Genomic DNA, 43,457 nt, shown 5'->3' with positions numbered 1-43,457 from the left:
GCAGGGTAAACATAAGAAAGTGGCGTTGACCGCAGCGATGAGAAAGTTTTTGACCATCATAAATGCCATGATTCGCGATGGTCAGGAGTGGGCGTATTAATTATTTTTAGCTACGGGTTGAACCACAGTCGCTTGTTAGGCTCATCTTTGCCTGGAAGCTTCATTGCCAGACGACTTTAGCGAAATATTGTTGATTTTTACGTCTGTAATGTTCTGCTGATTAATTTCGTACTTAAACTGATTTAAATATATTTGAATTTGATTGTGTTCAGGACTGGATTCGTCTTTTAGTCGGTCAAGCTCTAATTGGGATCGTTCGATATCAATATGCTTCTGCTTTATATCGAGATACTCACCATAGGCATTCAGCCCACCAGTTAATACAGCGCCCGTTAAAAACACCGCGGCAGTCCAGGGCGGGATATAAACATCAATGTCGTCACCTGAAGCTGATAACCTAGGGAATACCTTCCTTTCATGATCAAATTTAAAATTTATTGAGTTTCCTGTGTGCGCAGAGACAATACACAAATGGGGTCCAAAGAAGTCATCTGCACCAGGGTGATAAATGGGATATCGCCTTCTACTTAATAGAACCCAATCCACCCAATACCAAGAATTAAGCTGATCCCTCAGAATAGTTTTATAGACACCATCTATCGCTTCTAGAATCTTTGCTTGCTGACCAAGAGGCAAATATTCATAGGCCAAATACATCGATAGAGGGGCTTCGCCTTCATATTCATTTTTTTGAGCCATAAAAAGGTTCCTTGATCGATAGCTCGTTTAGCCTAACAGCTAATTCAAAAGCCTAAGTAAAATTCCCCGCGGCAATGTAACTCCCCTAGAACTGAATTGAGGAAATTGCCGTAGGCGTCTGTTTTAAAAAGAAAAGAAGTGACTTTCGACATCTCCTTGTCAGGGGGAAAGCAAGCCTGATTCTGTGTAATTCTGACTTTATTCGATATTTTCACACAGGACAAGCTTTATCCAACTTACTGATTTTGCAGAGATTTATCAGAAGCGATTTTGATATGGCACTTAAATCCACCTTGTGCACTATGAAAAGCGGTTTTGACAGAGTGAATACCAGCTTCTAGGTGTACATAAATACAGCTTATCTGGGAGAAGTTAATGGAAGAGCCCTCTGATATACCTGTTTATGTGCCCGCGAAACCCACGCGCTTTGTCGATCAACTTCGGGCGTTTATTCGCTTTCGCCAGCTGTCATACCAAACCGAAAAAACCTATATACATTGGATACTAAACTTTATCCGTTTTCACGGTTGCGCTCACCCGCTGGCTATGAATGAGTCACATGTGGAGGCTTGGCTAACTCACTTGGCCAATAGTCGTCACAATTCAATAGCTACTCAGAAGGTTGCACTCAACGCTGTGGTATTTTTGTATCGGCAATTCTTACGCCGTCCCCTGGAAAACCTCGACTTCCAGCACGCAAAAACCAGGCAGCGCATTCCCACAGTGTTATCCACTGCTGAGGCTCGGCGACTGATTGACATGGCAACCCAGCCCTACCGTTTGATGTTTGCATTAATGTATGGCTCGGGCCTTCGCCAGGCCGAGTGTTTGTCTCTGCGTCTTCTGGATATCGATATGGAAAATCTAATCCTCACGGTGCGCCATGGTAAGGGTGGCAAAGATCGCACTACCGTGCTTCCGGGTGGTTTGATTCATAGCATTCGCCAACAAATGAACTGGGTCGCAACCCTTCACGAGCGGGATTTGAGCTCGGGTCTTGGCGAGGTCTTTTTGCCCGATGCTCTCGCGCGAAAGTACCCTAGCGCCGCCTCACAGACGAAGTGGCAATATCTATTTCCGGCCTCACGACCTGGCCCCTGCCCCCGAACGGGGGTTACCCGGCGGCATCATTTGCACGCAACTGCCGTTACAAAGCACCTTCGACAGTGCCTTCAAGCCAGCGGTATTGCAAAACACGTCACCTGTCATACCTTTCGCCACTCTTTTGCCACTCGCTTGTTGGAGCGAGGCTACGATTTACGGACCATTCAGAGTTTGCTGGGTCACACAGACCTGAAGACCACTGAAATCTACACCCACGTTGTCAAAAGCGGAAAGCTGGGCGTGGTCAGCCCATTTGATGCCGTACAAGAGAACTCCGCTCGCTACGCCTAAGCGTTGCGAACGGAGTGCGGGGCAAGTAGGAATTTAAGCCGCCAGCTGGCGCAGCACATAGTGCAAAATACCGCCGTGGCGGTAGTACTCCCACTCCACAGCGGTGTCGATGCGTACTTGCACTTCAAACTCGGTATCCTTGCCCTCTTTGCTGGCGCTAATGCGCAGCGCTTTTGGTTCGCCCTCTACCGGCTCAAAGTCGAATTGCTCGGTGCCGTCGAGCCCGAGAGATTCATAGGATTCGCCGTCTTTAAACTGCAGCGGCAAGACGCCAAAGCCCACCAGGTTTGAGCGGTGAATGCGTTCAAAGCTCTCGGCAATGACCGCTTTAATGCCCAGCAGGTTCGTGCCTTTGGCGGCCCAATCGCGGCTGGAGCCAGTACCGTACTCTTTGCCCGCCAACACAATCAATGGTGTGTTATCCGCTTGGTATTTTTGCGAGGCATCATAGATGCTCATTTGCTCATCGGTGGGCAGGTAGGTGGTCCAACCGCCTTCGGTGCCGGGCGCCATTTGGTTTTTCAGGCGCACGTTGGCAAAGGTGCCGCGCACCATGACGTCATCGTTACCACGGCGCGAGCCGTAGCTGTTGAAGTCGGCGGGCTCTACGCCTTTTTCCCGTAGGTACTGCCCCGCCGGGCTGTCGGGTTTGATGGCACCGGCCGGGGAGATGTGGTCTGTGGTGATGGAGTCGCCGACCTTCACCAGGCAGCGTGCGCCGGTAATGGGTTTGCTTTCGGGCAGATCCATGGTCATGCCGTCGAAGTACGGCGGCTTTTTCACGTAGGTGGATTCGGGCCAGGAGTAAATTTCATCGGCCGGCACCGGTAACTGCTGCCAGGCCTCAGTGCCCTTGAACACATCGGAGTATTTCTCGGCGTAGATGCCCTCGGTCATGGCGCCGGCGATGGTATCGGCCACTTCTTTGGGCGAGGGCCAGATGTCCTTAAGATACACGGGCTCGCCTTTGTTGCTCTGCCCGAGCGGCTCTTTGAGCAAGTCCACATTCATATTGCCGGCCAGTGCATAGGCCACCACCAGCGGCGGCGATGCCAGGTAGTTGGCCCGCACATCCTGGTGAATGCGCCCCTCAAAGTTGCGATTGCCCGAGAGCACTCCGGCCACCAGCAAATCGCCGGCGCGCACAGCGTTTTGCACCGGCGGCGGCAGAGGGCCGGAGTTGCCAATACAAGTGGTACAACCAAAGCCGACAATATCAAAACCCAGCTCGGCCAGCGGCTCCAGCAAGCCGGCGTTTTCCATATAGGCAGGCACCACTTGCGAGCCAGGCGCAAAGGAGGTTTTCACCCAGGGCTTGGTGTTCAGGCCCAGCTCGTGGGCTTTTTTGGCCACCAGGCCCGCCGCGACCAGCACGGCCGGGTTGGAGGTGTTGGTGCAGGAGGTGATAGCGGCGATGACCACAGCGCCGTGTTCCAGTAAAAAGTTCTCGCCGTTCATTTCCACCGGCACCGCGCCGCGCTCATGGGGGTTGGTGTTGTCGATGGCGGTCTGGCCGCCCTCGCCGGCAAAGCGCGAGTCGTCGGTACTGGCCACCACATTGCCCTGGTCTTTAAGCTCTTGCGCCAGCAGGGCGTCGAACTCGGCTTTGGCGTCGGTCAGGGCGATACGATCCTGCGGGCGTTTTGGCCCCGCAAGGCTCGGCACGACGTCGCCGAGATCCAGATGCAGGGTATCGCTGTAATCGGCCACCGGGTCGTCGTCGCTGCGCCACAGCCCCTGGGCTTTGGCGTAGGCTTCCACCAGGTCAACCTGCGCCTGATCGCGCCCGGTCAGGGTCATGTAGTTTAGGGTCTCATCGTCGATGGGGAAGATGCCGCAGGTCGCGCCGTACTCGGGCGCCATATTGGCAATGGTGGCGCGGTCGGCCAGAGGCAGCTTGGACAGGCCAGCGCCGTAAAACTCAACAAACTTACCCACAACGCCGCGCTGGCGGAGCATTTGGGTGACTGTCAGCACCAGATCGGTCGCGGTGGCCGAGGGCGGCAGCTCGCCTTTGAGCTCAAAGCCCACCACCTCGGGGATCAGCATGGTAATGGGCTGGCCGAGCATGGCCGCCTCGGCCTCAATGCCGCCCACACCCCAGCCGAGCACACCCAGGCCGTTGATCATGGTGGTGTGGGAATCCGTTCCCACCAGGGTGTCCGGCAGAGCGACACGCTCGCCGTTTTTCTCTTCCACCAGCACGGCCTTGGCCAGGTATTCGAGATTCACCTGATGGACAATGCCCGTGCCAGGCGGCACCACGCGAAAGTTGGAAAACGCCTGCTGGCCCCAGCGCAAGAACTGGTAGCGCTCGTTATTGCGCTCAAACTCCTTTTCGGTGTTCTTGGCCAGAGAGTCGGGGTTGCCGTAGTAATCCACCATCACCGAGTGGTCGATCACCAAATCCACTGCCCCCAGGGGGTTGATCTTGGCCGGGTCGCCCTTGAGCTGGCGCATGGCCGCGCGCATGGCCGCCAGATCCACCACCGCAGGCACGCCGGTAAAGTCCTGCAGCACAACCCGCGCGGGGGTAAAGTTGACCTGCTCGGAGGCTTTGTCTGAGCCCTGCCAGCGGCACAGGGTATGGATGTCGTCGCTGCTGACGTTTTTGCCGTCTTCTTTGCGCAACAGATTCTCCAGCAGAATCTTTAAACAGTAGGGCAAGCGGTCCAGGTTGTACTGCTCTGCCAGTGCGTCCAGCCGGTAGTAGGTGTAGTCCTCACCGTTCACCGTTAACGTCGATTTGGCCTGAAAACTGTCGCTCACAAATACCTCCCCTTTTTGGCTAGTCGGTTGGGCGATGATGCCTTTGCATTTTATAAGCAAGGTCTACGCCTTCACGGATGTACCCCCTAGAGTAGGCCAAAAGCTGGGAAAAGGGGCCATGAAGTCGATAGGTTTTGTAAATTTTGGAATGAGCGAAAAAATGCGGCGCGCCCGACGCAAGCGCGGGCGGCGCCGCCGCAATGATGCAAAGCATCAGCTCATGCAGTCGCGATTGCTCAATCGCGGGTTAGGAGAGCGCAAAGCGCTTACTACTTTCTGACTCTCATCAGAACGGGTTGATTTGCCGAGCTCTGCCGGCAAGTTAAGAACTCTTGAGGGTTTGCTCTCCCAAAGGCGAAAACCATAAGCGAAAATATTTTTATATATGATTTACTTTATAGCGTAAACATTTGGCCAAGGCAAATGGTTTTTCGTTAAAACGGCATACCGGTACGCTAGAGTCCTTTGCAAAGTGACTGAGTAATAAACGGCTGAGTAGAGTGCCAGAACCTGCCTAGCGCATAGGCTATACCGGCGCGAGTGTAGAGTGAGTAAGGAGCGGCGCCGCCACTTTGGTTTTACCGCCATACAGCTCGACAACTTTTATACGCTTGCACAAAAAAGCCCCGCCACCTGTCGGCGGCGGGGCCAAGCTATGCAAAAAACTCCATTAAAACGCTATCGCAAGATCTTCCCGCCCGGCGCATGGCCCGGGCGGGGCAACAGCCTTAAAAGCTGGCGCGGAGCGTTAACGCGTAGCGGGTATCATTCACAAAGTATGAGGCGTAGTGATCACCGGCGCCATTTTGTTTCATGATGGTACGGGTCTGCTCATTGGTGAGGTTGTTGGCTTCAAGACCAATGGTAAAGTTGTCATTGATGTCGTAGAAGATTGAACCGTCCAACTGACCTGTGGCATCACTCCATACCGGCAGTTTCCAGGCGACGCTCTGGTTGGTGCCAACACCCCCATCGGTGCCGTTAAAACCATTGGGCCCGATCGACATCAAGTACTCGTCGCGCCAGCTCCAGGCCAGACGCGCAGAAATACGGCCTTTTTCAAACATACCCACCAGGTTAAAGGCATTTTCCGAAAGACCTTCATACGGCAGGGTACCTTCAATCATGGTGCCGTCTGTGTCTACCGGCGCGATCAGAGAGCCATCATCGGCGCTGATAGACGCGGGGACATCCGTAGAGCTGTCGATGTAAGTGTAGTTGGCTTGCAAGCCTAAACCATCAAACGGCTCTGGCAAAAAGTCAAAGAACTGGCTGTAACCAATTTCGTAACCCTGAATTTCCGCCGTGCCCGCATTGATCGGACGAGTCACGGAGTACGTTTGCAAGGTGCCGTTGAGATCCGGGTACTGCTCGGCAATGGTTTGGTTGCGAATAATGCCATCAATGTCTTTATAGAACAGGTTGATGTGCGCCATGCCGCCCGCGTCGTTGAAGTACCATTCCAGCGACAGGTCCATCTGATCCGCCTCAAGCGGCTCCAGATAAGGGTTGTTCCACGAACCGGAAGACAGAGTAACGCCGCCCGTATCGGCATCGACATCCGCATTCAGGATCTGGTAGGCCTGCATTTCGCTGAACTCAGGACGCGCCATGGCTTTAGAAACCGCGAAGCGCGCTACCAGGTCTTCACGAATGCTCAACCGCAGGTTCAAGCTTGGCAGCACATTGGTGTAGGAATTTTCAGCGCGCACTGGCTCCATAGAACCATCGCCAAAGGGCGCCACATTCGGATACACCAAAAAGCCTGACGAGACAGAGTCTGTCTCAACCACGCGGACACCGATGTTACCGTCCAGCGGCATAGCCCACTCATCAAACCCAAAACGCAGTAAACCGTAAGCGCTGTAGGTCTGCTCTTCTTGGATGTTGGCCCACTGCTCATCATTAGGGTCACGCAATACATAGTCGCCGTAAGTGGCCGAGTATGGGTGACCCAGAGAATCCGCATAGGCTGCAGCATCCGCGTAGAGATCGACATAGCTGCCGGGATAACCCGCCGCAATGTCGGCATTGGGCGCCCAGACCACACCGGTGAGATCGGCATCACCCCGGAAGAAATTATCAAAGGTGTTCAGGGTCATTTGCGAGCCATCGGCCATGTAAGGCATTCCCAGCTCATTCACATTCAGGCCGCCACCCCAATCGGTGGTCATCCAGGTTTGGTAAATCCCTTGCCAGTGATAGCCGGTGTTGATGTTGTCGGCTTCGCGGTCGGTATAGCGCAAACCAACTTTCACCGATTTAACAACAGAATCGTAAAATTTGTATTCCAAATCTCCGCGCCAGGCAAACTGGTTGGCTTCGCTGTCTTCAACATGCGGCATAGCGAAGGCCCAGTAGTAATTGGTCGGGTCGGCCAAAAACTCTTCATCGGTGGTGATGGTGGGCGGCTCAGAGCCAATATCAATGGTCAGAGACTCTAGGTTGATACCGGTGGCAACGGTACTGTCCAAAGTGTCGGTGGTTGAATCGGTGTATTGAAACTCGGTGCTGATTTCCCAGTTATCCGTCGGCACCCACTTCCAGCCCGCCGCGTAATCGGTGGTCACGGATTCACGCTCGGACACACGAATGTCCGCACCAAAAGGAATGCCCGGTACTTGCGGTTCCCAGGATGGCGGAGCGGTGTTGCTCAAGGTACCACTGACGAAGACACCATTTTCATCAAATACGGTGTCATCCGACAGTTGAATAGACCAGGGGCTGTTGGAGACGAAAATGGCGTCTTCGTCCCAGCGCATGTCGTATTCACTGCGGAAAACGGTCAGGAAAAATTCCTGAGTGTCATCGGGACGCCATTGCAAAGCCGCATAGCTGCCCAGGCGCTCACGATTAAAATCCATGCTGCGCCAATCGGCGCCGCGCGGAATCCACGCCGTGCTGCCGTCTTCTGTCACATCGTTGCGAGCGAAAAATGGCCGCAGGAAAATACCGTCGGTACGCGTTGAAATTTCAGAGTAGGCGACATCCAACAGCAGGCCAAACTCACCCGCACTGGTATCCCAGCGATCACTGTAGAGCAGCGAGCCGGAGGGGTCTGTCTCTTTGATAAAGTCGCCATAGTTCACACTGACAGAGCCTGAGATCAAACGATCATCGCTGTCAAACGGCATACGGGTACGCAAGTCCACAGTGCCGCCCAGACCGCCTTCAATCATATCCGCCGAGGGGTTCTTATACACGTCCACGCCGGCCATCAGTTCAGAGGGGACATCTTCAAAGCTCAGGCTTCGACCACCACTGGCAGAGAAGCTGTCGCGGCCGTTTAGTTCGCTGCGCACGTGTTTCATACCGCGCACAGCCACGCCGCTACCCTCGGCCGAGAAATGCTCAGGGTCGCCGATAGAGATAAAGCGCTCGATGGTCACACCCGGCACCCGCTGCAAGGTCTCGGTGACTGAGCGATCCGGCAATTTGCCAATGTCATCGGCAACAATAGAGTCAACAATGGCTTCGGCATCACGCTTGATGTTTTGTGCCGACTGAATGCTGGCTCGCTGGCCAGTGACGACAATCTCTTCCAACGAGGTTTCACCGGCATCGTCCTGCGCCAGGGCGGGCATGCCGACGACACCCATGGCGCACAGCACCAGGGATGAGACATAGGTGGATGAAATCAAACGACGGGCAGATGACAGAGTTTCTGGGCTCTTGGTCACAATGTACTCCTCTCTCTTATTATCTTAATGATGCGGCATCACCACCCGGCACTTACTGCGGGCAAACGGGCTGGGCGGATGGGCCTTTTACTCACGGCGGCGCGAAGTGCACCATTCACATAGAAAAACTATTTCTTATATAAATCTAATCGCCAGTTATACCTCAATTATTTTATTGGCGCAAATGTTTTCTTATGTAAAAAATAGATAACGAGATCGAGCGATATAAGGAAGCGGGAGCCAGAGGCTCCCTCAGTGGGTGTGCAGCGGGCGAGGCTCAGGGGGTGGCGAGCGTAACCCGGTAGCGTTCGCCGGCCTCGACGGGGAAGCTCAACCCTTGCGCTTCGGTCGGCTTAGCAGTGATCAGCTTACCGGTAGTGCCATGCACCACCCGGTAATGACGCCCAATCAGTGTCAGCTCGCCGCTGCGCTGCGGCTTGAGCAGGGCCTCGGTCAGTTTGCCATTGTGCCAGGCGAGGTCGACGGTCACATCGCCGCGCGCGCGCAAGCCCCGCACTGAGCCCGACTGCCAGGCGCCGGGCAACGCCGGCAGCAGATTCAGGCGCAGGTCGTGGCTTTGCAGGAGCATTTCTGCTACCCCCGCCGTGGCGCCAAAATTGCCGTCAATTTGAAAGGGCGGATGGTTATCCCAGAGGTTGGGCAAGGTGCTGCGCCTGAACTGCTCGCCCAAGACTTTGTGCGCGCGATCGCCGTCCGCCAAGCGCGCCCAGAAATTGATCTTCCAGGCCTGAGACCAGCCGGTGCCGCCATCGCCGCGGGCGTTGAGGCTGACACTCGCGGCCTCGGCCAGCTCAGGGGTCGCCGCCGGGGTGATCACCCGGCCAGGGTGCAGGGCGTAAAGATGCGAGACGTGACGGTGCTGGCTGGCTTTGTCGTCGCGGTCTTCTTTCCATTCCTGCAGCTGACCCCACTGGCCAATCCGCAGGCCATCGTCCAGCTTGGCCAAAGCAGCGGCCAGCTCTTTGGTAAACGCGGTATCCAGTTTGAGAGTACGCGCGGCCTCCAGAGTGTTGGTGAACAGCTCGGTAACAATCTGCTGGCTCATGGCCGCCGCCACGGTAAAGTCGCCGTGCTCTGGGCTGTAGCTGGGGCTGACCACCAGCTTGCCATCGCGTGGATCGGTCACCAGCGCGTCCAGCCAGAAGCGGGCCGCTTCTTTCATAATGGGGTAGGCGCGTTCGCGCAGAAAGCGCTCGTCCTGAGTGAACAGGTAGTGCTCGTAGTAATGCTGCATCAGCCAGGCGGCCGACTCCGGCTGCCAAAAAGCGGTGGGCCAGGCGATAACACCGGTAAAACCGTAGATGTTGGTGTTGAGAAACAGCGTCCAACCGCGCGCACCCACCAGCTTCTGCGCCGACAGGCGGCCGGGCTCGACCAACGACTCGACAAACTCGTAAAACGGCAAGGTGGTTTCCGCCAGATTGGTCACCAGCGCCGGCCAGTAATTCATCTGCAGGTTGATGTTAACGTGATAATCGGCGTTCCAGGGCGGGGTATTTGAGTGGTTCCACACGCCCTGGAGGTTCGCTGGCAGCGAGCCCGCCCGCGAGGAGGCGATCAACAGGTAGCGACCGTACTGGAAATAGAGCGCCTCCAGCGTTCTATCGAGCGTTGTATTGCCACTGCCATAGCGGGCAAGCAACTCGGCGGTGGGGAGGTCATAGGTACGCTGGCCGATGTCCAGTTCAACGCGGCCCATCAGCGTTTGATAGTCCGCCAGATGACGTTCGCGCAGTCGCTCCACTTGGCGCGCCTTCGCCGCCTGTACCCGGGCTTTTGCCAGCGCGGCTGGCTCGCCCCCGCGATAGTCTGGGTAGCGCTGGGCGTAGTTGGTTGCTGCGCTAAAAATCAGCGTTACGCTATCGGCCTTATCGACCTGCAAGTAACCCCTTTTACCCTCAAGGGCTGAGCGGACCTCGCCACCTCTGGCCTCAAGCGCCAGCCAACCCTCGTACACCAGGCCGTTTTGCGCCAAAGCACCACTGACCCGCAGGCTGTTGCCTGCTACAGAGTCCTCGCGGCTGCGGTTGTCCGGGATAGCAAAGCTCGCCTTCAGCGAAAAGGCACCGGGCTGACTGGCACTGAACTGACCGACTAGCACCTGATCCGGGTAGCTATAGAAATATTCGCGGGTGTAGTCGACTTCACCTTGCCGATAGCGGATGGTCAGAATACCCGTTTTCAGGTCCAGCACTCGCTGGTAAGCGCTTACTTCGCCTTTTGCGGCTAGGGCCAGATCGATATAGCCAAAATTCTGATAATTACCGTAACCGGGATGCTCACGGCCCATGAGTTCGGCCGCCGCCTCGGGCGTCATGCTGCCCTGCTCCTCGAGTGTTTTTTGCACTTTGGCCAGGGCCGCGTGCTGATTGCCCTCTTCGGGCCAGCCAAAGGTGTAGCCGCCCTTGGACCCAGGACCGCCCTCCCAGAGGGTTTTCTCGTTCAGTTGAATACGCTCGCGCTCGACACCGCCAAAGATCACCGCGCCCTGAGCGCCATTACCGATGGGCAGGGCCTCGCGCTCCCAATCGGACACCGGCTGATCAAACCAGAGGCTCAGTGGCTCCGCCGCCCGAGTGACGCCGAAAGGCCAAAGGATCATTGTCAGGAGAAGAGTTCTGATGGTCGCGGGCAGGTAAATCATAGGGTGCGGCTCATTGGTTCGGCGCGGGGCGCATTTTTATAAGAGCAAGCACTTTACTATATGAAAAAGATTTGGTTAAGGCTTTATCCGGAACTGGCGGCAAAGAGCTGGAACCCTTAGCCGCAATTGCCGAAGTTAGCCGTCAAAACTCTCGTGGATGGAGCTGAAGGTGGTTTTCAGCCTGGCCAACTCAAACGGTGGCTTGAAAAAGCCGTGGTAATCACCGCGCGGGTTAATGATAACGATGTTGCCGGAGTGGTCCACGGTGTAGTCGTCACCCTGAGTGACTTTGGTAAAAGCCACGTTGACCTGGTTGGCAAAGCGGCGGATCGCGAGGAAGTCGCCGGTCACCCCGGTAAAGTCGGGGTTAAAGTAGCTGACGTAATCGTTCAACAGCTCGGGCGTATCGCGCGCCGGGTCAAGGCTTACCAGCATCACCTCGGTTTCCTTGGCGATGGTATCGGGCAGCGCCTGATGCAGTCGCGCAAGGTCCGCCATGGTGGTGGGGCAAATGTCGGGGCAGTGGGTAAAACCGAAAAACAGCAAAGACCAATGCCCTTTAAAGTCTTCTCGGGTGAAGGGCTGTCCGTTTTGATCGAGCAATTCAAAGTCGTCAAAGCGCCGCGGCTTGTCGAAGACAATGGCGCCGTTGAGACGCAGCTCCTCCTGCGTCATGACTCTGGGCGTGAGCAGCTTATTGACCACCAGTGCAATCGCCAGCGTCATAAACACCACGCAAAAAAACACCGTGCGACGAATACCCTTGCGGGTCTGTTGCGCTTCGCTTGAGTGGCTCATGTCGTTAAACACCTAAGGGGTGAGTGGGCAGCAGGTAGTGATCGGCCAGCATCACCACAAACAGTGCCATTAAGTAGACAATGGAGTACTTGAAGGTGTCCATGCCAATGCCTTCGCGCTTGCTGACCATCAGCATAAACGACCAGTAGAGAAAGCCCGCGCCCAGCACCAGTGCGCCAATCAGATAAATCCAGCTCATCATACCCGTGATAAACGGCAGCAAGGTCACCAGAATCATAATGATGGTGTAGAGAAAGATATGCAGCTTGGTGTACTGCTCGCCATGGGTGACCGGCAGCATGGGAATATCGGCTTTGGCGTACTCGTCCTTGCGATGGACCGCCAGGGCCCAGAAATGCGGCGGTGTCCAGGCAAAGATAATCAATACCAGCAAAAGTGCGTGACCATCGAGGCTACCGGTAACGGCCGTCCAGCCGAGCAGCGGCGGCGCGGCGCCGGCAATGCCGCCAATGACGATATTCTGCGGGGTGGCTCGCTTGAGAAACAGCGTATACACCAGCGCGTAACCCAGCAGTGACACCAGCGTCAGCACTGCCGTCAGGGTGTTGATAAACACCACCAGCAAGGTCATACCCAACACACCAATTACCAGGGCAAACAGCAGCGCCTGCATGGGCTCCACCCGCCCTTTAGCCACCGGGCGGTTGAGTGTGCGCGCCATCTTCTGATCCACACTGCGGTCGACGATGTGATTTACCGCCGCGGCCGAGCCGGCGCACAGGGCAATACCCAGATTGCCAATCAGCAAAACATCTACAGGCACCATACCCGGTACCGCCAATAACATGCCGATTACTGAGGTGAGAATCATCAACATGACCACACGCGGCTTGGTAAGCTCATAGTAATCGCGCCAGCTGGGCGCTTGGGTTGCGGCGTGAGTTTGATTCATGAGACTACCCGTTATGGTTGCTATCGGTGGGTTCAGGGGAGCTACTTTGCGCCGTATAGACTCGGTGCGTCAAGGTAACCAGTGTCAGCAGCAGCAAAGCGCCGACGGCGTTGTGGGCCACGGCAACCGCCAGGGGCAAGTGGGCCAGGACATTGGTCACCCCCAGGGTGACCTGCAGCGCCAGCACGCCCGCGATGGTGGTGGCCATGGTGCGCGCAGCAGCGATTGTGAACAACCGGCGCAGCAGTAGAAGCAAGGTAAAGATCACCACCAGGGCGCCGAGACGGTGAGCCATGTGTATGGCCGTGCGAGCATCGCCTTCGAGCAGGCCGCCCAGATAATTCGGGCCGATGGTCTGCGCCAGGTTAAAACCCCGCGCTACATCCATGTCCGGCCACCACTCGCCGTGGCAGGTGGGAAAATCCGTACACGCGAGGGCGGCGTAGTTGGAGCTCGTCCAACCGCCCAGCGCGATTTGTAAAATCACCAGTATAAGTGCCAGAAGCACCAGCGGTTTCAGCGCGTGCAGGCGCACCACGTCCGCTACCCGCCACCGCCATGGCCCCAAGCGCTGGGCCAGCAACCACAGCAAGCTCAAGGTCGCAAAGCCGCCCAACAAATGAGCCGTGACAATTTGTGGCCAGAGTTTGAGGGTCACCGTCCACATGCCAAAGGCGGCCTGAATGATGACAAGGATCAGTAAGCCCAGAGTGTGCCACTTGGGCAGAACCTCGGCGGTTTTCGCAGCGCGGCGCCAGGTGACAATGGTCATGCCCAGTATCAGCAGACCGAGGGTCCCGGCAAAGTGACGGTGCACCATCTCCGGCCAGGTTTTGTCATGCTCTACCGGCGTTTCCGGAAACAACGCCTCAGCTGCCGCCACGTGCTCGTCGGTAGTCGGCCAGGTCAGGTGGCCGTAACAGCCCGGCCAGTCCGGACAACCGAGCCCGGCATCCACCAGCCGGGTAAAAGCGCCCAGAACCACCACCACCGATGCCAGTGCCGTGGCGAGTAAAGCCAGACGAAATCCCCAGGTAAATCGCGTTGCTTGCTTCAAGGCCTATTCCTCGTAGGAGGTTTTCAACATTTTTTTCACATCCTTGAGTAATTCACCGCCGGTATGCTGCGGGCTGTAGGCCATCATCAAGAAGCCGTCCTGATCCATCAGAAAGTAACGCCCGGCCGCTACCGCATCGCCTGAAAGATTTGTGTCCTCCAGTAGCGTGTCCAGCGAGCTGGCTTGCACGCGCATAACACGCAGCAAAGGGTGCTCTTGTTCGATGTGCGCGGACAGCTCCGGCGACAGTGTTTCATCTTGCAGCAAATAAATACGCTCTACCCTATCGGCCTTATCGTTCAGGCGAATGTGCACCTGACGGGTCAGGTAGAGGTTTTTCATGCACTGCTCATCGCAGGTGCTGAAGCCGGGAATGACGTAACGCCAACGCTTTTTCTCAGCACTGATGTCCCACGCACTGTCATCGGCAAGTCGCGGCTGGATGTCGGGTAAATGCCTCGCCGGTTCCAACAGTGCGCCTTTGTTTACCGTACCGGTGGGCATCCCCCAACCGGTGTGATAAATCACATAGGCGGCCAGCATCGGCAGGGCCACCACCAGCATCAATAAAATGGCCTGAATCTGGCCGCGGCGTTTCTTTCGCACTTGTTCGTCAGTCATGTCTTTCTCGTCTACGTCTCTTATTCGGCTCGACCCTTCATTGCCCTTCTCTGCCGCAGCACCTCGCCGAGGTTGCTGTTGGCAAAGAGCGTAAGCACCGCCAGGGCAAAGGCCATGGCAAACCACTGCGCGGCGTAACCCGAATGTTTGGCCGAGCTCATATTCAGGCGCGCCCAGCCCGTGCGCAAAGCTGAGCTGCTGGAGGCATCGAGGCGCAGATAAAACGCCGCTAAGGGCTCGCCTATCTGCTCCGCCATCACCGCCGGCTCTATTTGGGTGATGATTCTCGGCCAGCTGTGTTGCTCGCTGCTCGCGCTGAGCAGAGGGTGATCAGACACCTCGACCACTTCCGCAAATATCGTGGTGTGCCCCTGTACTCTGGGCACATCCGGCAGCTGACTGCGCTGCGGCCCCGCAGCAAGCCAGCCGCGATTAATCAACACCCGCTTGCCGCTCTCGGGGATAAACGCTTGCACTACTTCGTAACCCGGGCGGCCATCGCGCTGGCGGTTATCCAGCAACCAAACATGCTGGTTGTCGTACTCACCCTCCACCATCACCGGGGTGTAGGGTTCGGGCGTTTGTAGCGTCGCCAGCGCTACAGGTGCACGGGACTGGCGCTGTTCCATTTGCGCTTCCAGCAAACGTTTCTGTTCGGCGCGCCCCAGTTGCCAGGTCCCCAGTGCCAGCAGCAATGGCAAAAATACCAGTGCCAGTGCCAGTATGGTTTTGTTGGGGGTCCACATCAGTGAGAGGGGCTTGTGGGGTTTCACAGTGTCGCTACCTCTGCTGCGATCCCGGTATTCGGCAAACCTATGGGCTCTGGGTTACTATCGGGTTTTAAGGCACCCGAGGGTGCGGTTTTTTACGGCGGAGTGTCTATGTGGCTTAAAATTATCATTCTCGTATTGTTTATTGGCGTTGTCCTTAGCCTGACGGCCGGGCTCAACTACCTGCTGCGCGATGCGGGGTTGCCGCAATCCAAGCGCACACTCTACGCGCTGGGTATTCGCATCACTCTCGCTGTGCTGATGATGCTGTGTGTCGGCTATGGCTTTTACAGCGGCATTTTGACCGACAGCGCTCCCTGGGACCAGCACTTACGCTGATCCCAGGGGTTGTATCAACCAAAGACGTAAACGGCGAAGAACAAACCCACCCAGACAACATCGACGAAGTGCCAGTACCAGCTGGCCGCTTCAAAGCCAAAATTGTCATCGGGCTTGAAGTGGCCTTTGAGTACTGAACGCAACCACATAATCAGCAACATGACGGTGCCCATAGTGACGTGTGCACCGTGGAAACCGGTCAGCATAAAGAAGGTCGAGCCGTAGATGCCTGACTCCAGTGTCAGCCCCAACTCTTGATAGGCGTGGATGTACTCCTCGGCCTGCAGGATCAGGAAGATAAAGCCCAGCAGCACCGTCACACCCAGCATGATATTGAACTGCTTGCGGTTGTTGTTCTTAATCGCTGTGTGAGCAAAGTGTACGGTGACACTGGAAGACAACAGAATCACGGTATTCCAGAAGGGGAGCCAACCAAGCAAGGCGCCAAAGCCGGGCCAGCTCATGCTCTGCTCTGGACCCTTGCGCAAAGCCTCTTCACCGTTGACCGCCATATCGGGCGTGGTCATCAGCGGCCACTGGGCCTCAAACCCGGGCCACAGCAATTCACTGCTCGCGCCACCGTCACCCTCACCGGCCAGCCAGGGCAACGCCAGTGTGCGGATGTAAAAGAGCGCGCCGAAAAAGGCCGCAAAAAACATGACCTCAGAGAAAATAAACCAGCCCATACCAATGACGTATGAGTGTTTTAGCTGAGGGCTGTTGAGCCCCGCCATATTCTCGCTGATGACAATGCTGAACCAGTTCCAAAGCACAGCGGCAAACGTCAGCCCGCCGGCAAAAAACAGCCAGGGGCCCGCCGAACTGCCATTAATCCAGTTGGCCGCACCAAATACCGTTAAGAACAAACCAAAGCTGGCCCAAATGGGTAGCCTGCTCTGTTCCGGTACGTAGTAGGTTCCTCCACTCATAATTCTACTCCCCGCGCAAAATGTTATTGTTCTGCGGTTAATGTTACTGGCCGGTATCGACCATGCTTAACAACTCTTCCCTGCTGAATCGGTCGGTCACATCAAAGATGGTATAGCTCAGAGTAATACTCTTGATGTGTTCGGGCAGGTCCTGATCGATGATAAAAAACATCGGCAACACCGCCTCTTCTCCGGCCAGCAGAGCCTGCTGGTTAAAACAAAAACACTCGGTTTTGTGAAAGTAACTGGCCGCCTTGTACGGAATCAACGATGGAATGGCCTGGCCGATCATGTCATTACCTGTTGGGTTTTTTGCCAGGTAATTGATCCGTGTCTGCTCACCCGGGTGCACAATCAGTGTTTTCACCTCGGGGCCAAACTGCCAGGGCATTCCCTCATTGTTGGTGGCGACAAACTGCACTTTAATCTCGCGGCTGGTATCGACGACCGCATCTACCGCTTCGTACTTGTCACCAGTTTTGCCGTTGAGCCCGGTAATCTCGCAAAAGGCAACGTAAAGTGGCGGCATCACGAACAGGGCAAAAAGCAAAAACCCAAATGAAGTGATCGCCAGCTTTACGCTGAGCCTTTTTACCGGGTCCTCAGGCAGTACTTTCACGTTCTATATCACTCAGTGAGACGACTTAAACTCCGGCGGTTCGCTGAAGGTGTGGTAAGGCGCCGGTGATGGCACGGTCCACTCCAGCCCTTCCGGGTTTTCCCACACTTCGGCGGTGGCTTTTTTACCGCCGACAATGGTGGCAATCACGTTGTACAAGAACATTACCTGGGCGGCACCAAACAGGAAGGCGCCCACCGAAGAGATCATGTTCCAGTCGGCAAACATCATGTTGTAGTCCGGAATCCGACGCGGCATACCGGCCAGCCCCGAGAAATGCATGGGGAAGAAAGTCACGTTCAGGCCAATAAACGCCAGCCAGAAATGCACTTTACCCATGGTCTCGTTGTACATGTTGCCGCACCACTTGGGCAGCCAGTAGTAGACGCCCGCAGTGATCGAGAAGATCGCACCGGGCACCAGCACATAGTGGAAGTGCGCCACCACAAAGTAGGTGTCGTGATACTGGAAGTCCGCCGGGGCAATGGCCAGCATCAACCCCGAGAAGCCACCGATGGTGAACAGAATCACGAAAGCGATGGAGAACAGCATCGGGGTCTCAAAGGTCATTGCACCTTTGAACATGGTGGCCACCCAGTTAAACACCTTCACACCGGTAGGCACTGCAATCAACATGGTGGCCCACATAAAGAAGAGCTCACCGGCAATCGGCAGGCCCACGGTAAACATATGGTGCGCCCAGACCACAAAGCTTAAAAAAGCAATGGCGGCGGTGGCGTAGACCATGGAGCTGTAACCGAACAGCGGCTTGCGCGCGAAGGTGGGAATAATTGCACTGACAATACCAAAGGCCGGCAGGATCATGATGTACACCTCGGGGTGACCGAAGAACCAGAAAATATGCTGGAACAGAACCGGGTCACCGCCACCGGCGGCATCAAAGAAGCTGGTACCGAAGTGAATGTCCATGAGCATCATGGTCACCACGCCCGCCAGTACCGGCATCACCGCAATCAGCAGGAAGGCGGTGATCAGCCAGGTCCAGACAAACAGCGGCATCTTCATGTAGGTCATGCCCGGAGCGCGCATGTTAACGATGGTGGCGATAATGTTGATCGCACCCATAATCGAACTTGCGCCCATGATGTGCACGGCAAAAATAAAGAAGGTTACCGACGGTGGTGCGTAGGTGGTCGACAGCGGAGCGTAGAACGTCCAGCCAAAGTTCGGCGCGCCACCTTCCATAAACAGCGTGGAAGAGAGCATGGCGAAAGCGAACGGCAGAATCCAGAAGCTCCAGTTGTTCATGCGCGGCAGCGCCATATCCGGCGCGCCGATTTGCATGGGGATCATCCAGTTGGCCAGACCGACAAACGCCGGCATAACCGCACCAAATACCATCACCAGACCATGCATGGTGGTCATCTGGTTAAAAAAGTTGGGGTCGACGATTTGCAAACCGGGTTGAAACAGTTCAGCCCGAATCACCAGGGCAAAAATGCCGCCCAGAAAAAACATGGCAAAGCTAAACCACAGATACATGCTGCCAATATCTTTGTGGTTGGTGGTATACAACCAGCGCGTAATACCTTTTGCGGGACCGTGAGCCATTGTCTACCTCCTATTTGCCCTGTTTGTGATTATAAATATCGAGCGGCTGGGCGAGATCGCCCATGTTATTGCCCCAGGCATTGCGCTCATAGGTAACGACAGCGGCGATGTCCACTTCCGACAGCTGCTCACCGAAAGCCTGCATGGCAGTGCCATTGACACCGTTCACGACAACATCAATGTGCTCTTTGATGGGGCCGACGGTGATGCCTTGCTTCAGGCTCGGGAAGGCACCCGGCACACCTTCACCATTGGCCTGGTGACAGGCGGCGCAGGAGCGGTTGTAGACTTCCTCGCCCTTGGCGTAGAGCTCGTCGAAGGTAAAGGTTTTTTCGGTCAGCTCGGCCAGCGCCGCGGCGGCGGCCTTTTTCTCATCCAGCCAGGCGCGATACTCTTCCTGTGTTTTGGCCTCCACCACAATGGGCATAAAGCCGTGGTCTTTACCACACAGCTCGGCGCACTGACCGCGGTACACGCCGGGCTCTTCGATGATCGCCCAGGATTCATTGGTAAAGCCGGGAATGGCATCGCGTTTGACGCCGAAATCCGGCACCCACCAGTTGTGGATGACATCATTGGCGGTGACGATAAAGCGGACTTTCTTGCCCACTGGCAGCACCAGCGGCTCATCCACCTCAAGCAGGTAATTGGGGTTTTTCTCGGCGAAGCCGTCGATTTCGTCGCGCGGCGTGGACAAGTTACTGAAGAAGCTGACGTCTTCACCCAAAATTTCGTACTTCCAGCGCCACTGGTAACCGGTAATCAGCACGTCCACTTCGGATTCAGAAGTGTCGTAGAGCTCGATCAGGGATTTAGAGGCGGGAATGCCCATCAGAATCAGGATGGCGAAAGGAATCGCGGTCCAGGTTAGCTCCAGCCAGGTGCTTTCGTGGAAATTGGCTGGCTTGACGCCCCGGGATTTACGGTGCAGGAACATGCTGACAAACATGACCCCAAAGACCACCACGCCGATACCCACACACCACCAAAACATCAGCATGTGCAAACCGTGGATGTCCTGACTGACCGGCGTCACCCCCCGGGTCATATTGAACTTCAACTGCGCGGTTTCTTCTGCCAGCGTCCAGTGACTCGCCAGCAGCACTGCGAAACCGAGCAACCAGGCACTAAGGCCACGTGCTGTTTTCAACATTGCCCATCTTCTCCGTTAGCTATTCATTATGCTTATTCTTACGCGGGCGAATCTCGTGCCCACGTTTTATTGTGATTGCGTCATGCACAGGCCCGAGAACCTGCCACCTCAGCCGGCTGCTCAGCGGCCGGGCGTAACCCGCACCCAATACTCTATCGCAAAGCTTCCACCACACTTGTTACAACGAGTGGGATTCGCTCTGTGAGCTTATTGGTACCAGCGAAGAATTCGGGAGGGTACGACAAATAAACTGCGGCAAATCGTCGCAACTACAGGCGATAATGTGGCCATAGAGCGGCGCAAAAGTCAATAAATTTATCACCATTAACAACAACTTGAGGGTCATCTCACAGGGCCGGGCAGGTCCGCGCGCAAGCGGTTATCATGGCGCCATGAACCCACCAACCAACGCTCAGCATCGTCTCTCGACCTACACACGGGGCATCTGGCCGCTGGTGTGGCCGATCATGCTCAGCAATCTGTCGGTGCCGCTGCTCGGGGCGGTGGACACTGCCATACTGGGGCATCTACCCGCCGCCCGCTACCTGGGCGCTGTGGCCGTGGGCGCAAGTGTACTGACCCTGGTGTTCTGGTCTCTCGGCTTTTTGCGCATGGGCACCACCAGCTTGGTGGCGCCCGCCGTGGGCCGGGAGGACTGGGAGGAGTCGCTCGCCCTGTGGCTGCGCTCGGCGGTGCTCGCTCTGGCGCTGGCAGCGGCCCTGTTGGCCGCCAGCGGCTGGGTTATCCCCTTTGCCATCGGCTGGATGGCGCCCGAGCCCGCCGCGGCTCAACTGGCGATCAGCTATTGCCAGATACGCTTTCTCAGCGCTCCGGCCACTCTACTCAATTACACTCTGATCGGCTGGTTTATCGGCCAGCAAGACACCCGCCGGCCCCTGGTGATTCTGGTCTTTACCAACGCCATAAACATCGCGCTGGATTTGCTGTTCATCCTCGGTCTCGGGCTCAATAGTGACGGTGCCGCCTGGGCCAGCGTGTGCGCCGAGTACGCCGCCCTGGGGCTCGGCCTCTGGCTTTTGTGGGCGCGCATCGGAAGGCTGACACTCCGCCAACCCTGGCGCCTGCGGCTTCGCGAGCTGCGCCGGCTGGAATGCTATCTGCCGCTGATACGGGTCAACCGGCACTTGTTTGTCCGCACCTTTTGCCTGCTGACGGTGTTCACTTTTTTTACCGCTCAGGGCGCGCGTGCCGGCACCCATGTGGTGGCCGCCAATGCCATTTTGCTGCAGCTGTTGATGCTCACCTCCCACGCCCTGGACGGCTTTGCCCACGCCGCCGAAGCGCTTTGCGGCAAGGCCAGGGGCGCGGCCGACCGGGCCGAATTTGTTCGCGTGAGCCTGGCCACAACCGCCATGGCCCTGGCCACCGCACTGCTAATCAGCCTAGTGTTTGCGCTGGGCAAACCCCTGTGGCTGGAGCTTTTTACTCAAATACCCGAGGTGCTTGAAGAGGCCGGAGCCCAGTTTCACTGGATCATCGCCCTGCCCCTGCTGGCCATATGGGGCTATCAGCTCGATGGCATCTTTCTTGGCTCCGGGCGCACCGCCGCCATGCAATACACCATGCTGATCTGCACCGTGGGTGTGTTCTTCCCACTGTGGTGGCTGACAACCGGGCTTGGCAACACCGGGCTATGGCTGGCGTTCAGCCTCTTTAATGCCGCGAGGGGGCTGGTCATGGGTGCGCTTTTCTGGCGGAATTTGCGGCAATAAACATGCGTTATTGCGTATATTTTTAACAATTTTATGCACTTTTAATGCTGCCGCCGACTTGCATTGGCGGAGTTATCTATTACTTTTAAGGCACCTCTCCAAAAAAATACGCCAACGCCCCTGCGCCCTGCAGCGGCCGAACTGACGAATGTGCATCGCCAAGGATTGCCCTGCAGAGAGGCCTAAACTCATACCCCGTCCGTTGAAGGTCAGCACATGCAGTTACGGGTTAACAGCACAGACAATGAGGCGCAGGTGCCACCGGGCCAAACAGCACAATCGACGTTTGTCGATCAAATCAATGCCATTCGCGAGCTAATCGACGAGGCAGAGCAGCGTGAGGGCGAAACCATTTCACTGGTCGAGCGGCTGCACGAGCGCTCTGGCCATTTGCACAGTGCCATCAACCTGGCAGAAGAGACCGCAGCGCTGCTGTTGGCGGACTTTGTGGTGCGCTACATCGAGCATGTGCCTGACTTTATCGAGGCGCTGCACGATATGGCCAGCGAGGCCGGCATCCGCGAGGGTATCGAGCCGCTGCTCAACATCGCCATCGAGTACTTTCTCAACCCGCCGGATCTGATTGCCGGGCACAGTGCCCTCGAGCTGCTGCTAGACGAAGCCTATCTCGCGCACCGGCTGCTGGAGGAAATCAACGACCGTTTCATCGGCCTGTGCGGGGCGCCTCTGGTGCCCATGGACATGACCCGTGCAAATTTGGTCGCACACGAGTTGATCGGCGAGCCCTTTGCCAATGAGTTGGACCAGGCCGTGCTTTTCTCGGCGGAGCTGCTGCTCAGCGAGTACAACTTTCGCGGCGAGGCCTTCGACCGGTTTTTTGCCCGTCACCGCGAACACGGCTGGTCGGTCGAGTTATCGCGCTGGCCCTGCCTGGCCACCGACCGGGCAATTTTCCTCAATTTTGAGCACCGTTAGCGCGCCCACCCCGCCCCATCCAGACATTAAAATCGGCCCTTCGACACGGATTCGTTATTAGACAGGTAGCGAAACAAGTGCCATATTAAAATAACCCTGTGAGGAGAAATCCGTCACACCCCTGTTACTTGAGTACGGTCTGTCCGATGGACGAGAGCGAACACTTTATCGATCTGCACAAGCAGTTGATGGCGCTGAGCCACAGTGAAGGCTTTATTCGGCTGTCGCGCCGGGACAAGCTCGACGAACTGATACAGTTGTGCAGCCGCCTGCTGGAAGTCGAGCGCGCCAGTGTCTGGCAGCTATCCAACGAACACCTGAGCCTGGACCTTGAAACCCTATTCGACAGTGCCTGGGGTCTGACGCACGAGCGGGTCGGCCTGCTGCAGAAAAACCATCAGGACTATTTCAACGCCCTGTTGCGCGAGCGGGTAATAGACGTGACCGACGTCTACAAGGATCTGCGGACCCGCAGTTTTACCGAGGACTACCTGCCCTCGCAGAAAATTCTGTCGATGCTCGACGCGCCCATTTTTGACCACGGCCAGATCTACGGTGTGCTCTGCCTGGAAAGTCGGCACAGGCGCCAGTGGCCACTGGCGGAGATCGCCTTTGTCTGCGCTGTCGCCGACACCATCAGCCTGATCAACACCTACGAGGCCTGGCAACAGAGCCAGCAGGAGCTGGATTACGTCACCCACTTTGATGACCTGACCGGCCTGTCCAACCACAGGGCCTTGCAAAAGCGCCTGAGCCATCTGGTGCGACCGGAACAGGATGAGCGCTGCGAAGCCTTTGCCCTGGCCTGGATCAATATCGACAAACTCAAACAAATCAACGAGGGGCTTGGGCAAAACATCGGCGATGACATTATCGTGCTGGTGGCGAGCAAGCTGCGCCAGCTGCTGGTGCGGGGCAAAGACAAAGTGGCGCGCATCGGTGGTAACGAGTTCGCGGTGGTCATTCGCGACCCCAAGCGCAGCGACAGTCTGGAGCGCACCGTGGAGGAGTTTCTCGACCAATTGCTCAAGCCTCTGTCGCTGCCAGAACTGCGCCTGCAAGTTACCCTCAGTGCCGGGGTGTGCTTTTTTCCGGAGGACGGACGCGACGCCTCCACCCTCATGCGCCACGCCGAAGCCGCGATGTACCAGGCAAAAAAAGACGGGCCCGGCAGCGCCCGGTTTTTCAACGCCAAGATTTCCCAGCAGGCCCGCGCTCAATTTGCCCTGGAGCGCGAGCTGCGCCGGGCGCTGGATATGCAGAGCCTGGATGTCTACTACCAGCCCATTGTCGCCGCCGATGGCTACTCACTGGCAGGCGCCGAGGCGCTGGTGCGCTGGCATCACCCGGAGCGCGGCCTGCTAGCGCCCGCCGAATTCCTGCCGCTGGCAAAAGCGGCGGGCATGATGTACGACATCGACAAAACCGTGATCAGCCGGGTCTGCCGCGACCTCAACTCGCTCAGCTGCTGCGGCATTCACCTGCCCCGGGTGGCCATCAACCTGAGTGCGGAGCAGGTACTGCACCCGGGCCTGTCCGCCAACATCGCCCAGCTGCTGGATCACTTTCAGATTGTCGGCGATCAGTTGGAATTTGAAATCACCGAAGACGTTATCCAGCACGACTCCAAACAGCTGCGTCGCTCACTGCAGGCGCTGGCCAGTCTCGGCCCAACGCTGTCGATTGACGATTTTGGCACCGGTTATTCATCGCTGTCGCGGCTCAAACACCTGCCCTTTGCCAAACTGAAAATTGATCGCTCGTTTATTCAGGACTTACCGGGGAATCTCGATGACTGCGCCATCACCGAATCCATTATCGGCTTGGCGCGCGGCCTGAACATGAAAGTAGTGGCCGAAGGCGTAGAAACCACCGAACAGTTGCGCTGGCTCGCCGGCCAGCGGGTGGATTTTCTGCAGGGTTACAAAATCGGCCGGCCTATGCCGCTGTCGGAACTGCGCGACTCCTACCTGGCCAACCTGGCAAGCGCCTAGAACTTTTAGGCTCAGGGTTGCCGCGGCAGAATCTGCACCACCTGTTCATCCGAGGTGCCGTCATCGCGGCGCTGTACCCGGGTTTCCAGCTCGCGCGCCTGACCGGGAAAATGCAACTCATCCTTAAAGCCGCAGGCCACGCACTCGCGGTAGTCTTTGCCGTGCGCGGCGTAGACGCGAATGCGATCGAGTGCCTCGCAGCGCGGGCATATGGCCCCGGCGAGAAACCGGGGCGTTTCGCTGTAGGTGGTCACGAGGCCTCCTCGAGCAAGCCGCTGTGGCGCAGCAGAGGCTCAATGGACGGCTCGCGCCCGCGAAAGCTCACGAACAAATGCATGGGTTCGCGCGAGCCACCGCGCTGCAGAATTTCCTGCAAGAAGCGCTTGCCGGTGCTCGGGTTGAAAATGCCCTCTTCTTCAAACGCCGCGAAGGCGTCGGCTGAGAGCACCTCGGCCCACTTGTAGCTGTAGTAACCCGCCGCATAGCCGCCGGCAAAAATGTGGCTGAAGCTGTTTTCAAAACGGTTAAAGGCCGGCTGGGGAATAACCGCAACCTCGCGCCGGACCTCGTCCAACAGGCGCGCGGCCGGGACGGGCGCATCCGGGTTGTACTCGGCGTGCAGGCGAAAATCAAACAGCGAGAACTCCAGCTGACGCATCATCTGCATACCGGCCTGAAAGTTCTTTGCCGCCAGCATTTTGTCCAGCAGTACCTTGGGCAGTGGCTCGCCTGTGCGGTAATGGCCGGAGATCAGACCAATGACTTCCTCTTGCCAGCACCAGTTTTCCAGAAACTGGCTGGGCAGCTCCACCGCATCCCAAGCGACACCATTGATACCGCTGACCGCCGCCACATCGATTTGCGTCAGCATATGGTGCAGACCGTGGCCGAATTCATGAAAAAGCGTGGTCACTTCATCGTGGGTCAGCAGTGACGGTGTATCACCCACCGGCGGCGTGAAGTTGCAGGTCAAAAAGGCCACCGGCAGCTGTAGCCCCGCACCGGTTTGCCGGCGCACCCGGCAATCGGCCATCCAGGCGCCACCGCGCTTGCCCTCGCGGGCAAACAGATCGAGGTAGAAGCTGGCAAGCTGCTCGCCATCGCGGTAAATCTGGTAAAAACGCACGTCCGGGTGCCAGCTGTCAAAGGCAGCCACCGGGAGAATATCGATATCGAACAAACGCCCCACCACTTCGAACATGCCACTGATGACTTTCTCGGCGGGAAAATAAGGGCGCAGCGCCTCCTGGGAAATGTCGTATTTCTGCTGACGCAGTTTTTCACTGTAGTAGGCCAGATCCCAGGCCTGCAGGTCGTCGCAGCCCTGCTCCCCGGCATAGGCCTTGAGTTCGGCAAAGTCCCGCTCGGCCTGCGGGCGCGACTTTTCTGCCAGCTCCTGCAAAAAGCCGATCACCTGCTCTGGGGTATCGGCCATTTTGGTGGCCAGCGATCGCTCGGCATAACTGGCAAAGCCCAGCAAGCGAGCCTGCTCGTGGCGCAGCGCCAGAGTCTCCGCGATCAGGCCGGTATTGTCCCAGCAGGCGGCGCCGCTGCCATCGGCCTTGCGACCATCGGCGCTGGCACGGGTGACAAACGCGCGGTACATCTGCTCGCGCAGGGTGCGATCGTCGGCGTACATCATCACCGCCAGGTAAGACGGGAAATCCAGGGTGACCACATAGCCGCCGAGCGGCTCGCCATTGTCGTGCTTTTTCAGCTCGCCGGCTTGTTTCGCCTGAGCCAGCGCCGACTCGGGCAGCCCGGCAAGGGCCTCGGCATCATCAAAATGCAGGTACCAGGCGGCCGTGGCATCGAGCACATTATTGGCAAAGGTGGTCGAGAGCTCGCTGAGTCGCTTGGCAATGGCGCCGTAGCGCTTTTTGTCATCGCCCTCAAGGGCCACACCGCCGAGTTTGAAGTCGCGCAGCGCGTTGTCCACCACTTTTTTCTGAGTCGAGCTCAATGCCTGATAGGCCTCGCTGTCGGCGAGCGCCTGATAGGCTTCAAACAGCTCGCGGTTTTGCGATACTTCGGTGCTGTAGTCCGTGAGCAGAGCAATGCTGGCGTTATAGGCATCGCGCAATTCGGGCGTATTGGCCACCGCATTTAAGTGACTGACCGGCGCAAAGGCGCGCTCAAGGCGGTCGTCCTCAGCCTCCAGCGGCGCCACCAGCGACTCCCAGGTGGGCTCGCCAAGCGCTTTGAGCAGCTCCTGCAAGTGCGCCCGGCCCTCGTCGATCAATTGGCTGACGGCGGGCTCAACATGCTCGGGCCGAATAGCGGAAAACGGCGGCAGGAGCGCGTCGGATAACAGTGGATTGCTGGCGGTGGGGTCGGTCATTCTTCCTCCGGTTGGGGCCTTCTGGGTAACCGGAGTATGATACACCGGTTATTCGAGAGGTCCGCTATGAATTCAACTACGCATCAAGGCGCTCGTATCCGCCGCTTTGGGCCGTCCACCCCCGCGCTCGGCGAGCGGGTGTACATTGATCCCTGCGCCCTGCTGATCGGCGATGTCACCATCGGCGCCGACTCGTCCGTCTGGCCCTTTGCCGTGGCGCGCGGCGATATGCACTCTATACGTATAGGCGAGCGCACCAGTATTCAAGACAACACTGTCCTGCACATCACCCACGCCGGGCCGTTTAACCCCGAGGGCTATCCGCTGAACATCGGCTCGGAGGTCACCGTGGGCCACAGTGTCTGCCTGCACGGCTGCACCATTGGCGACCGGGTACTGATCGGGATTGGCTCAACTGTGCTGGACGGCGCCGTCATTGAGAGCGAAGTGGTGCTCGGTGCCGGCTCTCTGGTACCACCCGGCAAGCGCCTGGCGTCGGGCTATTTGTATATGGGCTCACCTTGCAAGCAAATCCGGCCGCTAAAAGACAGCGAACGAGCGTTTTTCTCCTATTCGGCGGACAATTACGTCAAACTCAAAGACCAATACCTCGGCGAGACGCCGTGAAGACCTATCCTCAAAGGGAATTCGATCTATGCTGATCAGCAATTTGGAAGTAGTGCCCGGCCGCAAAGTGGTCGAGCATCTGGGCCTGGTGCAGGGCAGTACGGTGCGCGCTAAGCATGTGGGCAGAGACATCGCCGCCAGTTTCAAGAATGTGTTTGGCGGTGAGCTCAAAGGCTATACCGAACTGCTCAACGATTCACGACAGGAAGCCATTGAGCGAATGACCCAGCAGGCCAAAGCCATTGGCGCCAATGCGGTTCTCAATGTTCGGTTTTCCACCAGCTCCGTCGCCCAGGGCGCCAGCGAGCTCTTTGCCTACGGTACCGCCGTTGTCCTGGAGTGAAGCATGAACGCTGCCTTTGCCCAGCTTGCCGGGCCACTGATTGTCTTTGCCGCGTTGATGCTCTGCGGGCTGATTTTTGGCTCGGCCGCCGAGCGGCGGCACTACAAAAGCATATACCAGCGCGAGCGTCAGTTGCGCCATGTGCTGGTGTTTCCCGAGCGCCTCCCTCCGCCACAAGTGCCAGCACCATCCTCGCTGTTGGTCGTGGGCTCGGTGGTGATTTCGGCGGATTACTTCAAGCGCTTTGTCGCCATATTGAGAATGTTGGTGGGTGGTCGGCTCAACACTTACGAGAGTCTGCTCGACCGCGCCCGCCGCGAGGCGATTTTGCGCATGAAAGAGCAGGCGCAGGCGCAGGGCGCCCAATCGGTTTTTAACGTCAAACTGCAGACGGCGGCCATTGCCGGGCGCAGCGCACGCGCCGGAACGGCCTGCCTTGAAGTCATTGCCTACGGCACGGCTTTGCGTTCTCCACCAAAGCGCTGATGGGTTACCAGAACCGCCAGCCGCCCGAGCACATCAACGCCCAAACGGAGCCCTGGGTCGGCGACTTGCTCAAACGCCTGGCGCTGGTGCTCGGCGTCATCGCTTTATCGATGCTGCTATTGCTCTATGCACTGACCGAGCTGGCGCGCTTCAGTCCCTTCGTCTGGGAAAGGCGCCTCGCCAACGGCTGGACCGAGGCGGAGCAGCCCGATAACGAAAAGGCCGATGAACTGCAACGGCTCGCCGACCAACTCGCCCGCGCTGGCGGCCTGGACCCGGCCCTCTCTGTTACCCTGCATTACAACGCAGACGACACCGTTAATGCATTTGCCACACTCGGCGGTCACTTGCTTATTTTTCAGGGGCTTTTGGACGCACTGGAGTCGGAGCAGGCCCTCGCTTTTGTCCTGGCCCACGAAATCGCTCATGTGCAGAGGCGTCATCCCATTCAATCCGCCGCGAGGCAACTCGGCCTATCTCTGTCACTGGCGCTGGTGTTCGGGCAGTCGGACCTCACAACGTTGGCGGGTACCGGCGGTTCACTGGCGCTGCTCAATTACTCAAGGCACTTTGAGCAAGACGCCGATGCCTGGGCCTATCGGGCAGTCTACCGGCATTACGGTCACCTCAATGGCAGCGCTGAATTGTTTGAGCAGCTGGCAAGCTCCGAAGAACTCGCTCCGGCCTGGATGGCAACCCACCCCCACGCGCAAGATCGCCTGGCCGCCCGCGAGGCGCTGGCGAGTGAAAACGGTTGGCCTCTGACCGGTGAGCTAGCCCCTATGCCGGCCATTTTAAAGCAGCCTTAGAAAACGGCGGGCTCGGGCAGGTAATTTTGCGCAAAGGTCTGCGCGGTAAGCGGTTTGTCGAACAGATACCCCTGGATCAAAATCCCCTCGTACTGACTGAGCCACTGGGCCTGGGCATCGGTTTCCACACCTTCGGCGACGATAAGCAAGTTCATGTTGCGGGCAATGGCGATAATGGAGGCGACCATAGCCGCATCCTGCGGGTCGATGGTGATGTCATCGATAAAAGATTTATCGATTTTAACTTTGTTCACGGGCAGGCGTTTTAAATAACTCAGGGAGCTGTAGCCGGTGCCAAAATCATCCAGAGCAAACGTAATACCTTCGTTTTGCAGCTTGCGCATTTTATCCACAACTTCATCGAGATTGTGCAGCGCCGCGCCCTCGGTGATTTCAAATTCGAGACAACTGCCGGGCAACTTGTATTTTCTCAATACGGACTGGCACTTGCCGACAAAGTCGGCGTCGTAGAGTTGCCGCTCGCTGATGTTGACGGCAATGCGCAACTCCGGCGGAAAGCGCCCCTGCTCTTTGTGCATACGAATAAACTGGCAAACATCATCCAGCAGCTGCAAGCCCACCGGATTGATCATATCCGAGTTTTCCAGAAAGCCGATGAACTCGCCCGGCTGCACCAGACCGCGCAGCGGGTGCTCCCAGCGGATCAACGCCTCCGCGCCCACTAAGGAGCGGGCGTGCAAATCAATCAACGGTTGCAGATAAAACGTAAAGTGATGTTCCTGATAAGAGGTGCGAATATCCGATTCGAGCTGCAACAGCCGGTTGACCTCTTCGGCCATCTGCGGCTCAAACAACTGGTAGCTGCCATGGGCGCGGCGCTTCGCTTCATTGAGCGCGGTATCGGCCTGGGACAACAACACCTCAACCGTCACCTCACCCAGCGGATAGAGCGCGATGCCCACTGTGGCATTCACCGAGAAGTCCTGATTGGCGAGGGTGACTGGCTGACTGATGGTTTGCAAAAAACGCTCGGCGACCTGCTCGGCGCGCTGGCGCGCCTGCTCTATGGTTTCGCCGATTTCGGGCATACTCAGAATGAACTCGTCGCCACCGAGCCGGGCCAGCGTTTCGGGCTCACGCACTCGCATGGCCATACGCTGGGAAATGTGTAACAAGAGTTCATCACCCAAGGAGTGACCCATGGTGTCATTGATGCGCTTAAAATCGTTTAAGTCGATCAACAACGCTGCCCCGTAGCGGTTGCTCGCTTTACACCGGTGCAAATCTTCCTGCAATTGCTCGAGGATTTTATTGCGGTTGGCCAACCCTGTGAGGGTGTCGCAGTAGGCGAGGTACTCGACCCGCTCCTCGGCCTCAACCAGCTCGGTAATGTTGTTGAGCACGACGATCACATGGGTGACATGCTCGGAGACAAAAGGCACCAGAGACATCTGCATCACGTGGCTTTCGTTATGAATGCCGCTCAAATGCTGCTGGCGATTGAACACCGGCGACTGCTTGCGGCACACCCGCTGAATCAGCCCGCGTATCTGACTCGCCTCTTTGATCTCGCAACTGGCCAAAAGCTCAAAATAGTTGTCAAAAACATCGCGATCGAAATAGCGTTTAAACGACTGGTTGTAGAACAGTAACTCGCCATTTTCATTGACGGCAAACACCTGATTGGGACTGGCATCGAGGATCAGGCTGAGCTGCTGCTGTTGATGCTGTAACTGAGCATGCTTTTGATTGAAATTGGTGAGCAAACGGTTGGCTGAATTGACGATGTAACCGAGCTCGTCCTGCTCGTGCTTTCTCAGGTGCGGGATATTGTTGACCGGCACCCGGGTGTGATCGAGGGCGGCAAACTTGGAGGCCAGATTCACCAGTGGCCGGGTCAGCAGAAAGTGATAAACCAGCACCAATACCAGAGCGATGCCCACGTTGCGCGCCGTTCCCGTCAGCATCACCCGCCAAGCGCGCTGATAGAAGGGGCTCAAGGCGCGGTCCTTGTTCAACTCCAGCTCCAGCATGCCGGGCGGCATATTTGCGGAGGTCTGCAGGGGATAGTGGAAGGACTCTTTGTCACCCACCAAAAGCCGGGTTAACCACTGTGTCTGGCTGGCAACGGCGGTTTGCCGATGCTCGGCCATCAACTGGCCCTGATCATCGAGTATGGCGATATAGCTTAAAAAGCGGTACTCGGCGAGCCCCTGCACCACCTGCTCGGCGAGCCGATCGTCGAGCAGGAACACGGCGCGCTGGGCCGCAGTGCGGCTTACGCGACTGATCTCTTCGACATTGGCTTTAATCTCCCGATACTGGCTACGAAAATCCAGGTAAACCTGCAGGCTGGCGACCAGTACACCGAGCACCACAACGACCACAAAGCTGGTACGCGCCAGCTTGTAAGACAGTCGTTGAAACAGGTCTATGGTCATAGAATCCATCGGGGTTGTGTGGCCAGGGGCTGCCTACCGCCAAAGTGTCGCCTGGCGCATTTTTTATGATGATAGCGACGATCGCGCGACTTTTCACCTGATTTTGTTAGCCACCGGCCACCAACAATGACAGAGTCCCCCGTTAGACACAAGCGCTATAAGAGGCGCCCGAAAGTGAGCTAATCCCCGCGCTCAACCGCGACCCGATGCAGATCGCAGGGGCGACCTGGGCTGCTCTGATGGTAAATAAACAGATTGCCGGCGCGCGGCTCGCGCGCGCGCGCCTCTGGACTCATGTGCTCCCAGGCGCTGGTCACCAGAAGGTGGCGGTACTCGGGCCCACCAAAAGCCACACAAGTGGGCTGGGAGACGGGCAGAGAAAACTCCCCCAGCACCTTGCCCGCCGAGCTGTAGCAGACCACTTTGCCGCCGCCCCAGAGGGCACTCCAGAGGTTGCCTTGGGCATCGGTGCAGGCGCCATCGGGAAAGCCGTCGGTGGTGTGGGCAAAGCGTCGCGACCGCTGTAAGCGGCCACTGGCCACCTGAAACTCACGTATCTGCCGACGCGGGGAGTCGGCGTGGTAGGCGGTGCGCCCGTCCGGCGACCAGCACAGACCATTGGCAATTTCCAATCCCTTAAGCGCTAGATGCAGCTCGCCATCGTAACAGTAGAGCGCCGCTTCGCCGGGCCTGCCGGGAGCCATGGTACCCGCCCAAAAGCGCCCCTCGGGATCCACCCGGCCATCGTTAAAGCGCTCGGCACGGCCGATGTCCGGTCGCGCCAGCCACTGCACCTCGCCGGAGTCAGGCCAGAAGTAGGCAATGCCCGAGGCAAAACTGACGATTAACTGACCGGCCCGATCGGTAAAACCAAAGGCAGTGAGCGGCTCAGGGGTTTTCCAGCAGGTCAGCTCACTGCCATTGAGAGCGCAGGCATAGAGCCGGCAACCGAGAATGTCCGTCCACCAGATGCGCTGCTCCAGCGGATGCCAGAGGACGGACTCGCCCAGCTCGCAGCCGGCCTCGACTTCGCTAACCAGCTCCACGCTACCACCAGGTGATATAGAGCGCGGCGACGATGACCAGCACCCCCAGGCTCAGGAGCTTGAAGCTGCCGGCAGTGGCAAAGTCGATGTCACCCAGGGCGATCGCCTTGGGCTGATCGCGCCCACCTGCGAGCAGGGTGAGGACCACCGAAATGGCGACACAGAGCAGGAAAACCACGCCCACACGGTCCATAAACGGAAACGCCGGCAGGAACTTCCAGAACAGGGCTGAAAGAATCACCGAGGCGAAGGCCGAGGCGAGCGCCGACAGCGCCGTGGCCTTTTTCCAGAAAAAGCCCAGCAAAAAAATACTGACAATGCCGGGCGTAAAGAACCCGGTAAACTCCTGAATAAACTGAAAGGCCTGGGGGAAATTGCCGAGCAGCGGACGCGCAATAATCACCGCGATCACCATGGCGAGCACCGCCACAATACGGCCCAGCCACACCATCTGGTGTTCGGAGGCCTCGGGGTTGATCACCCGCTTGTACAAATCGACGGTAAAGATAGTGGAAATCGAGTTCACCATTGAGCCCAGCGACGAGGCGATGGCCGCCACCAACGCGGCAAAGGTAATGCCCAGCAAACCCTGGGGCACCAGCTTCATCATTTCCGGGTAGGCCTGATCGGGCTTGGCCAGATCAGGCGTTAGCATGGCGGCGGCAATACCCGGCAGCACCACGATCACCGGCATCAGCAGTTTCAGGTAGGCGGCAAAGGCAATGCCCTTCTGCGCCTCGGCGAGGGATTTGGCGGCCAGGGTGCGCTGGGTGATGTATTGGTTAAAGCCCCAGTAAGACAAATTCATGATCCACAGCCCGCCGACCAACACCGAGATACCCGGCAAGCTGACGTAGTGCTCATTGGAGGGATCCAGAATCATGTCGAATTTTTCCGGCATGTCGGCCAGCATAATGCTGAAGCCGGCCCAGGCACCCTCGCCTTCGGCTATCTTGTCCAGCGCCAGATAGGACACCAGTAGACCGCCAAAAATCAGCAACACCACCTGAATAATGTCCGTCAGGGCGACGGCTTTCAGCCCGCCGTAGACGGAGTAACCGACCGAGAAAGCCGCCAGGAAAATCAGCCCGTAGACCAGATCCAGCCCAGTGATGGCGTTGATCGCCAGCGCCCCCAGCCAGAGCACAGAGGTGAGATTGACCAGTACATAGAGCGCCAGCCAGAAGATCGCCATAATGATCCGCACGCGGTGATCGTAACGCTCTTCCAGAAACTGGGGCATGGTGTAGATGCCCTTTTTCAGAAAAATCGGTAAAAAGTATTTGCCGATAATGAGCAGGGTGATGGCCGCCATCCACTCGTAGGAGGCAATGCCGAGGCCAATCGCAAAGCCCGAACCGGACATGCCGATAATTTGCTCGGCAGAAATATTGGCCGCGATCAGCGAGGCGCCTATGGCCCACCAGGGCAGGGATTTGCCGGCGAGAAAATAATCTTCGGTGTTTTTTTTGTGGCCGGCCTTCTCCCGCGACACCCACCAGGCAATGCCCACGAGAGCGATGCAGTAAAGCACAAAAGCCGTGATATCAATCGCGGAAAGGGACATAGGCTAACTCCTGAAACGTTTTTATTATTGCGAAATACTGCAAAAACCCTGCTCCAGCAGGTGTTATTGTTTGTATTAGTAAGTACTAACTAGCACGCTATACTGCTCAGGCAGAGGCCGCCTATAAACGGCCGCCGTCCACTACAAACTGCTGACCGGTGATCATGGCGGCATCGCTGGAGGCGAGAAACAGCGCCATATTCGCCACATCGGCGGGCACCAGCCGCCGCTTCAAGCGCACGTTCTCCATCCACTTGGCCTCCATGTCCGGCGTCAGCCACTTTTCCAGCTGCTTATCCGTGGCCACCCAGCCGGGAATAATCGCATTGACGCGGATATTATCACTGGCAAAATCCGACGCCAGAGCCCGGGTCAGCCCAAGAAGGCCGGCCTTGGCGGTCACATAACTGGGCATTTGCGCAGGTCCCAGCAGGGCATTGATGGAACTGAAATTGATGATGACACCGCCGCCATTGGCCGCCATACCGGGCGCAATTGCACGAGTGGTAAAGAAAGCGGCGTCGAGATTGACGGCCAGAGAGCTGTGCCAGTTATCGTCGGCCAGGGTCAGAGGATCGCAGCGCTTGTCGTTGGCCACGTTATTGATCAGCACGTCCACCTGACCCAAATGCCCTTCAATCGCCTCAATGGCGCGCCGCAAAGCCGGCACATCGGTGACATCACACGGCTCGAAAAAGACCGCGGCGGGGTAATCCGATGCCAGGTGTTCGGCGAGGCTCTTGCCCTCTTCAGCGGCGATGTCGACAAATCCAACTTTCGCGCCCTGGTAGAGGAATGCCTCGACCATGCAGGCGCCTATGCCCGTGGCACCACCGGTGATAAATACGGTTTTGCCCCGTAGGCTGGGGTAGAGCGTACGCTCAGCAGGTTGGGTCATGACTCACCTCTAACACCGGGCTCGGGAAAGTATCCGAAACGGTGCAGAGTATATCGCCTTCCGGCGCCGAATGCTGCGCCTGCGATCAGGAGATGGCAGCGAGCCCTGCGCTGTTGGCCGCACGCAGCTCGACAATGCCCGCCACTTGTCGGCAGGACTCGCCCAGCAGGGCGCTCATGCCAGACTGGGCAGCACGGGCATCGCCCTCGCTGATGGCGTCAAAGATGCTTTTGTGGTCACCGTAGCGACCCACTACGGCATCGAGCAATTGGCTGGAGCAGGCGGTGCTGACGCGCAGGGCGGTCTGGATAAAGTTACGCAGCTGAATAAAAAAGCGATTGTTGCTGGCCAGCAAGATGGAGGTATGAAACTCGATATTCGCCTCCAGTGGGTCATCCTCCCCCTGCCCGGCCAAGCGCACGCGCTCGAGCGCCCGACCAATGGCCTCTATCGCCTCAGGACTCTGGTGGCGCGCGGCCAGCGCCGCAGCTTCGGGCTCGACGGTAGAGCGCAGTTCGTTGAACTCGCGCAGCAGCTCAAGCGAAGGTCGGCCGGTGAGCGTCCACTGCAAGACATCCACGTCAAACACATTCCAGGCCGAGGGAGGCAGCACCCGAATGCCCTGGCGCGGCCGCGAAGAAATCAGCCCTTTGGCCGTCAGCATTTTTACCGCTTCGCGCACAACGCTGCGACTGATGCGATAGTGCTGGCACATTTGCGCCTCGGTGGGGAAGTGATCACCCACCTTGTATTTACCCTGAACTATTGCCCGGCCCAGCTCATAGGTGACTTGGTGAGTCAGGTTTCGGTTGCCGTCAAAGGTTGTCATATCCCTTACCACATCGCTCTCAGATGAAACAGTCCGTACAGCATCATCGGTTATTTTTCTGCAATGTTACCGCAATCATTGGCATAAATCTTCCCTTTCACGCCAATAAATGTGCCTTTCGACGAAATTTACACAGTTAACGCTAACGTGATCCCCCGTTGATGGTGGCCACCAGGCGCCGGGCGCCGCCGTGGTTTCTGTGCTCGCACAGGTAAATCCCCTGCCAGGTACCCAGGGCCAAACGGCCCTCGGTGATGGGCACCATGACACTGGTCCCGAGAATGCAGCTTTTGATGTGTGCGGGCATATCGTCATCGCCCTCGTAGTCGTGCTGATAGTAGGGCGCGCGCTCGGGCACAAACTCGTTGAAGTGCCGCTCCAGGTCTCCCCTGACAGTAGGGTCGGCATTCTCATTGATCGTCAAACTGGCCGAGGTGTGCTGAATAAACAGCTGCATCCAGCCCACCTCAAGCTGCGCGAGCTCGGGTAGCTGGCGGATCACGTCATCGGTGATCAAATGAAACCCCCGGCTACGGGGTTTGAGTGTCAGGTTACTTTGTAGCCACATATGTTCTCTCCTCGACCGCCTGCGGGCGGCTGTCACGAATTCGTCAAACTTTACGGTTTCTGACCTTGATATTTTGCCCCCTTGGGCTCATGTTTAAGACAGGGCGCAGCAAAACTCGCCCTGAGCCCGCCGCACTTTATGGGCCGGGTATTTTCCAAGTGGTAAAGCGGTAACAAAGGAAATCAGTCTATGCAAATCAATCTTTCCGGTCATCATGTCGCCATCACTGACGCCATTCAAGAAAACGTAGAAACCAAATTCGGCAAAGTTGCCAGTCACTACCCGCAACTCGATTCCGCCAATATCACTCTCACTGTGGAGCGCTCCTCCCAGAGCATTGAGGTCACCACTCAATACCTGGGTGCACCGGTGGCCGTGCAGGCATCCGACCACGATATGTACAGTGCCATTGCCCAGGCGGCGAAAAAGCTGGAGTCCGCACTGGCGCACCGCAAGGGCTCGGTGAAAGGCAACCGCCACGATAAGCCGCCCGTGGTGGACGCAGACGCCCTCGCCTCGTAAATCTCCAAACTCTGATAATCTCTCTTTTACCCCCCGCGGTCGTTCGGCCGCGGTTGGCGTGTCTTTAAACTTTCATCAAATCTTCACCAAACAGTTTATTTAGCGTCATTTTTCGACCCTATGGTGTGCGCTTTACGTGATAAGCCAATAACACCACCAAGGAGAAGAGAATGACCTTTCAACTGAACGGTAAGGGCCGGCTGATGCTGGCCATGATCAGCGCAATGCTACTGGCCGCCTGTGACGGCGACGACGGTAATGATGGCACCGACGGCGCTCAGGGCCCCGCTGGCCCGCAAGGTCCAGCCGGCCCGGCCGGTCCAGAAGGCCCTGCAGGACAAGACGGCAGTGACGGCGCGAGTGGCGAAGGTGGTGGTAACGCCAGCCTGATGACCCCTGGCCTGACCCGCCTGGCTACTGTCCCTGCCGGCGCAGAAGTGACCGGCGCCTATGTGACCGAGTGGGGCGACCTGTTCTTTAACGTTCAACACCCAAGCGATGCCAACACCGCCACCGACAGCGAAGGCAAAATGTTCAACCACGGCACCGTGGGCGTGTTGGCCGGAGTCAACATCAACAAGCTGCCGAAAAACCTAGTGTCTGTGGGTGTACCGCAAACTCAACAAGAGCGCGAAACGGTTCAGGTTGCCTACGGTGAATATCAGGTGATCGCCCAGACCATGGACACCTTTGGTGGCGCCATGCCCGAAGGCTTGGGCACTGTATTGGCCACTGACAAATCCACTGTGGTGGCCTCCATTGACGACCCTGACTTCAACGGCTTTATCAGTACCGGCGACAACGAGGGCTACCTGTTCACCAACTGGGAGTCCATCCCCGGCGCTATGAGCCGCCTCAAGCTCAACAAAGACGCCAGCACCGGTTACTGGTCTGTGGACAGCACCGATGTGCAGATGCTGGATTTTGGCACCTACGGCACCATCGCCAACTGCTTCGGCTCGGTCTCCCCTTGGAGCACACCGCTGACCTCTGAGGAGTGGGGCAATCAGGGCGATGACACCCAAGAGTGGAACGACCCCTCCATGCAAACCGCGCGCGACATGCTGGCCATGTACATCGACCCGACCGCGACGGATGCCGACGGCGCTTCGAGCTTCCCCAACACCTACCGCTATCACTACATCGTCGAGATTACCGATCCGCTGAGTGATAACCCGGTGCCGGTAAAGCACTACACCATGGGCCGCTACGAGCATGAAAACTCTATCGTCATGCCCGACTCAAAAACCGTGTACTTGTCCCAGGATGACACCAACGGCGTCCTGTTCAAGTTCGTCGCGGATGTCGCCGGCGACCTGTCGGCCGGGACCCTCTACGGTGCCAAGCTCACTCAGGACGCCGGCAGCTTTGAACCTCTGACCACGGGCTTCGACGTCGAATGGATCGAATTGGCGCACAGCGACAACGCCACCATTGACGGCTGGATTGCCGACTTTGATGGCATTACCACTGCCGACTTCGTTGAGGGCCAGAGCAACTACCTGACCGACGCCGACGCCGAGGCCTGGGCCGCGGGTGAGGCCAACTACCCATCGGTTGCCAACGGCGGCGGCAGCACCACCGCTGGCATGGCCATGGACGACCGCATCGCATTTCTCGAGTCGCGCAAAGCCGCCCGCGCCAAAGGGGCAACCGCTGAGTGGCGCAAGTTTGAAGGCATTTACGTCAACCACAAGCGCGCGGAAGAAGCGGTTGAAGGCACCGACCTGATCGCTGGCGAAGCCGTCAATCAGGCCTACGTGTACTTCGCCATTGCCGATATGGACAACGGCATGGTTGACAACGAAGGCGACATTCAATTGTCTCCCCGCGTGAAAGAGTGCGGTGGCGTCTACCGCATGCCTCTGCTCACTGGTGCCAATGCCTATGATGTAAACCGCATTGAACCGGTGGTCATGGGTTCCACCTACCGCTCTACTCTCGACGGCGCAGAGCGCTGCGACGTCAACGCCCTGTCACAACCGGACAACGTGATTGTGTTGGACGATGGTCGCATTGTAATTGGTGAAGACGGCTTCCAGGAAAACAACACTTTGTGGATGTACGACCCCACTGTGAATGAATAAGCCATCCTCTATTTTATAGAGACCTTGCAGGAGCCGCACCGCGGCTCCTTTTTTCGTTTATAGAGAATGTTGAAATAGGTACGACCATGCATCGCATTGCACTGCTTTTGCTCGTCTTTGTCGCACTGCTGAGCGGCTGTGACCGTCAGGCGAGCACCGAGGCGCTCATCAATACCGCCGACGCCAATACAGCCTTTACCCCTGAGCACTCCCCGGAGGCCTATATAGAACACGGTGAAATCTACAACCCCGAAGCGGTGATTCCGCCACAGTGCTATACCAAAACCGAGGGCAAGCATAACCCCTGCTATATCTGCCATCAGAGTTACCCAAACGATCGTCTGCGCCCCAATACCATGAACGACGGCTTTTTGCAGGGTGCCTACGACTTTTCCGATATTGGCAACACCAACCGCTGGGCAAACCTGTTCAAAAACCGTAGCGAAGAAATCGCCGACATTAGCGACGACTTTATCCAAGGCTACATTAATCAGGACAACTACACCGCCCTCGCGCAGTGGCTTGAATCCGACGCCTGGCAGGGCCAAGCCCCCAACATTAAACATCTGGCAGACGGCGCCGATGCCTTTGATGAAAAAGGCCTGGCACTGGACGGCAGCCGCTGGGTAGCTTTTAACTACAAGCCGGTGCCGAGTACGTTCTGGCCGACCAACGGTTCCACCGACGATGTCATGATCCGGCTGCCAAACAGTTTCAGCGAAGTGGACGGCGTTTTCTCGCAGGATGTTTACTTTGCCAATCTGGCACTGGTAGAAATGGCCATTATCAACCTGCCGAAAGCCGAAACCATTCCCCTGGATGAGCGGGCGGTGGGCATCGACTTTAACGGCGACGGCAGCCTTGAAAGTGCCGTGACAAAAATTACTCGGCGCAACCGCTATTTTGGAGATGCGCAAGAGGTCAGTGTCGAGCACATGCTCTACCCAGAGGGTACCGAGTTTCTCCACAGCGTTCGCTACATTGGTCTCAATGGCGAGAAAATCGTCAACGCCCGACGCATGAAAGAAGTGCGCTATATGCGCAAGCACACCTTTATGCCCAAGGAGCGGTTAAAAAACAGCTACTACCGCGAAGCCAAAGAAAAGCACTTTGGCAACCTGCCAGCGGTTTCAAGTCACGGCGACCGGGGCACGAGCAATGGCATGGGTTGGTTACTGTGGGGCTTTATTGAAGATGCTAACGGTGAGCTACGCGAACAGAACTCGCAAGAGACCTTTTTCTGCATGGGCTGTCATAAGACCATCGGTACTACCATCGACAGCACCTTTGCTTTCGCCCGCAAAAAGCACGGCGCCGATGGCTGGGGCTATATCGATCTGCACAGCCTAAAAGACACGCCCAACCTTGGCGAAGAGCGAGGCGAATACCTCACCTATTTGGAGCGTGTCGGGGGTGGCGACGAGTTCCGTCAGAACGCGGAGATGCTTGAGCGCTGGTTTGACGCTGAAGGCAAGGTCAAAACTGAGGTGGTAGAGGCGCAGGACTCCATCTATGACTTAATCGCACCCTCTCCACGTCGCGCACTGGATTTAAACAAGGCTTACTACCGCATTGTGCAGGAGCAAAGCTTTCTGTTTGGCCGCGATGCCGTCTTGAGCCCGGCCCGAAACGTCTACGAGGAAATTGATACTTCCATTGAGCCGCTGGCTGGCGAATTTCGCTATCAATGGGACATTCGCCTGGAGAGCGAAAACTAGGCGCCCTCTCATGCGCATCACCGGATAGCTCCAGTGACGCGCATGGGCTGAGCCAACCCATTTAACACTCAGCCCCTTCAACGCTGAAGTGTGAATTTCTTAAGGCGACAGTGTCGCCTTTGCGCTGTGCAACCTGAACTTCCATTGTTTGAGCGGTGTTCCCTCGAGATTCAAATGACTCGCCAGATAATGCAGGCGACGGGTCGCCTCTCCCTGAGGCGCCAGGTCAAAGCGGTGTTTGAGCCAATAGGGCGGTATCGCCTGATAGTACATAGTCGCCTCAACCGACAGCGGCTTACCCCGATACTTCGCCGGTAAATCAATGTGGTATTGCAGCGAGTCCTTACCAACAAAGCCGGGGCCTTGGTCCTGGTAATCCGGGTCATGGTTCACATAGTGGGGGTTAGTCGCCTCCATAAACTGGTAGATGAGCTCCCCCTGATTTTTAAAGTAAGACGCATCGCGCCAGCCGTCGGGCAAGAGGCGATTGTCCTTAACGATATTCACACGGTGGATGAAGCTGGTGGTAAAGGCCTGCGTGTTATCGCGGTTGAGCTCTTCATAGATTTGCACTTGCCGGTCGCTGGTAATGACTTGGTGGTGGGACTGGTAACAGCCGGCGGGATTGTTGGTCGGGAAGCCACACTCCCCCGCGGGTAGAAACTCGGTAGCCAGAGGCCGGCCAGCGTTATCGATAATAACACCGGCATCGTTGGTTTTTCCTGAGGCCCAGACAATGGTCTCGCCATCTTTTACCAGCAATTCTATAAAGCCGCGACGAAAGGCAACACCGCTGGGAAAACGATGCCCCGCCTTATTTTTGGCGGTGACCTTGGCGATCAGAGTCTCACCGTCAAAGCTCAGCTCGTCGATACTCATGGTCACGGTCGCGTCGCGCGCCTGCAGCTTCATGCTCTCCAAAGCCAAATCGACGCCGGCTTTGGAGGCGCCGGTCATATAGCTGTTGGGCGCAACACCGAGAACCGACTCAAACTGCTTAAACATGGTCAGCAAAAAGCCGTTCAAGCCCACATGGGTATGCCTTTTGTAGTCCGGGCGCACTGGCACCTCTAGCTCACTGGCAGGCAAGCCGTGGTCCGCATCCGGATAGTTGATGTCTTCGATAGTCGCGATTTTTGTTGTCAGCTTTTCAAGGGTGATGTCACCCGTGTAGGTTTCAAACCGTGAGGGCATATGACAGTCCTGACAGCTTTGCGCTGTTTCGCCGCGAGCGAAGGCACTGTTCTTCCACTCCAAAAAAGTCGCTTGCTCTATAGAGTGCGGGTACTCGGCGAAGACCGGATTGGCCTCTGCCTGTTGCAGCACCGGAAATGTGGACTCGGTAGCGCCAATGTTCGGTAAATTGATGGTGTGGCAGGTCCCGCAAAGCTCCGACTCTTTAATAAATTCATTTTTCTCGGGTAGCAAATTGAGTGCGTGCTCCATGGGTTTCTGTGCAACGTCAAAGGGCCCATACAAAGTGCCTGCATCAGCCGTATCAAAGCGCCCGGTGGTATTGTGGAACAGCAGATACGCCAGCGTTTTATCGGCTGTGTCCAAATTGACCCACCCTTTGGCGGGCTGCCAATCCGCTACCGCTTTGGCATTTGGCGCTTGAATGCGGTGGCACACCATACAGCTGATGCCCTCGCGCGCCAGGCCGCCATACTCATGGTATTTTTTTTCTTCCGCGCTTTGCGGCTCTGACGCACTAAGCTGCTCAGTGTAGTAAAAATAATCGACCTTGAAGTTCTTATCTAACTTGACCTTTCCTTGATGCGCGTCCAGGGTGAGCTGCCTCTGTCCCATAGCGCCGTGACAACTCAGGCAGGTATTGTTTACCGCTTTCTTGGTCTGCTCTACCGAGCTCTTGAGACCCGACTTTTCTGGCGCTTGCCCGTCTCTTTCAAGCAATGCCATTTCACTTTCGAGCTGAGCATGAAAGATGGGGTCCCTTCCTGCCAAACCCATCGGTGACCAGCGCCATTCTCCATATTCCGAGATATCGTAACCCTCACCGTAACTCGGGCCAGTAGCAATAAACATCGCGGTGCCAAAGGTGTCCGCACTCAGTCCGCCATGGCAACCGATACAGTTATCCGAGGTGACAAACTCTTGGGGCTCTCCGGTTTTTTGCACAACATGATCGAGCCACTGCCGTGGAAACTTTTTGATCTGGGAGGCCTTCAGCCGGGGGATCTGCGTAAACGTACCCAAAAAAGCGCGGTTCACATACTCGGGTTTCGCTTTGGCTTGGTAACCTTTATCAGACACCTGGGCGATGGACTCAAAAACCGCATCGCGATCGTGCTCGCTGAATGACGCATTCTCCTCAGCGTTGCGAACCCTCTGCTGGCTCGACCATGGCAATTGCGGCAGAGCAATATCGAACACCGCTTTGAGCTCGGGATCTTTTAACAGCAGCGACAAGGGGTAAGTGTCAAAATGGCTCGCTGTACGCCAGGAGCCGTCGTCAAGAAATCTCAGTGGATCACCCTCGGCGGTAAACCCC

The 43,457-nt window shown here is 57.0% G+C and carries 34 protein-coding genes (1 of these 34 running past the window's edge); 12 read left to right on the top strand and 22 right to left on the bottom strand.

The window, feature by feature from the left end; all coding sequences use genetic code 11:
* Positions 1–141: 141 nt before the first annotated feature.
* Entirely contained in the window at positions 142–759 is a 618-nt protein-coding gene (locus QWI16_RS06140) for a hypothetical protein (RefSeq protein ID WP_302711890.1), read from the bottom strand.
* 375 nt (positions 760–1,134) lie between these two features.
* On the opposite strand from QWI16_RS06140, the gene QWI16_RS06135 reads away from it, so the two are divergent.
* Positions 1,135–2,154, top strand: coding sequence for an integron integrase (locus QWI16_RS06135; protein WP_302711889.1), 1,020 nt, complete (start codon positions 1,135–1,137; stop codon positions 2,152–2,154).
* Between the two features lie 33 nt (positions 2,155–2,187).
* On the opposite strand, the gene acnA is transcribed toward QWI16_RS06135, so the two are convergent.
* From acnA to QWI16_RS06095, 8 genes are all read right to left on the bottom strand, one after another.
* Positions 2,188–4,923, bottom strand: coding sequence for an aconitate hydratase AcnA (acnA, locus tag QWI16_RS06130; protein ID WP_302711888.1), 2,736 nt, complete (start codon positions 4,921–4,923; stop codon positions 2,188–2,190).
* A 728-nt stretch (positions 4,924–5,651) separates the two neighbouring features.
* Entirely contained in the window at positions 5,652–8,603 is a 2,952-nt protein-coding gene (locus QWI16_RS06125) for a TonB-dependent receptor (protein WP_302711887.1), read from the bottom strand.
* A gap of 277 nt (positions 8,604–8,880) precedes the next feature.
* Positions 8,881–11,268: a glycosyl hydrolase family 95 catalytic domain-containing protein gene (locus QWI16_RS06120; RefSeq protein WP_302711886.1), complete on the bottom strand. Its 2,388-nt coding sequence runs from the start codon at positions 11,266–11,268 to the stop codon at positions 8,881–8,883.
* 135 nt (positions 11,269–11,403) lie between these two features.
* Positions 11,404–12,066 (bottom strand): SCO family protein, encoded by a 663-nt coding sequence (locus QWI16_RS06115; protein ID WP_302711885.1) that lies wholly within the window; start codon positions 12,064–12,066, stop codon positions 11,404–11,406.
* Between the two features lie 4 nt (positions 12,067–12,070).
* Positions 12,071–13,003 (bottom strand): heme o synthase, encoded by a 933-nt coding sequence (gene cyoE, locus QWI16_RS06110; protein WP_302711906.1) that lies wholly within the window; start codon positions 13,001–13,003, stop codon positions 12,071–12,073.
* Positions 12,984–14,036 carry a COX15/CtaA family protein gene (locus tag QWI16_RS06105; protein WP_302711884.1) on the bottom strand — a complete coding sequence of 351 codons (1,053 nt, stop codon included), beginning with the start codon at positions 14,034–14,036 and terminating at the stop codon, positions 12,984–12,986. Before QWI16_RS06105 ends, cyoE begins: the two co-directional genes overlap by 20 nt.
* 3 nt (positions 14,037–14,039) lie before the next feature.
* Positions 14,040–14,657 carry a redox-active disulfide-containing membrane protein gene (locus tag QWI16_RS06100; RefSeq protein ID WP_302711883.1) on the bottom strand — a complete coding sequence of 206 codons (618 nt, stop codon included), beginning with the start codon at positions 14,655–14,657 and terminating at the stop codon, positions 14,040–14,042.
* Between the two features lie 20 nt (positions 14,658–14,677).
* Positions 14,678–15,430, bottom strand: a complete 753-nt coding sequence (locus tag QWI16_RS06095; protein WP_302711882.1) for an SURF1 family protein — start codon at positions 15,428–15,430, stop codon at positions 14,678–14,680.
* A 108-nt stretch (positions 15,431–15,538) separates the two neighbouring features.
* Between QWI16_RS06095 and QWI16_RS06090 the strand changes: the two genes are divergently transcribed.
* Positions 15,539–15,766, top strand: a complete 228-nt coding sequence (locus tag QWI16_RS06090; protein ID WP_302711881.1) for a DUF2909 domain-containing protein — start codon at positions 15,539–15,541, stop codon at positions 15,764–15,766.
* A 14-nt stretch (positions 15,767–15,780) separates the two neighbouring features.
* On the opposite strand, the gene QWI16_RS06085 is transcribed toward QWI16_RS06090, so the two are convergent.
* The 4 genes from QWI16_RS06085 to coxB are packed head-to-tail and all read right to left on the bottom strand — an operon-like array spanning position 15,781 to position 20,039.
* Positions 15,781–16,695, bottom strand: coding sequence for a cytochrome c oxidase subunit 3 (locus QWI16_RS06085; RefSeq protein WP_302711880.1), 915 nt, complete (start codon positions 16,693–16,695; stop codon positions 15,781–15,783).
* Between the two features lie 43 nt (positions 16,696–16,738).
* Positions 16,739–17,314 carry a cytochrome c oxidase assembly protein gene (locus QWI16_RS06080; RefSeq protein WP_302711879.1) on the bottom strand — a complete coding sequence of 192 codons (576 nt, stop codon included), beginning with the start codon at positions 17,312–17,314 and terminating at the stop codon, positions 16,739–16,741.
* A 12-nt stretch (positions 17,315–17,326) separates the two neighbouring features.
* Complete coding sequence (gene ctaD / locus QWI16_RS06075) at positions 17,327–18,886, bottom strand: cytochrome c oxidase subunit I (RefSeq protein WP_302711878.1); 1,560 nt, start codon at positions 18,884–18,886, stop codon at positions 17,327–17,329.
* 10 nt (positions 18,887–18,896) lie between these two features.
* Positions 18,897–20,039, bottom strand: coding sequence for a cytochrome c oxidase subunit II (coxB, locus tag QWI16_RS06070; RefSeq protein WP_302711876.1), 1,143 nt, complete (start codon positions 20,037–20,039; stop codon positions 18,897–18,899).
* 392 nt (positions 20,040–20,431) lie between these two features.
* Here coxB and QWI16_RS06065 point away from each other — a divergent pair, with 392 nt between their 5' ends.
* The 3 genes from QWI16_RS06065 to QWI16_RS06055 all read left to right on the top strand — a co-directional run bounded on the left by QWI16_RS06065 (position 20,432) and on the right by QWI16_RS06055 (position 24,702).
* Positions 20,432–21,772 carry an MATE family efflux transporter gene (locus QWI16_RS06065; protein WP_302711875.1) on the top strand — a complete coding sequence of 447 codons (1,341 nt, stop codon included), beginning with the start codon at positions 20,432–20,434 and terminating at the stop codon, positions 21,770–21,772.
* Between the two features lie 216 nt (positions 21,773–21,988).
* Complete coding sequence (locus QWI16_RS06060; RefSeq protein WP_302711874.1) at positions 21,989–22,708, top strand: hypothetical protein; 720 nt, start codon at positions 21,989–21,991, stop codon at positions 22,706–22,708.
* 146 nt (positions 22,709–22,854) lie between these two features.
* Positions 22,855–24,702: a putative bifunctional diguanylate cyclase/phosphodiesterase gene (locus QWI16_RS06055; RefSeq protein WP_302711873.1), complete on the top strand. Its 1,848-nt coding sequence runs from the start codon at positions 22,855–22,857 to the stop codon at positions 24,700–24,702.
* 11 nt (positions 24,703–24,713) lie between these two features.
* Here QWI16_RS06055 and QWI16_RS06050 read toward each other — a convergent pair whose 3' ends face one another.
* A complete protein-coding gene (locus QWI16_RS06050; RefSeq protein WP_302711872.1) occupies positions 24,714–24,956 on the bottom strand; it encodes a YheV family putative zinc ribbon protein in 243 nt (80 codons plus the stop codon).
* Positions 24,953–27,043, bottom strand: coding sequence for an oligopeptidase A (gene prlC / locus QWI16_RS06045; protein ID WP_302711871.1), 2,091 nt, complete (start codon positions 27,041–27,043; stop codon positions 24,953–24,955). The genes QWI16_RS06050 and prlC overlap by 4 nt, the downstream gene beginning before the upstream one ends.
* Before the next feature lie 66 nt (positions 27,044–27,109).
* On the opposite strand from prlC, the gene QWI16_RS06040 reads away from it, so the two are divergent.
* From QWI16_RS06040 to QWI16_RS06025, 4 genes are read left to right on the top strand one after another with little or no spacing between them, the layout of a single operon-like run.
* Positions 27,110–27,670 carry a gamma carbonic anhydrase family protein gene (locus QWI16_RS06040; RefSeq protein WP_302711870.1) on the top strand — a complete coding sequence of 187 codons (561 nt, stop codon included), beginning with the start codon at positions 27,110–27,112 and terminating at the stop codon, positions 27,668–27,670.
* Between the two features lie 28 nt (positions 27,671–27,698).
* Entirely contained in the window at positions 27,699–28,013 is a 315-nt protein-coding gene (locus QWI16_RS06035; RefSeq protein WP_302711869.1) for a YbjQ family protein, read from the top strand.
* Between the two features lie 3 nt (positions 28,014–28,016).
* A complete protein-coding gene (locus QWI16_RS06030; RefSeq protein ID WP_302711868.1) occupies positions 28,017–28,499 on the top strand; it encodes a YbjQ family protein in 483 nt (160 codons plus the stop codon).
* A complete protein-coding gene (locus tag QWI16_RS06025) occupies positions 28,499–29,308 on the top strand; it encodes a M48 family metallopeptidase (RefSeq protein ID WP_302711867.1) in 810 nt (269 codons plus the stop codon). Before QWI16_RS06030 ends, QWI16_RS06025 begins: the two co-directional genes overlap by 1 nt.
* Here QWI16_RS06025 and QWI16_RS06020 read toward each other — a convergent pair.
* From QWI16_RS06020 to QWI16_RS05995, 6 genes are all read right to left on the bottom strand, one after another.
* Positions 29,305–31,710, bottom strand: coding sequence for an EAL domain-containing protein (locus QWI16_RS06020; RefSeq protein WP_302711866.1), 2,406 nt, complete (start codon positions 31,708–31,710; stop codon positions 29,305–29,307). The genes QWI16_RS06025 and QWI16_RS06020 overlap by 4 nt on opposite strands.
* Positions 31,711–31,889: 179 nt before the next feature.
* Entirely contained in the window at positions 31,890–32,756 is an 867-nt protein-coding gene (locus tag QWI16_RS06015) for an SMP-30/gluconolactonase/LRE family protein (protein WP_302711865.1), read from the bottom strand.
* Between the two features lies 1 nt (position 32,757).
* Positions 32,758–34,323 carry a sodium/sugar symporter gene (locus QWI16_RS06010; protein ID WP_302711864.1) on the bottom strand — a complete coding sequence of 522 codons (1,566 nt, stop codon included), beginning with the start codon at positions 34,321–34,323 and terminating at the stop codon, positions 32,758–32,760.
* 121 nt (positions 34,324–34,444) lie between these two features.
* Complete coding sequence (locus tag QWI16_RS06005; RefSeq protein ID WP_302711863.1) at positions 34,445–35,221, bottom strand: SDR family NAD(P)-dependent oxidoreductase; 777 nt, start codon at positions 35,219–35,221, stop codon at positions 34,445–34,447.
* Between the two features lie 85 nt (positions 35,222–35,306).
* Complete coding sequence (locus QWI16_RS06000) at positions 35,307–36,050, bottom strand: FadR/GntR family transcriptional regulator (RefSeq protein WP_302711862.1); 744 nt, start codon at positions 36,048–36,050, stop codon at positions 35,307–35,309.
* A 142-nt stretch (positions 36,051–36,192) separates the two neighbouring features.
* Positions 36,193–36,618 (bottom strand): secondary thiamine-phosphate synthase enzyme YjbQ, encoded by a 426-nt coding sequence (locus QWI16_RS05995; RefSeq protein WP_302711861.1) that lies wholly within the window; start codon positions 36,616–36,618, stop codon positions 36,193–36,195.
* A gap of 189 nt (positions 36,619–36,807) precedes the next feature.
* Here QWI16_RS05995 and hpf point away from each other — a divergent pair, with 189 nt between their 5' ends.
* The 3 genes from hpf (at position 36,808) to QWI16_RS05980 (ending at position 40,945) form a co-directional block, all read left to right on the top strand.
* On the top strand, positions 36,808–37,140 hold the full coding sequence (gene hpf / locus QWI16_RS05990; RefSeq protein WP_302711860.1) for a ribosome hibernation-promoting factor, HPF/YfiA family: 333 nt from the start codon (positions 36,808–36,810) through the stop codon (positions 37,138–37,140).
* Positions 37,141–37,310: 170 nt separating this feature from the next.
* Positions 37,311–39,227, top strand: a complete 1,917-nt coding sequence (locus QWI16_RS05985; protein WP_302711859.1) for an alkaline phosphatase PhoX — start codon at positions 37,311–37,313, stop codon at positions 39,225–39,227.
* 86 nt (positions 39,228–39,313) lie between these two features.
* Positions 39,314–40,945, top strand: coding sequence for an Aq_1262 family (lipo)protein (locus tag QWI16_RS05980; protein ID WP_302711858.1), 1,632 nt, complete (start codon positions 39,314–39,316; stop codon positions 40,943–40,945).
* A 99-nt stretch (positions 40,946–41,044) separates the two neighbouring features.
* On the opposite strand, the gene QWI16_RS05975 is transcribed toward QWI16_RS05980, so the two are convergent.
* Positions 41,045–43,457: the 3' portion of a hypothetical protein gene (locus QWI16_RS05975; RefSeq protein WP_302711857.1), read on the bottom strand. The gene runs 779 nt beyond the window's last position; the window shows 2,413 of its 3,192 coding nt (coding positions 780–3,192); its start codon lies beyond the right edge, outside the window — the gene reads right to left on this strand; its stop codon occupies positions 41,045–41,047.

The sequence above is a fragment of the Gilvimarinus algae genome, from assembly GCF_030518215.1.
GTDB lineage: Bacteria > Pseudomonadota > Gammaproteobacteria > Pseudomonadales > Cellvibrionaceae > Gilvimarinus > Gilvimarinus algae.
The sequence above is the reverse complement of the archived record's forward strand: the minus strand, read 5'-3'. Positions and strand labels throughout refer to the sequence as shown.

Excerpts from the sequence above, each read along its gene's own strand:
- QWI16_RS06140 (WP_302711890.1), bottom strand. The coding sequence starts at position 759 with ATGGCTCAAAAAAATGAATATGAAGGCGAAGCCCCTCTATCGATGTAT.
- QWI16_RS06135 (WP_302711889.1), top strand. The coding sequence starts at position 1,135 with ATGGAAGAGCCCTCTGATATACCTGTTTATGTGCCCGCGAAACCCACG.
- QWI16_RS06120 (WP_302711886.1), bottom strand. The coding sequence starts at position 11,268 with ATGATTTACCTGCCCGCGACCATCAGAACTCTTCTCCTGACAATGATC.
- QWI16_RS06115 (WP_302711885.1), bottom strand. The coding sequence starts at position 12,066 with ATGAGCCACTCAAGCGAAGCGCAACAGACCCGCAAGGGTATTCGTCGC.
- QWI16_RS06100 (WP_302711883.1), bottom strand. The coding sequence starts at position 14,657 with ATGACTGACGAACAAGTGCGAAAGAAACGCCGCGGCCAGATTCAGGCC.
- QWI16_RS06090 (WP_302711881.1), top strand. The coding sequence starts at position 15,539 with ATGTGGCTTAAAATTATCATTCTCGTATTGTTTATTGGCGTTGTCCTT.
- QWI16_RS06085 (WP_302711880.1), bottom strand. The coding sequence starts at position 16,695 with ATGAGTGGAGGAACCTACTACGTACCGGAACAGAGCAGGCTACCCATT.
- ctaD (WP_302711878.1), bottom strand. The coding sequence starts at position 18,886 with ATGGCTCACGGTCCCGCAAAAGGTATTACGCGCTGGTTGTATACCACC.
- coxB (WP_302711876.1), bottom strand. The coding sequence starts at position 20,039 with ATGTTGAAAACAGCACGTGGCCTTAGTGCCTGGTTGCTCGGTTTCGCA.
- QWI16_RS06065 (WP_302711875.1), top strand. The coding sequence starts at position 20,432 with ATGAACCCACCAACCAACGCTCAGCATCGTCTCTCGACCTACACACGG.
- QWI16_RS06060 (WP_302711874.1), top strand. The coding sequence starts at position 21,989 with ATGCAGTTACGGGTTAACAGCACAGACAATGAGGCGCAGGTGCCACCG.
- QWI16_RS06055 (WP_302711873.1), top strand. The coding sequence starts at position 22,855 with ATGGACGAGAGCGAACACTTTATCGATCTGCACAAGCAGTTGATGGCG.
- prlC (WP_302711871.1), bottom strand. The coding sequence starts at position 27,043 with ATGACCGACCCCACCGCCAGCAATCCACTGTTATCCGACGCGCTCCTG.
- QWI16_RS06040 (WP_302711870.1), top strand. The coding sequence starts at position 27,110 with ATGAATTCAACTACGCATCAAGGCGCTCGTATCCGCCGCTTTGGGCCG.
- QWI16_RS06035 (WP_302711869.1), top strand. The coding sequence starts at position 27,699 with ATGCTGATCAGCAATTTGGAAGTAGTGCCCGGCCGCAAAGTGGTCGAG.
- QWI16_RS06030 (WP_302711868.1), top strand. The coding sequence starts at position 28,017 with ATGAACGCTGCCTTTGCCCAGCTTGCCGGGCCACTGATTGTCTTTGCC.
- QWI16_RS06025 (WP_302711867.1), top strand. The coding sequence starts at position 28,499 with ATGGGTTACCAGAACCGCCAGCCGCCCGAGCACATCAACGCCCAAACG.
- QWI16_RS06020 (WP_302711866.1), bottom strand. The coding sequence starts at position 31,710 with ATGACCATAGACCTGTTTCAACGACTGTCTTACAAGCTGGCGCGTACC.
- QWI16_RS06010 (WP_302711864.1), bottom strand. The coding sequence starts at position 34,323 with ATGTCCCTTTCCGCGATTGATATCACGGCTTTTGTGCTTTACTGCATC.
- QWI16_RS06005 (WP_302711863.1), bottom strand. The coding sequence starts at position 35,221 with ATGACCCAACCTGCTGAGCGTACGCTCTACCCCAGCCTACGGGGCAAA.
- QWI16_RS06000 (WP_302711862.1), bottom strand. The coding sequence starts at position 36,050 with ATGACAACCTTTGACGGCAACCGAAACCTGACTCACCAAGTCACCTAT.
- QWI16_RS05995 (WP_302711861.1), bottom strand. The coding sequence starts at position 36,618 with ATGTGGCTACAAAGTAACCTGACACTCAAACCCCGTAGCCGGGGGTTT.
- hpf (WP_302711860.1), top strand. The coding sequence starts at position 36,808 with ATGCAAATCAATCTTTCCGGTCATCATGTCGCCATCACTGACGCCATT.
- QWI16_RS05985 (WP_302711859.1), top strand. The coding sequence starts at position 37,311 with ATGACCTTTCAACTGAACGGTAAGGGCCGGCTGATGCTGGCCATGATC.
- QWI16_RS05980 (WP_302711858.1), top strand. The coding sequence starts at position 39,314 with ATGCATCGCATTGCACTGCTTTTGCTCGTCTTTGTCGCACTGCTGAGC.